This window comes from Streptomyces ferrugineus (genome assembly GCF_015160855.1).
Lineage (GTDB): Bacteria > Actinomycetota > Actinomycetes > Streptomycetales > Streptomycetaceae > Streptomyces > Streptomyces ferrugineus.
The window spans coordinates 6,213,740-6,269,831 of sequence record NZ_CP063373.1; the positions used below are offsets into that span (position 1 = coordinate 6,213,740).

A 56,092-nucleotide genomic window follows, 5' to 3' on the forward strand; every position below is an offset into this window, starting at 1 on the left:
GGAGTTGTCGCAGTTGGCCTGCGTGTAGGCGCCCGCCTTGAAGTAGTTGGTGTCGCCTTCGTGCGAGATCGTGGTCTCGCGCCGGCCGTTGTAGTAGACGTCGATCTCGCCGTCCTCGGCCACGAACTTGGCCTCGAACTCGGTGCCCAGCTCGTAGTCGTCGGTGACGAGGTGGTGGTGGCGGTCGTCGCCGTCGGTGACGTAGAGCTTGCTGCCCTCGAGGCGGAAGACGGTGACGTCGTCGTCCCCGCCGTGGACCTGGGCGCCGACCAGGTAGGGCCGCTCCTCGGGCAGCGTCATGAACGCCTCCCTGACCACGAGGGTGTGGGTGCCGTCCGTGGTGGACCATGCGGCCTCGTCCTCGCCGCCGTCGGTCATCTCCCGCAGCTCGGAGCGGGGGTAGCTGGAGCCGGACGTCGTCACGCCGTTGACGGCGGCCCGGAATCTGACCGCGTCACAGCCGGACTCGGCCCGGAACCAGGGCGCGGCGGAGAAGGTCGCCAGTTCGGGCTGGGTGATCTCGGTGGGGTCCTCGTCGTCGCCGGTGGGCAGGGTCAGCTTCCAGTCCGTCAGGTCGAGGACGTCGGCGGGGTCGGCGCACCGGGCGGCCGCCGCCCGCTCGTGCGGCGCCGGGGTGCCGGCGTGCGCGGACATGGCGAGCGTGGCGGTGGAGACGGCCGCGGTGATGCCGGCGAGCACGACGGTCCGGGTGCGGGGCATGGAGGGTCCTCCCGTTGGGGGTGTGCGGGACTTTCAGACGACTCCCTAGGGGTCGACGCGTACCGTAGGCGCCCTTCTCGGGACCCCTCCCGTGGTCTGCCGGTCCCGGCCGGTGGCTACGCATGCGTGCGACTGATGAAGGCTCTGGGTAGACACTGCGTGCGGCCCGGCATACGCAGTAGGTTCGACCCATACGCACGGCCATGGGCCGTGGCCGTGTGTGATTCCGGACTCGACCGAGGGGGAAGATTCCGTGCGTTCCGGGGAGGAGTTCGCCGACCGCTATGTCCTCAGAGAGGTCATCGGCGCGGGGCGGGGCGGTGACGTGTGGCTGGCGCACGACACGGTGGTGGGCCAGGACGTCGCACTCAAACCGGAGCGGGCGGACGGCGAGGGCGAGACCGCGCTGCGGCGGCTGCTGGGCGAACCGCGCGCCATGGCCAAGTTCCGCGACCACCCCCATGTCGTGACGCTGTACGACGTGGTGACCGAAGCGAAGGACGGGCCCGGTTCGCAGACGTACTGGTTCGTCATGGAGTACGTCCCGAGCGGCGGCCTGGACCGGCAGCCGACGGTCTCCCCCGAGCGGGCGGCCCGCATCGGCGCCGAGCTCGCCGACGCGCTGGCCGCCCTGCACGAGGCGGGCGTCGTGCACTGCGACGTCAAGCCCGCCAACATCGGCCTCACCCGGCACGGGGCCGCGAAGTTACTGGACTTCGGCGCCGCCTACCGGGTCGGCGGCAGCGAGACCATCACGGTCAACGGCCCGTACAGCTTCACCCCGGACTACGCCGCCCCCGAACTGGCCCGGGGCAACGTCCCCCGGCCGGCCTCGGACGTGTTCTGCCTCGCCACCACCCTGTACGCGCTGGTCACCGGAGCGCCGCCGCGCGGTGGCGCATCCGACGACGACGTCCCCGCGGGGACGGGGAAGGACGGTGAGGAGGCCGAGCGGCTGCGGCACTGGAAGGCCGAGCAGGGCGTCGTCGAGCTGGACGCCGCCGCGGTGGGGCCGCTCTACCCCGTGCTCACCTCCATGCTGCGCCGCGACCCCCGGCAACGCCCCGACGCCGCCGAGGTCGGACGGCTCCTGGCGGACATCGCCGGGTCCGAGCCGAAGCCGCCCAAGGACACGGCCACCACCAGCACCGCCCCCGCGCGCCGACGGTGGCGCCGGCCGGTGATCGCGGGTGCCCTGGGCATCAGTGCCCTGCTGGCCCTGGGGCTGGTCGTCTTCCCCGGCGACGGCAACGGCGCCGACGGCAAGGCCACGCCGGGACCCGGCCAGAGCCTCCGGGACGGGGACGCCTCGCACGCCCTCGTCGGCGATCCGCACACGGCCGACGTGTGCGACATGGCCGACCCCGCCGCGCTCGACCAGTTCGGCAAGGGGGAAGTGGACGTGGACTACGGGAACTTCGACCGCTGCGACATGCTCGTGAGCGTCGACGACAAGACCCGTATCGACGTCTCGCTCCGCCTGCGCAAGGGCTCGCCGCCGGAGGGTTCGCAGCCCTCCCGCACCGTCGGGCGGATCGGCATCCGGGAGGAGGAGTCGGAGAGCGACGAGTGCAATCTGCTGCTGACGTCCAACGGCGACGGCGAGGGCACGCTGGTCGGGGTCCGCGTCAACATGGGCAAGGGCTCCGTGACCGGCGGCACCGCGACCCTGTGCACGGTCGCCGACAAGGCCGCCGTCAGCGCGGCCGAGGTCCTCGACCGGGGTCCGCTGCCGCGCCGTTCGCCGGCCTACCCGCGCGCCTCGCTGGCCTGGGCGAACGCCTGCGAACTGCTCGACGCCAAGGCGCTGTCCGCGGTGCCCGGCCTCAAGGTGGACGTGCCGGACGAGGGCGTGGCGAACTGGAGCTGCGAGTGGTCCAGCGGCATCGACGAACTGGACGCCGAGGTGGCCTTCTTCCGCGACCAGCCCAAGTCCGCGGCGGACGGTACGGCCCACACGTTCAGCGGCTATCGCACCGTGGTCGAACCGGACGACGACGGCGACAGCTGCTCGGCCTTCGTCGAGTACCGCCGCTACAGCGGCCAGAACGCCGAGACCGCCGCGGAGATGGTGCGCCTGGATGTCGCCGGGCAGCGGCCCGCGGACGAGCTGTGCGGGATGGCGCAGAAGCTCGCGGCCTCGGCCGCCGCCGCACTCCGGGCGCGATGACCGGGGGCTGATCCAGGGGCCGCCGGCTACTCGGGCCAGGGCGCGTCGTCCTCCATCAGGTCCAGGTCCGGCGGCACGAGCGTCGTCGACTCGACGAGCCCCTTGATCAGGTTGTGCAGCAGGCTGTTGTCGCCGGGGCGGCCCTGTGACTTGTCGTGCAGCAGGGGGTACCGGAAGCCGGTGCGGTGCAGGCGGTGGCGTACGACCTCGATGCGGTGCTCGATCCTGCGCTCGGTCCAGTTGTCGTCCGGGCGCAGGTACTTGAGCTGCTTGGCGGCCACGGCGTAGGTCATGGGCCGCGGTTCCTCCTCGTACAGCAGATACCGCTGGCCGAGGATGACCAGGAGCAGCCGTTCGTCGTCGTCGAGCGCCCAGGTCTCCGGTCGGATGGTCTCGGCCTGCCGGCGCGACACCGGCCCCTGGTCGTCGTGGCCGGCCACATACAGCTCGACCAGGTGCTCGCGGTAGCCGGAGCCCTTCACGAACAGCGGGGTGTAGCCGGTGGCGAGCGGGATCGGCTCGGTGGCGAGGTGCATCATCTGGCCGCGTGGCAGCCGGACGAGCTGCTGCCCGGTGTTGCGCAGCCACCACATTCCCTGACGGTACGTCAACTCACCGTGGCGGCGGCTCACTCGCAGGTCGTCCACGCCGACGCCCAGGTCCACATCGGGCTTCTCACCGCGCCCGAAGCGGACCGTCAGCCCCGGGCGGGGCGGGGCGCTGAGTTCACCGGTGACCGTACGGGCGTGCAGGGTCCCGGGCGTGCCGGGCGCGACACCACGCGCGAGGCTGGCGGAGAGGGGCATCGCTGGTCTCCTCGGTTCATGGGCTTGTTCGGTTCGAAGTCGTTCGGCGGACGCACGGCGTCCTGACCAGTGTCCGCGCCTTGCACGGGACCCCTCCCCAAACCGGTCGGTCGCCCGGCCGAGGCGGCACCCGCACGGGAGTCAGTACGCCGATTTCAGCGCTCCCGCGGGAAGCTTCCCGCCGTCCTCCCGGCCCACGCTGCACAGCACCTCGCGGAATCCGGCGTCCCACTCCTCGTCCGAGGAATACCAGCCCCACATCTCGTGCCCCTTGCCGCGGGCCCAGTTGACCCCGTACTTCTCCTCACAGAGGGCGCCGGTGTCGACGCTGTCGGCCGAGCTGTCGCCGGAGGCCCGGGTCCAGCCGACGAGCTGCTCGTCATGCGGATCGTCGCAGCTCACCAGGGTCTTGGTGTAGGAGCCGTCGTCGTGCTCCTTGACGTCGATGCAGTCGCCCGGGCCGAGCTGGGTGATGTACACCTCGTCGCCGAACTTGCGGAAGTCGCCGATCGGGCCGCCGAGCGTGGCGTGCCTCAGGAACAGCACACAGGCCGCGGCGGGCGGCTCGCTCTGTCCCGGCTCGGGGGTGAGGACGTACAGCACCGGGTCGGCCATGGTCTTGCGCAGCTCCGCGGTGCGCCGGGCGCACTCGTCCCGTATCGCCTGTGCACCGGATCCCCCGGCGGCGTCACCGGCCCCGACGGTCGCGATGACCTGCCCCTCGGGATCGTCGTCGTAGCAGTCACGGCCCTTCAGCCCGGGCCGCCCCTCGAACTCCCCGCCCTTCCAGTCGGCGTCGACGCACTGCCCCGGCGTCAGCTCCTGGCGCAGGCCCGCCTGACGGCCGTACGGGTAGGTGCTGCGGGTCACCGTCGGGGAGGGGGTCGCGGCCACCTTCGCGGCGCCCTGCCGCTCCTCGGCCCCGTCCCGCTGGGTGACGGCGCCGAGCGCGAAGCCGCCGGCCCCGAACAGTACGGCGGCGAGGGCCAGCAGCACGGGGGTGCGCCGGCCCGGCATCCGGCGAGCGGAGCCCGTGGCGCGCCGGGCGCGGTCCCTCCAGGAGAGCGGGGAGGGGGTGGGCCGTGTCGTGGCGCCGCCGGGCTGCCGGGGCTCGGACAGACCCGGACCCGTGGGTGCACCGGCGTCCGCGGACTGCCCCGATCCGGTGAGCGGGGGCAGAGCCGCCGGGCCGGCGGCGCCACCGCAATCCGCGGCCTCAGCGAGCAGTTCGCGCGCCCGTTCCGCCTGCGTACGGTTCGCCGGGTCCTTGGCCAGCAGCCCCATGATCACGCGGTTCAGGGGCTCGCTCGCCCGCTGGGGCACGGCGGGTTCGGTGGTCAGCGCCGCCATCAGGGAGGCGTCCAGCGTGTCCCGCTCGAACGGGGAGACGCCCTCGACGGCGAAGTAGAGGGTCACGCCGAGCGAGAACAGGTCGGTCGCGGGCGTCGCCTCGCCGCCGGACAGCCGCTCCGGCGCCAGGAACCCCGGGGTGCCGACCACCATGCCGCTCTGGGTGACCCGGGTCTCGCGCGGCCACAGCGAGATGCCGTAGTCCGTGAGCAGGACCCGCCGGTCGGCGGCGCCCGAACGGTCCGGCGCCAGCAGGATGTTGGACGGCTTCACATCGCGGTGGATGATGCCGAGCCGGTGCCCGGCGCACAGGGCGTCCAGGGCGGCCGTCCCGATCCCGGCCACCTCCTCGCTCGGCAGCGCGCCGCGCTCCTCGACGGCGGCGCGCAGATCCCGTGTGCCCGGCAGGTACTCCATCACGATCCACGGACGGCCGTCGTCCTCCACCACGTCGTACACCGTGATCACATGCGGGTGCTCACGCAGCTGCGCCGCCTTCAGCGCCTCCTTGCGGCCCCGGGCGGCGGGGTCGTCGCCGCCGGGTCCGGTCCGCTCGTGCGGTACGTCGATCTCCTTGACGGCGACCCGGACCCGGAGTTCCTCGTCCTCGGCCAGCCACACGTCGCCTCCGCCCCCGGAGCCCAGCCGCTGCCGCAGCCGGTACCGCCCGGCGATGACCCGTTCGTTCCGTGCCACCAGCGCCCCTTTCTTCGGCCGCGCTTCCCGACCGACCGCCGAGGCTCCCGGACAGCCGTCGCCCGATGCTGACTTGACCCACTCGGGAGCCCTCCCGTGCCCATGGTCAGGTCGACGACCGGGGACCGGTCCCGGGCGGCCGACATCGCCGTGGACGACCGTCGGGCCGACCCGGTGTACGAGCCGGTGCATGAGGGCCGATCGGCCCTGTCGCGGGCGTGGTCCTCGTGGTGTGCTGGATGTGACGGGAAGGACCCGACAGGACGCGGGGCAGCGGCTCTGGGACGCTCACCGCGCAATCAGGATCCGCGAGAAGCGGGTGACGTCCTTCCCGTCCCCGCCCTTTCCATTCCCGCGCCCTCAAGCGCATCGCACCCCCTGTCGGCGTGGACACGCCATGGGCCGAAGGCCCCGGAACGCCTCCACGCGGTCTCCCCGGCACAGGGCGCGTGGCCTGTCCGGCAGGGCCCTGGAGGGGCTGCCGAGCGCGATGCGCGCAGGAGCGGGCCGGGGGTGCGAGGGGAGCTTCGGGGAGGGGAGAGGTCATGGCGTCCGCGACCGCCAAGGTCGGCCAGGACACCGTGACGATGGTCGTCCGTCTCCCTGGACGGCCCGTTCGCGGCAAGGGCGACCAGCTGCGCGTCACCGTCCTCCCGGAGGCTGCCACCGGCGACGGCTGAGGTACCGTGGCGCCCCCGGATCGGGGCGAGAGACCTCCGCCTCGCGGACCGTCCGGTCCCCGTCAGCCGAACATCCGCTTCCTCCACCGCGGGCCGACCCGCTCCCACTCCTCGGCCCACTCCGCCATACGCCTCCGGACCAACCGACCGCGCACGAGCCATGTGCACGTCAGCGCACCCGCTCCGGCGCCCGCCGTGGCCAGGACACCGGCCAGTGCCGCCTGGAGCCGTGCCTGTGTCGCCGAGGCCGGTTCGGCGACCAGCGCGCCCGTGCGGTCGGTCCACACGGGGACCGCGGAGCCCGCCGTCGTGCCGGGATCGGCCTTCGCCCGGCCCGTGTGCGCCGACCCGTCGGCGGCGGTCCAGCGCACCTTCACCCACACCCGGTCGTCACCGGTCTCGACCGCCGCCAGGGAGGAGTCCGCCGACGCGTCCTGGGTCAGTACGGCCGAGACGGGGTGCGCCTCCGCGCGCCGTGCCGCGAGGGTGTGGTCCACCGATGCCGCCACCGCCTGCCCCGCGAGCAGGCCGCCGATCAGGGCGACCGTCCAGCCGACGAGCACGATCCAGGCCTCGACCACGTCGCTGCGGCGCCGCAGGGGGTTGCGCCGCCACCGCCAGAGCCCCAACCTCGGCGGCCGTGTGCGAGGTGGCGTCCGACGCTCTTCCGCCATGGGTCGACACCCCCTTTCGGTGTCAGGAGGCCTTTCGGCCCCCGGCGGCCCGGGACGTCTCTTCGGCGTCCGAGAGGTTCGGGCGCAGGGACGGGCCCATGAGCGCGCAGGCCACGTCCACCACCCCCTCCACGGCTCGCGTCAGGCGCTTGGCGACCGGCACGAGCATGGTGTCCGGGATTCGGCCGGTGAGGGTGACGACACCGGCCCGCACCTCCACCCGGATCGGCCAGAGCGGCTCCGGGAACAGAGAGGAGACGACCTCCCGGCGTACCTCCTCGGCGATGTCCTCGTCGTCCCGCAGGAACACCTTGAGCAGATCCGGTTCATCGCAGCCTCCTTCGCCCCTTCCAGCCAACGCCCGCGCACCGGTGCTCCCCAAGTGCCGTATGGTCCCTGGCAGGTGGGCCATACGGCACCGCGCGTGCCGTGCCGGGTTCAGCCGACGAACTCCCCCACCGCTGCCTTCAGTTCACCGAGTCCCTTCTTCGCGTCGGAGAAGAACATCCCGGTCTTCGGGTTGGTGTAGAGCTCGTTGTCGATGCCCGCGTAGCCGTGGCCCATGGAGCGCTTGATGACGACGATGCTCCTGGCCTTGTCGACGTCCAGGATCGGCATGCCCGAGATGGCGTTGCCGGGCTTGCGGGCGACGGGGTTGGTCACGTCGTTCGCGCCGATCACCAACGCCACGTCCGCCTGCGCGAACTCGGGGTTGACGTCGTCCATCTCCTTGAGCTGCGGGTACGGCACGTTGGCCTCGGCCAGCAGCACGTTCATGTGCCCCGGCATGCGGCCCGCGACCGGGTGGACGGCGTAGCTGACGTCCACGCCGTGGTCGGTCAGCAGCTTGGCCAGGTCGCCGAGTTCGTGCTGGGCCTGTGCGGCGGCGAGGCCGTAGCCCGGGACGAAGATGACCTTGCGCGCGTACGCCAGCTGGATCGCCACGTCGTCCGCGGAGACCGACCGCACCTGGACGGGCGCCCCGGATCCGGCCGCCGCGGGTGCGCTGTCGCCGGTGCCGAAGCCGCCGATCACGATGTTGGCCACGGAGCGGTTCATGGCGTCGGCCATGAGCTTGGTGAGGATGCCGCCCGAGGCGCTGACCAGCATGCCCGCGATGATGAGCGCCGTCTCGTCGAGTACGAAGCCCGCCATCGCGACCGCCGACCCCGTGAAGGCGTTCAGCAGGGCGATGACCACCGGCATGTCGGCGCCGCCGATCGGCAGCACCATCGTCACGCCGAAGAGCAGCGCCACGGCCACCAGTCCGTACAGCGCCACACGGGAGTCGGGGGCCAGCACCAGCCACACCGTGCCGGCGACGAAGGACGCGGGCAGCAGGACGTTGAGCAGCCGCGCACCCGGGAAGACCACCGGCGCGCCGGACACGACTCCTTGCAGCTTGCCCGCCGCGATCAGCGAGCCGGAGAAGGTGACCGCGCCGATGACGATGTCCAGCCCGCCCGGCAGGGAGACCCGCGCGCCCAGCAGGGCGGCGTCGTCGGCCTGGAGCAGGTCGTTGACGGCGATGAGGGCCGCCGCGCCGCCGCCGACGGCGTTGAAGAGGCTGACCAGTTGGGGCATGGCGGTCATCCGCACCCCGCGCGCGGCCCACAGGCCGAGTGCCGCGCCGACCAGCCCGCCGGTGCCCAGCACGAGCCACCCGGTGCGGCTGATCGTGCCCTCGTCGGCCACCAGCCAGAAGGTGGCGGCGATCGCGACGGCCATCGCCCCGGCCGAGAGGGTGTTGCCGCGGCGGGCGGTGCGCGGATGGTTCATCAGGTGCAGGCCGATCACGAAGCAGGCGGCCGCGGCGAGAAAGATGTAGTGGACGGCGTTGGAGACGTTGTCCATGGCACTCACGCCTTCTTCTCTGTGATCGGCACTTCCTCGGTGATCGGCTTCTTCTCTGTCGCCGGCCTGGCCTTGAACATCTCCAGCATCCGGTCGGTGACGACATAGCCGCCGACGACGTTCATCGCTCCGAACGCCATCGCCACGAAGGCGAGGACGTGGCCGAGCCAGGTGTGGGACTCGGCGGCGATCAGCATGGCGCCGATGACGACGATGCCGTGCACCGAGTTGGAGCCGGACATCAGCGGGGTGTGCAGGGTGGCCGGGACCTTGCTGATGACCTCGACGCCGACGAGGACGCTCAGCACGAACACGGTGATGGCGGTGAGGAGATCGAGGTTGTTCACGACAGTTCTCCTCCCATGAGCGCGGCCGTGATCTCGTCGGCCGGATCGAGGACGATCTCGCCGTCGCGCACGAGGTGGCGCACGACGGCGACGAGGTTGCGGGCGTACGCCGTGGACGCGGCGGTCGCCATGGCGGACGGCAGGCGTCCGGCGCCGATGAGGGTGACTCCGTTGTCGAGGACGTCGGTCTTGTCGGGTTCGGTGCCCTCGACGTTGCCGCCGAGGTCGCTCGCGGCGACGTCGACGACGACCGAACCGGGCGCCATCCGCGCGAGCACGGCCGCCGTCACCAGCAACGGCGGTTTGCGGCCCGGCACTTGGGCCGTGGTGATGACGATGTCGCTGCGGGCGATGGTCGTGTCGAGAGCCTCGCGCTGGGCCCGCTGTTCCTCCTCGGTCAGCTCGCGTGCGTAGCCGCCCCGGCCGGCGCCCGATCCCGTGCCTGGCAGGCGCGCTGTGTCGAGGAATCGGGCGCCGAGAGACTCCACCTCCCCTCTCGACTCGGGGCGTACGTCGTACGCCGTGACGACGGCGCCGAGGCGGCGGGCGGTGGCGATCGCCTGGAGCCCGGCCACGCCGGCGCCGAGGACGAGGACCTGCGCCGGGCGCATGGTGCCCGCCGCGGTGGTCAGCATCGGGAAGAAGCGGTCGTAGGAGTCGGCCGCGAGCAGGGCCGCCTTGTAGCCGGCGACGTTGGCCTGGGAGGTCAGCGCGTCCATGGACTGGGCGCGGCTGAGGGTGCGGGGCAGCAGGTCCAGGCTCACCGTGCGGATGCCGCGCTCGGTCAGGTCCTGCACGAGGGCCGGGTGCCGCAGCGGTTCGAGCAGGCCGATCAGGGTCTGTCCGGAGCGCAGTGCGGTCGCGGTCTCCTCGTCCGGCGGGCCGACGCACAGGACGGCGTCCGCGCGGGCGTACAGCTCGTCGGGGGGCACGACACGTGCGCCCACGGCCGTGTAGTCGGCGTCGGTGAACCAGGCGCCGGCGCCCGCGCCGGTCTCGATCAGCACGTCGAGTCCGGCCCGGCGCAGGAGGGTGACGGCCTCGGGGACGAGGGCGACCCGGCGTTCGCCGGGTGCCCGCTCCCGTGCGGCGCCTACGGTGACGGTTGCCATGATCTGCTGCCTCTCCCTGTGTCCCGGTGGGTGCCGGGCCTCAGAACTCGAAGACGAGCCGGGCTTCGGCCCGTCCGCCGAGGACCTCGTCGAAGGAGTCGTTGACCTGTTCCAGGCGTCGCGGTTCGGCGATCACCTGGGTGCGTCCGGCGGCGTGCAGCGCGAACACCTCGGTCAGGTCCTGGCGGGTGCCGACGATGGAGCCGATCACGGAGATCCCGCCGAGCACGGTCTCGAAGATCGGCACGTTGATCGCCGCGTTGTCGGCGGGCAGCGCGACCATGACCAGGCGCCCGCCCCGGTTGAGGGACCGGTACGCCTGCTCGAACGCCTTGGGTGCGGCGGCGAGTACGACGGCCACGTCCGCGCCGCCGGCCTTCTTGATCTCCTCGACCGGGTCGTGGGTGCGGGCGTTGACGATCTCGTCGGCGCCGAGCCGGTGGGCCAGGCCGAGCTTGTCCGGTTCGAGGTCGACGGCGGTGACGAAGCCGCCGACCAGTCGCGCGTACTGCAGGGCCAGGTGGCCGAGGCCGCCGATGCCGAAGACGGCGACGCGTTCGGCCGGCTGCACGTGGGCGACCTTGATGGCCTTGTAGGTGGTGACGCCCGCGCAGGTCAGGGGCGCCGCGTCGAAGGAGGACACACCCTCGGGCACATGGACGACCGCGCCCGCGTTCGCGACGGCGTACTCGGCGTAGCACCCGTCCACGGAGTACCCGGAGTTGACCTGGCTCTCGCACAGGGTCTCCCAGCCGGAGACGCAGTAGCGGCAGGAGCCGCAGGAGGAGCCGAGCCACGGGACGGCGACCCGCTTGCCGATCAGGTCCTCGGAGACGCCGGCGCCGACGGCCCGGACGGGGCCGATGCCCTCGTGGCCGGGGACGAACGGCGGCCGCGGCTTGACCGGCCAGTCGCCGTGGGCGGCGTGGATGTCGGTGTGGCAGAGGCCGGATGCCTCCATGCGGACGAGTACCTGGCCGGGGCCGGGCTCGGGGACGGGCAGGTCCTGGATCTCCAGGGGCTTGCCGAAGTCGGTGACGACCGCTGCCTTCATGTTTCGCTCCTCAACTCGGTACGTTTCCGGGCGGGTTGACCCGGCTGACGAAGTGCAGCCCGTCCCCGGCTGCGAGGGAGAATCCGCCCGGCGTGCCGGGGGCGACGTCCAGGACGAGGCGCGGGCGGCCGAGCGCCTCGTACAGGTCCGCGTCGATGTGGAAGGTGCAGCCGTCCACGACGCCCAGCAGCAGGTCCCCCTCCCCCAGGGCGAGTTCGCCGGCCGGGAAGCACATCGGGTCGCTGCCGTCGCAGCATCCGCCGGACTGGACGAACATCACCGGTCCCCCGTGGGCGGCGCGCAGGGCCGCGATGGCCTCGCGCGCCGCCTCGGTGACGGTGACGCGCCCGGCGGTGTCGTCGTGGGCGTGTCCGGGCATGTCCGATACCCCCTAGAACAGCCCGAGCGGCTTGGTGCCGTAGCTGACCAGGAGGTTCTTGGTCTGGCTGTAGTGCTCGAGCATCATCTTGTGCGTCTCGCGGCCGATGCCGGAGACCTTGTAGCCACCGAACGCGGCGCCCGCCGGGTACTGGTGGTAGCAGTTGGTCCAGACGCGGCCGGCCTTGATGGCGCGGCCCATCCGGTAGGTGCGGCCGGTGTCGCGGCTCCACACGCCGGCGCCGAGGCCGTACAGCGTGTCGTTGGCGATCTCCAGGGCCTCCGCCTCGTCCTTGAAGGTGGTGACGGCGAGGACGGGTCCGAAGATCTCCTCCTGGAAGACCCGCATCCTGTTGTGGCCCTTGAGGACGGTCGGCTCGAAGAAGTAGCCGTCCTCGAACTCCGCGCCGACAGCCGGACGGTGACCGCCGACCAGCAGTTCGGCGCCCTCCTTCAGGCCGATCTCGACGTACGACGCGATCTTCTCGACCTGCTGCCTGGAGACCTGCGGGCCGATCATGGTGTCGGTGTCGAGCGGGTCGCCCTGCTTGATGGCGCGGATCCGCTCCAGGCAGCGGCCCATGAACTCCTCGTAGATGTCCTCCTGGATCAGCGCGCGGGAGGGGCAGGTGCAGACCTCGCCCTTGTTGAACGCGTAGAGCACGAGTCCTTCGACAGCCTTGTCGAGGAAGTCGTCGTCGGCCGCGGCCACGTCGTTGAAGAAGATGTTCGGCGACTTGCCGCCCAGCTCCAGCGTGACCGGGATGATGTTCTGGGACGCGTACTGCATGATCAGGCGGCCGGTGGTGGTCTCGCCGGTGAAGGCGACCTTGGCGATGCGCTTGTTGGTGGCCAGCGCCTTGCCGATCTCGGCGCCGGGGCCGTTGACGACGTTGAGGACGCCCGCGGGCACGTGGTCGCCGATGACCTCCATCAGCTTCAGGATCGACCACGGGGTCGGGGAGGCCGGCTTGATCACCGTGGCGTTTCCGGCGGCGAGGGCCGGGGCGAGCTTCCACGCGGCCATCAGCAGCGGGAAGTTGAAGGGGATGATCTGGCCGACCACGCCCAGCGGCTCGTGGAAGTGGTAGGCGATCGTCTCCTTGTCGATCTCGGTGATCTCGCTCTCCTGGGCGCGGATCGCGGCCGCGAAGTAGCGGAAGTGGTCGGCGGCGAGCGGGATGTCGGCGGCCAGGGTCTCGCGGACCGGCTTGCCGTTCTCCCAGCTCTCGGCGACGGCGAGTTCCTCGCGGTGGGCGTCGATGGCGTCGGCCACCTTGTTCAGCACCGCGGCGCGCTCGGTGGTGGACGCCTCGCCCCACTTGTCCTTGGCGGCGTGCGCGGCGTCCAGGGCGAGTTCGATGTCGGCGGCCCCGGACTTCGGGACCTCACAGATGGGCTTGGCGGTGGCGGGGCACAGGTTGGGCGTGTACTGGCCCGTGGTGGGTGCCTGCCACTTGCCGCCGATGAAGTTCTCGTACCGGGGCGCGACGTCGACCGGGCTGCCCGGCCTCCCCGGAGGCTCGTACTTCATGACCGTCCCCTTTCGGATCATTGCCGGTCTCGACGATCGGGTGATGCTGGGCACGTTAGGAGCCGGAACGCTGCAACAGCGCTGCATGCCGCCCCACCTGTGGCGGGACGGCCAGGCCGATGTCCAGTGCGTGCGCGCGGGCCGCGGCGGCGGCGCGCTGCGGTGAGCCGCCCGGCAGGGTCCTGGCAAGCGCCGCCCAGGCGGAGACGTCGTCGGCTCCCGCGTCCGTGCCCACCCAGCGGCGCAGCAGCCCCGGATCGCCGCTGCCCAGGACGGCGCCGCGCAACTGCTGCTCCAGGGAACGCCGTCGCTCCACCACGAGCGGCGCCTGAGAGCGCGGCAGCAGCGGACCGGCGTAGCGGGTGAGCGCCTCGGCCGCCCGTCCCTCGGCGAGCAGCGACTCGACGTCCCCGAAGTCGGTGCGCACCGGGCGGAGCAACGTGTACGGCCGCGACCCGAGCAGATCGGGTCCCAGCACGGCACGCAGCCGGGTCATCTCGGCGCGCAGGGTCGAGGGCGGTATCTCGCGCTCCGACAGGTCCACCGCGAGGCGGTCGCCGGTCACGCCCCGGCCGGCCAGGGTCAGCGTCAGCACGATCTCGCTGTGCCGCGGGCTGAGGTGCCGCACCCGGTCGGCGCACTCCAGCACGGCGCGGTCCCGGCCCAGCGCCCACAGCCGTGCGGCGGGCACCGGCGTCGCCCCGGCGTGCGGGACCCGCCCGTCGGGGACCAGGCGCGCGGCCGGCGTACGGGCGAGCTCGGCCTCGGCCGCCAGCGCCGCCGCGCGCACCGCGGCCAGGGCGGGAGGGGTGGCGATGGTGCTGCCGCCGGTGAGGTCGACCACGCCGAGGACACGTCCGGTGCGCGGATCGCGTACCGGGGCGGCGGCGCACGACCAGGCGTGCACGGCGGCGCTGTAGTGCTCGCCCGCCACGATCTGGACGGCGCGGCCCAACTCCAGTGCGGTACCGGGGGCGTTGGTCCCGGCCTGCTGCTCCGACCACACGGCGCCCTCGACGAAGCGCATCCGCTCGGCCCGGCCCACGGTCGCGGCGTCGCCCTCGACCCACAGCAGCGTCCCGTCGGCGTCGCCGACCGCGAACACATGCCCGTCGTCCGCCGCACCGGCGCCCAGCAGCTCCCGGAACAGGGGCAGTACGGCGACGAGCGGGTGGGTCAGCCGGTAGTCGTCCAGCTCGGCACGGGTGCCCCGCAGGGGCGGCAGTCCGCTGCCGTCGGGCCGTACGCCGCGGGCCGCGCAGCGCCGCCACGAGTCGGCCACCAGGGCCCGGCCCGCCGGCGGCGCTCCGGGCGAGGTCATGAACCGCTCGTGTGCGGTGCGCAGCGCGGACAGCGAGGCGACGGTGGAAGCCTCCATGGCACCTCCCCTGTACGAGCCTGCCGTGCGTCCGCACCAGCCTCACCCGCACGGGGCAGCGGGCCCAGGTGCCGAACGTCCCCTGCGGCGGGGCCTCTTGGGCTTCCGGCAGGGGCGGGGCACGGGCCGGACAGCCGTACGAGAAGCCCGCGAGACGGGGGTGCGTGCCGGGCCCGACGGGCCGAACGAACGGGAACGCCCGTATCCGGACCGAAACCGCCCGCCCCCCACGATCCGCGCAGGCCCGGCACGCAGGGCAGGGGAACGCGGCCCTGCCCTTTCCGGGAGGCCGTCCGAGGCGATCCCCCCATCAGCAGATCCGCCTCGCCGGACTCGGCACCACCCTCGCAGCGCACGGAACGGCACGACAGGGACCGAACGGCCCTACCGGGGTCCTGACCGGCCCATGCGGGCCCTACCGCTCCCCCACCGGCACCCGCCACACCAGCGTCGTGCCGCCACCGGCGGGGCAGTCCACCCGCAGCGCGCCACCCAACTGCGCGGCGCGTTCCGCCATGTTGCGCAGGCCACTGCGGCGGCCGTCGGCAGGGATGCCCACGCCGGTGTCGGAGACGGTCAGGCGCACCTCCCTGCCGTCGGTCTCGAGTACGACCTCGGCGCGGTCCGCGTGGGCGTGGCGGGCGACGTTGGTCAGGGCCTCGGAGAGGACGGCCACCACATGGTCGGCGACCTCCTTGGGCACGTGGGTGTCCAGCAGACCTTCCATCCGCACGCCGGGCGCGAAGCCCAGCACCGGTGCGGCCTCGCCGACCACGCGCACCGCACGGGCCCGCAGGCCGGGGCCGCCCGCGCCCTCGCGTTCCCGCAGCCCGAAGATGGTCGACCGGATGATCTTGATGGTCTCGTCCAGGTCCTCCACCGCCCGTGCGACGCGGTCCGAGGCCTGCTGGTGCTCGATGAACCGCCCGGCGCTCTGCAGCGTCATCCCCGTGGCGAACAGCCGCTGGATCGCCAGGTCGTGCAGGTCGCGGGCGATGCGGTCGCGGTCCTGGAGCACCGCGATCCGCTCCGCGTCCGCGCGGCGCTCGGCCAGTTCCATCGCGACCGCGGCCTGGGCGGCGAAACCCCGCAGCGGCTCGGTCTCCCGCTCGGCGAACACCGGCTGGTCCACCGCCCGCACGAGCAGCACGACACCCCTCAGTCCCTCGCCGGCGCCGATGGGCACCGCCACGGCCGGCCCCAGGCCGGTGAAGCGCCGCGAACCCGGGGCGGCCTTGCCCGGCCCTTCGGCCGGGCGGCTCCACGTCTCGCTCCGCTCGTCCTCGGAGATGTCCGGGCTGGAGACCAGCGTGGCGTCCGCGAAGGCCTTGCCGATCAGGCTGCCGTCCACGGGCAGGACCAGACCCCGGTGCGCCTCCGCCTCGCGCCCGATGGCCAGTTCCACGGTCAGCGAGTCGGTGCCCTCCATGGGCACCGCGACCACGGCGAGGGCCGCGCCGGTGATCTCCCGGGCCCGTTCGGCGATCAGCCCGAGGACCTCGCCGCGGTCGCTGCCGGACATCAGACTGTGCGTGATCTCGGCGCTCGCCCGCAGCCAGCGCTCGCGCAGCCGGGACTCCTCGTACAGACGGGCGTTGTCGATCGCCACACCGGCCGCCACGGCCAGGGTGGACAGCACCGACTCGTCCTCCTCGTCGAACTGCGCCCCGCCCCGCTTCTCGGTCAGGTAGAGGTTGCCGAAGACCTGGTCCCGGACCCGGATCGGAACGCCGAGGAAGGAGTTCATCGGGGGATGGTGCGCCGGGAAGCCGTACGAGGCCGGGTGCTCGGAGAGCCTGGTCAGCCGCAGCGGCTCGGGATGGCGGATCAGCTCGCCGAGGATGCCGTGCCCCTCCGGGTAGTGGCCGATCTTCGCGGCCTGTTCCTCGGTGACGCCGACCGTGAGGAAGTCCGCGATCCCCTTGCCGTCGGGGCCGATCACGCCGAGCGCGGCGTACTGCGCGTCGACCAGCGCCGCCGCGGCCTCGACGATGCTCTTCAGCGCCTGCTCCAGGTCCAGCTCCCGGCCGACCGAGAGCACCGCCTCCAGCAGGCTGTGCACCCGGTCGCGGGTGCCCCGGGCCGCGTCCAGCCGGGCCTGCAGCTCCTCCAGCAACTCGTCCAGCCTGAGCTGCGGCAGCCGTACGCGGGCCTCCCCGGACTCCTCGGAGCTTCCCACCGGCGGTCCTCCGATCCCCTCGACACACCCGCGGCCGAACCTGCCCGTCATGTGTCACGTAGTGGTGCTGCGCAGGGACGATACGGGATCAGGTCCGGCGGCCGGGAGCCGGGCATCGCGTCGGCAGGGCTCAGTGGCCGTCCTGCTTGAGCCTGTCGCGGGCCTGGGTGGCGATCACCGCGGCCTGGATGCGCCGCTCCACGCCGAGCTTGGCCAGCAGGCGGGAGATGTGGTTCTTGACCGTCTTCTCCGCCAAGAAGAGGCGCTGCCCGATCTGCCGGTTGGTCAGCCCTTCTCCGATCAGCTCCAGGATCTCCCGCTCCCGGTCGGTCAGTCCCGGCAGGGCGTCCGGCTCCTCCTCCTTCTGCTCCCCCTCGCGCAACCGGGCCATCAGCTTGGTGGTGGCGCTCGGGTCGAGCAGCGACTGGCCGCGGGCCACCGTGCGCACGGCCGCCACCAGGTCGGATCCCTGGATCTGCTTCAGCACGTATCCGGACGCCCCGGCCATGATCGAGTCCAGCAGGGCCTCCTCGTCGTCGAACGAGGTCAGCATCAGGCACGCCAGGTCGGGCAGTCGCGAGCGCAGCTCGCGGCACACGGTCACACCGTCGCCGTCCGGCAGTCGGACATCGAGCACCGCGACCTGCGGGCGCAGGGCGGGGACGCGGACGAGTGCCTGCTCGGCGGTGGCGGCCTCGCCGACCACGCTGATGTCCGGTTCGTCGTTCAGCAGGTCGTGCACCCCCCGCCGTACCACCTCGTGGTCGTCCAGCAGGAAGACCCGGATCGGGTTGCCGGGGTCGGCCTGCTCGCTGTCAGCCATCGGGATGCTCCTTGTGTCTGGTTCACGGTCCTGCGGTCTCACACCGATGCCCCGTCGTCGACGGTACCGGCTCCCTCACTGGATCCTTCTCGCCGACGGGCCGAAAGACCAGGGCCGGTCGGCCCCGAAGCGCCACGGATGCCGAAGGTCAGAGCAGCCACCGGTGACGGCTGACGAACGGCAGGCGTGCCCACGCCCTGCCGAGTCCCCAGACCGCTCCGGCTCCCACAGCCGCGAGGGCGATCAGGACGACGGCGTAGACGACGTGGTACTCGGCGAACGGGTTGGTCGACATGCTCGGCGAGCCGTCGGAGAGGTGCTTGGCCGGCGGCCACTCGGCGATCCACATCAGCGCCATCATCAACGTGCCCGCGACGGCGGCCAGCCGCAGCCCGATGCCCAGGACCAGCGCCAGGCCGATGCCGAGCAGGCCCAGCATGAACAGCCAGTCCGCCCAGCCGGCCCCGGCCCAGTCGTGGAACGTGGACTCCATCGGCCCGGCCGCGACACCGCTGAGGAAGCCCTTGGTGGGCGAGCCGCCGTCGATCCAGCCGTTGCCGGACCGGGTGGCGTAGCCGAGGCCGAAGGCCTTGTCCAGGAACGCCCACAGGAAGACGAACCCGGTCAGCAGGCGCAGGGACGCGAAGACGTACGCGCTCGTCGCGGTCGCCGTCGTCGTGGCGGCCGCCGCGGGTGCCGTGCCGGTCCCGCGCAGCGACGGGAAGCGGAACCCCGGGTGCCGGTGAGGGTGGTCGTGGACTGCCATGGTGCTCATCCCTTCCAGGCGTGCCGCTCGAGACGTCGACGACTCGCGTCGCGCCCTCAATGTCCCGCTTCGACGCCCGGGATCGGAGGGGCCGCGCGGCCCGCGGGAAGGGGCCGAACGTCCCTGTTCTCAGCCTCCGGTCAGCCGTCCCCCGTCCAGTGGGTGAGGCTCCGCCTCAGGAGGCGAGGTGCACGCCGTACATCGTGCGGCCGCCGACGAGTTCCCGTCCGGTGATCAGATCGGGTTCGACCCGCACGAACACCTCCTCGGGCGAGGGCACCCAGGAGCGGGGTCCCTCCCGGCACAGGCGCGCGTGCTCGGCCGGGTCCCGCACCACGCCGGCCCGGCCGGTGACGACCACGCTCCAGCCGGACCGCGCGGCGGCATCGAACGCGTCCGCCTCGAAGGCGACCACCGCGCCGTCGACGGCGCGGGCCAGCTCCGAGGCCGCCGACGTCCGCAGCAGGACCGCACCGCCGGGGTCCAGACAGAAGTTGACCGGCAGTACGGCGGGCAGGGCGAAGCGGGTGTAGACGATACGGCCGACAGGCGCCTTCGCCAGCATGCGCAGGCACTCCCGCCGATCGAGCTCACGGAAACCGTCGTTGGGGTACATGGCCAGTCCGTCTTTCGCCTGAAGCTGCCTTGTGGACTCCATCGTGTCGCCCGGCCGCGCCCGGCGGTGAGGGGCCGTGAGTCCCGGCCCTGACGGCGAGCGGCCCTGCGGCAGGGACGTCTGTCCCGCACCGGCACTCGGGCGGCGGCTACCGCCGACCGGCGTCCCCCTGGGCGGCGGGACGGGCCACCAGGACCAGCACGTCCTGGTGGAGTTCGTCGCGAGGGATGTCCAGGCCCGCCCACAGCGCGGCGGCGGCGAGCAGATTGAAGGGGCGGTGCGGGGCGCAGTTCACGTCGGACGCGAGGGCGGGCAGCCGCGGCAGGCGCTCGGCCAGGATCCGGGCCGCCGCCTCCGCGTCGGCCGCGTGCGGTCCGGCCTCCGTGGGCACGGGCTTTCCCGCGCCGGACACCAGGGCCTCGGTGAGGAGCAGCCGCGGGCCGTGCGCGGCCGTCCACCGGTCCGGCCGGGTGGTCGCCGCCACGCCGGGTACGGCGTCGACGACCCGGCCCAGCATCCAGGCGGCCTGTGCGACTCCGGTGGCCAGCACGCCGGCGCCGGCGCCCGCCGACCACGGGCGGTTCCCCTCGCCGGTGCGGGCCCGGCCGAGCGCCTGCCATCCGTCGGCCCGGTCGGTGACCGGAACCGGCACGGACATGGGTGCCTCCAGCACGAGTGCCGCCCGGCCGCCGGAGGTCAGGGCCGCGGCCAGCGCCCGGACCGCCGACTCGGGGTCGGTCCCCTGGCCGGTGAGCGACAGTGCCGGCGCGTCGAGTGCCGCCCAGGCGAACCGCCCGAGGGCAACCGAGCCGACGTCCACCCCGACCACCCGCGCTTCCATGGCGCCCAGTCCACCACAGCGCGGCCGGCCGGGGCACGGGATCTCACCTGTGCGCGGGCGAGCGCTCCCTGATCTCGCGGCCGGTGATCTCGACCGGGTCGACGCACACCCACATGTCGCGCCCGTCGCCCGCCCAGGGCTTGCTGTACGCCCGCTCCTCCAGCCGGCGCCTGGCTTCGGGATCCGTCACACCGCGGGCACGGCCGCGCACCAGCACGCTCCAGCCCCGGCTGAACGCCTCGTCGATGTGGTCGACTTCGAAGCCGACTCGGGTGCCGAGAACCTGTGAGGGAACGGAGCCGGGCGCGGTCCTGAAGACGATCGAGCCGTCCACGACGCTGTAGTTGACGGGGAGCACCACCGGCCCCTCGGCCCGGGTCACCGCCAGCCTGCCCACACCGTGGGTCGACAGCCGCCGCCAGCACTCCTCGACGCCGAGCTCCACGAACTCCGCGTTCCGGGCGGCCCTCCCCCGGCCGGGCGGCAGGTCGACGTCGCCGCCGGTGAGCACCGTCACGCTCGTCCGCAGGGCGCCCGCGAGTCGCACGAGGGCGCTGATGCTCGGTGCGGCGGCCGGGGACTCCTCCAGATAGCGGAGATAGCCGGGGGCCATGCCCGCCCGGACGGCCACGTCACGCCGCGTCAGGCCCAGTTCCGCCCGCCGGCGCATGAGACGGCGGCCGAGATCGGCCCGTGCGGTTTCGGGCGGCACCTTCGCGGCGCCTGCTGCCGCCTGTCCGAGCACGGTTCTCGCCTCCTCTGCATCGGGCCGCCGGAACGGCCGGGTTGCCTGCGGGATGCGATGCCAGAAAGGCCCCGCATGTCCAGTGTGTCCACTGTGATCGGTATCCGCTTGGGCCGACCGGCCCTGCTGTGCCGCGCGAGACGCCCGGCGGACCGCCTACCGGCCCGTGCCGAGCACGACTCGCTGGTCGCGGCGCGGGGTGGCGGGGCCCTCCGGGCCGTAGCCGAGGCGGATCAGCATCTGCGCGTGCCCGGTGTGGTCCGGTGCGGGGTTCAGGTCCCGGCGCAGGTCGGGCCACTCCATCGGCTGATGCAGCAGGGACGCGCGCAGGCCGTGGACCGTGGCCAGCAGCAGGACGTGCTCCAGGGCCTGGCCGGCGCGCAACCAGTCGGCGCGGCGGTCGTGTTCGGTCGTCAGCAGGGCGATGACCGGGGTGGTCTCGAAGTCCCGGGCGGGCAGCCGTTCGGAGTGCCGCTGCGCGGTGAAGTCGCGCAGCGGGATGCGTTCGCGCGCGTCCTGCGGGCCGAGCGCCGTCCGCGGGAGGCCGATGTCGGCGGGGTCGTCCGGGTCCGCGTGCACCCAGCGGCGACTCTCCGGCCCGCGGTCGGGGTCGGCCCGGTTGCGCTGCTCGGCCTCGGCGGCCACGCGGAGCAGCCGGGCCGTCTCGGCGGCCACCGGGAAGGTGAGCGAGGCGCCCTCGGTGTGGGCGGCTTCGGCGAGTTCGGCGCCCACGGGTGACGGGAGCGGACGGCCGGAGAAGGGGACGCGGCTGGTGCGCCGGCGCCGGATCACCGGGTAGAGGTCGGCGCGGTGGCCGACGGTGTGCCGGTTCAGCGGCGCCGTCGGCCGGACGGTGGCCAGCAGCCCGGGGTGGTCGGGGCTGGGCAGCAGCCGTACGACGGGTGACCGGCCGAAGTGGGCCACCGCGACCCGGAGGTTGAAGACCGAGGCACCCACTGACATGTGCAGGGCGCGGCCGACGGGATCCGCGTGGCGCAAGGTCCGCTCCGGGGCGGCGTGCACCTCGAGGGTGCCGGTGTCGGTGTCCAGCCGGTAGCGCCAGGGCTGGGTGTTGAAGATCGAGGGTGCGGCCACAGCGGCCGAGACACAGGCTTCGAGGGTCGCCGCGTCCAGGGGTGCGGTGTGCATGGAGCCCTCCTCCCGCACGGGCGTCGGACGGATTCCGGGTGCCTTCGAGAGTGGGAGGCCGTCGGTACGGGGGTCAGGGGCCGATGGTCCCTCGTCCGGGGCCGACCAGGGCACGGTGTACGACCGCTGCCGGGCCGTACGGGAGTGCGCCGGGCGGCGCGGCCCTCCGGCACGCCTCCGAATCAGGGGCGGAACGGCCCACGCGGTGCGGCGACTTGGCCCCGACCGGCCCCATTGACGCCCCCTGATCGGCCCATGCCGGGACGCGCTCGCGGCTGTCACGGTCCTGGCAGTGACAGCGACAGGGAGGTGCGGACCGATGCGTGGCGGCAGGCGTACGAAGAGGTGGCTGTGGCGGTGGCGGAGCAACCCGCTGCGGCGGCGCGACGACGTTCTCGAGGCATGGCTGGTGCTCGCCGTCTGGGCGCTCATCGCGGTGGGCGGCACGTTCGCCGGTGTCGTGACGGCCGGTGCCGCCGACGGCGTCTTCACCCAGCAGCGCGCCGAACGGACCTCCGTGCGTGCCGTGCTCCTCGCCGACACCCCGCAGGCCGCCGCCCGGGGTTACCGCGCCAAGGCGGAGGTCCGCTGGACGGCCCCCGACGGCTCGGTGCACACCGACGAGACGCTGGTGGCCTCCGGGCAGAAGGCCGGAGGGAAGATCGTGCTCTGGACGGACGAGCAGGGGGCCCTGACCCCCGCCCCACCGAGCCGGACGGAGGCGGCGGCCCAAGCGGGGCTGCTGGGCGCCGCGGCCGCCCTCGCCGCGGCCGGCGTGGCGTTCGGTGCCGGAGGCGCCGCGCGGTGGGTGCTCGATCGGCACCGTATCGGCCAGTGGGGCAGGGAGTGGGACCTGATCGGTCCCCGCTGGAGCCACAAGACGACCTGACGGCCCTAGGTCCACCGCGCGTCCCTCCCAGCCGCGCCCCGGGCCATCGGGCCTCCCGGTGGGACCCACTCGGCCCTCGCGGCTCGGCCCGGGCGGTGGACACGCTGGTCGTAGAACGGATTCAGCACGTCACTCCCTCGGGGTCAAGGAGCTGATCGCCATGACGACCCTGGCAGGATTCCCGGACCGCCCGGTCCGGGTGAACGCGGTGCTCGACGCGCCGCTGTCGCGATGGCTGTGGCTGGTGAAGTGGATCCTGGTCATCCCGCACTACGTGGTGCTGCTCTTCCTCTGGATCGGGTTCGTCGCGGTGAGCGTGGTGGCGTTCTTCGCCATCCTGTTCACCGAGCGCTACCCACGTGCCCTGTTCGACTTCAACCTGGGTGTGCTGCGCTGGAGCTGGCGGGTCGCGTACTACTCGTACGGCGCCCTGGGCACGGACCGCTACCCGCCGTTCAGCCTGCGCGAGGAACCCGACTACCCGGCACGGCTGGACATCGCCTACCCCGAGCACCTCTCCCGTGGGCTGGTGCTGGTCAAGTGGTGGCTGCTGGCGATCCCGCACTACATCGTGATCGGCTTCTTCCTCGGCGGCTACCACCTCGGCTGGTGGGACGGCGGGCTGGTCGCCGTGCTCGCGGTGATCGCCGCGGTGATCATGGCCTTCACCGAGAAGTACCCGACGAGCCTGTTCGACCTCATCCTGGGCCTGAACCGCTGGGTGCTGCGCGTCGCCGCCTACGCCGCGCTGATGACCGACAGCTACCCGCCGTTCCGGCTCGACATGGGCGGCACGGAGCCGGCCGCGCCTGCGGAGCCGCGGTGATCGCCGTCATGGTGGGACGTCCCCCTCCTCTATCATCATGAAGAGTTCTTCAATTCGATAGTTGCCGGGTCAGGCAGGTCATCGGGGAGGAGGTCCTTCGTGGGCGGGTTCGCCGAGGCCTTGAGGGAACGGGTGCGCGCGGCACGTGCCGCGCTCGCGGTCGCTGTGGAGGCCGAGGACGCCTACGAGGTGGCCGTGGCGCAGGACGAGCTGGACGACGCGGTGCGTGTGGCGTGGCGGCACGGCATCGATGTCGGCGCCGACGGAGCGGTGGCGGACGAGGGGTGATCGAGATGCCGGTTCCGCTGTACGAGGCGAAGGCGGAGTTCTTCCGCATGCTCGGGCATCCCGTGCGCATCCGGGTACTGGAGCTGCTGCAGGACGGCCCCAAGCCGGTCCGTGATCTGCTCGCGGCGATCGAGGTCGAGCCCTCCAATCTGTCGCAGCAGTTGGCGGTGCTGCGCCGCTCCGGGATCGTCACCGCCACCCGCACCGGCTCCACGGTGGTCTACGAGCTGGCGGGCGGCGATGTCGCGGAGCTGCTGGCCGCGGCCCGGCGGATCCTGTCCGTGCTGCTGGCCGGGCGCCAGGACCTGCTCGACGAGCTGCGCCGCACGCAGGCGGCGCGGTGACGGACGGCGCCCGCAGGTTCCGGATGCCGTGGCACCGCGGCCGGCCCACGGCCGGCGTCGAGCACGTCCGCCCGCATGTGCGCCGGCACATCGCCTCGGTGCGCGTGGGGCCCGACGCCGTACGCGAAGCCCGCGAGGCGGTGGCCGAGCACTTCGCCGAGGTCGGTGTCGCTCCCGGCTCCGCCTTCGCGGACGCGGTGCTGCTCGTGGTCAGCGAGCTGGTCACCAACGTGCTGCGGCACGCCGCGCACTCGCCGCTGATGGACGTGGGGCTCACGGTCTCGGCCGACCAGCTGGTCGTCAGCGTCGCGGACGCCGAGCCCCGGCTGCCCGATCTCACCCTCGAGGGCATGGGTACCGGGCTGCGGATGGTGGCCGAGCTGGCCGCCGACTACGACGGGGACGTCAGCGCCGAGCCGGCCGTCGATCACGACGGCAAGGTCGTTCTCGTCCGGTTCGAGGTCCCCGTGTGAGTGTGCGCGTCGGCGGCGCGCGGCGCGCGAACAGGCCGGATGCAGGGTCTGCAAGGGCCGACCGGCCCTATCTCCGACCCGGCAGACCCTCGCGGACCCGGACCCCGTCCGGAGACGATCAAGTGGACCCCTGGTCGTGCGTCTGCCAGTCGGTCGCCATAGCTGCTGTGAGGTGGGAAGAGAGGGAAACCAGGAGTGATCGCTGTTGTGGGGCACCCCGATCTCACCGCGCAGACGCTCGCGCTGCTGGAGGAGGAGCTGCGCTCGCGGCTGGCCGACTTCGCCCGGGCGGGCAGGGCCGGGGTGGTGCGGGCCGGGCGAGGACTTCCGGTCGCCTTCGCGCGGGCTGCCCGCAAGGCCGGGCTGGCCCTGGTCACGGTCCTGCCGTCCCACAACAGCGTGCCCGCGCAGCTCACCGAGCCCGATCGCAGGGCCGCCGGGGAGCTGTTGCTGCTGTCGGAGCAGGTGCGCCTGCTGGAGTTCGACCCGGCCGACCGCGGTGCCTGCGTGAGCGCGGACGAGGAACTGCTGCGCGCCTGCGCGCGCGTGCTGGCCGTCTGGGACGGCTCACCGTCGAACGGCCGGGACGCGACAGCCCACCTCGTGGCCTATGCCCGCAGTCACGGAGTCGCCGTCGAGGTGCTCTGGCCGCGCGGGGCCGAGCACCGGACCGCCCGCGGGGAGCCGTCATGACCGCCCGGCCCTCTCCCTCCGCCGCCGGCTCCCGCATGGTCGAACTGGACCGGGAGGAGTCGCTCGGGCTGCTGGCCGGCGTGTCCATGGGACGCGTGGGCTTCACCCATCAGGCACTGCCGGTGATCCGGCCGGTCAACCACCTCGTGAGCAACGGCGGCGACATCGTCATCCGCACCCACGCCGGAGCCGCGCTGCTGGCGTCGGCGTGGGCGTCGGAGGTGGTGGTGTACGAGGCCGACGAGATCGACGCGGCCACGCGGACCGGCTGGAGCGTGATGGTCACCGGCACCGCGAGCCGGGTGACGGAGCCCCAGGAGCTGTCCCGCTTCAACGCCGAGCTCTCGCCGTGGATCAACACGGAGATGGAGCATGTCGTACGCATCCGGGCCGAGCTGGTGACCGGCTACCGCCTGCTGCGCTGAGGCACCCGGTCGAAGGGCCGTGACCGGCGTGCGGACGCCGTCAGGCCTTCTTGACCACGCCGGACTTGAGCTGCATCGCGCCGAACCCGTCGACCTTGCAGTCGATGTCGTGCCCGTCCACGCCGTCGACGAGGCGGATGTTGCGGACCTTGGTGCCGGCCTTGATGCCGGTCGGACTGCCCTTGACCTTCAGGGTCTTGACGACCGTCACGGTGTCGCCGTCGGCGAGCACGTTGCCGACCGAGTCCCTGATCACCTTGTCCGCAGCACCGGCCGTGGATCCCTCGGACGGCGACCACTCGTGCCCGCATTCGGGGCAGACCAGCAGCGCGCCCATCTCGTAGGCGTAGGCACCGGAGCATTCGGGGCAGGGGGGAAGACTGTCGTTCATGGCACAAGTGTCTTTCAGTCGGTGAGCCGATGGGGACGTCAGGTGGGCCAGCCGTCGGTGCGCCACGCCTGCTGCCCTTCCTCGGGGTCCGAGGAGTGCCGGGCATGGGCGGAGAAGGCGGCCGTCAGGTCGCTGTGGACCGGGATCTCGGGGCAGTCGCCGTCGGGAACGAGGGAGCCGTCGGCGGGGATCGCGGCCAGCTCCAGACCGCGGCCGGCCGCGGCGAGGCGGCGGGCGGCCTCGGTGATGGCCAGCCGGCCCTCGGCCGACCAGCCGCGCAGCTCGGTCAGATCGACGATGACCGGTCCGGCGCCGCGGGCGACGACCCAGCCGATCGCTCCACTGAAGCGGCGGACCGCCTCCGGGCCGAGGTAGCCGGCGACGGAGAGGACGCCGAGATCCCGCTCGACGGTGTAGCGCCACTCGATGGTCATGATCGTGAACTTCCTTGCGTGTGCCGCTCTTCGGGTTCCGTCAGAGGGAGGGTGATCCAGATGCTCTTGCCCTTGCCGTCGGCGTCCGCACGGACGACCGCGGTGCCGCCGAGGCCGAGGACCAGCTCCATGACGGTGGCCAGGCCACCCGCCCCGACGCCGGTGACCGCGCCGTACAGCAGGGGCCGATGGGGATGGCGGTCGTGGACGGCGAGGGCCAGGCAGTCGGCACCGGCCGCGTAGATCACGGTGAGCTGAGGGGAGAGCGCGGCCGCGTGGCGGACGCTGTTGGTGACCAGCTCGCTCAGGATCAGCAGGGCGGGGCCGACGGTGGGGTGGCCCAGGCCGATCCCCCACTCCACCAGTGCCCGTTCGGCGGTCTCGCGGGCGAGGCGGACGGCGGACGGCTCGCTGGGGAGGGTGAGCACGTGCCGGTGGGGCAGGGCTTCGAGCCGCGTCGGCATCACACCTCCGCGCGGGCGAGGCGGAAGCCGGCGACCGACTTGGGCGCCAGGCGCAGCAGGGTGTCGTGCGGTCCGTGGCTCCAGCCGGTGAGGGTGCGCCGATAGTGGGCGGCCTCGTCGGGGTCGGTGATCACCTCGGCGGGGCCGGAGACGGTGAGCGTCCAGCCGGTGCCGGCGACGGCGCGGATCTCGTCCACGTGGTAGGTCGCCGTCGCGGGCACCGCCGCGGCCGGGGCCGGTGTGCGCACGACCAGACGGCCGTACTCCCACACATGACGGGCGGGCCGCACCGCGGTCAGGTCCCGCTGCACGTACACCAGTCGCCCCAGGCTGCTGCCCTCCAGCAGCCACAGGGCCTCCGCTCCGGAGACCTCGACCATGCGGGAAGTGGCGGGGGGATTGCTCATCGAAGGCCTTCCTCGCTGGACGTTCGGGGCTGCTGGGCGGGCACGGCGGTCAGGACGCCGGAGGTCTCCAAGTGGGCGCGGGCGGCCCGGATCGCCTCGGGTGTGGTGGCGTACTCCCCGCCCTCCCGGCCCAGCAGGTCCAGCGCGCCGACGGAGTCGAGGACCTGACGCTGGCCGGCGCGTATCCCGGACGCCAGGACGAGGATGCCGCGCCGCCGCAGCTTCTGGACGGCGTCCTTCAGGACCAGGGCGCCGGTGGCGTCCATCGTCGACACCCGCGACATGCGCAGGATGACGACCCGTACGTCGGCGACCTCGGTCAGCTCCAGCAGGAACCGGTGCGCGGCGGCGAAGAACAGCGGCCCGTCGATGCGGTACGCGACGATGTGCTCGGCGAGCAGCGTGTGCTCCTCGACGCTGTGGTCGCCCCGGTCGAGCGGCACCTGGTCGAAGCGGGCCTGCTTGGCCACGGCGCGCAGGGCGAGGGCGCCCGCGACGACCAGGCCGATGATCACCGCGTAGACCAGGTCCAGGGCGAGGGTGGCCACGGCGGTCAGCACGAGGATCAGCGCATCTGAACGGGTGGCCCTGGCCATCGCCCTGAGTGAGCCGACCTCGACCATGCGGACCGCGGTGGCCAGCAGCACGCCGGCGAGAGCGGCCAGCGGGATCCTGGAGACGAGCGGTGCCGCCGCGAAGACGATCACGGCGAGGATCGCGGCGTGGGTGAGGGCGGCGAGGCGGGAGTTCGCGCCGGTGCGGACGTTGACGGCGGTGCGCGCGATGGCGCCGGTCGCCGGCACTCCGCCGAACAGGGGCGCGGCGACGTTGGCCAGTCCCTGCCCGAACAGCTCCCGGTCCGGGTCGTGCTTCTGGCCGACCGTCATGCCGTCGGCGACGGACGCCGACAGCAGGGACTCCAGCGCGGCCAGGGCGGCGACCGCGACGGCGGGGGCGAGCAGGGTGCCCAGCGAGCCGAGGTCGAGGAAGGCGAGTGAGGGTGCGGGCAGACCGGCGGGGAGGTCACCGATCGGCGGCGCCGCGTCCAGCCCGGCCACCTGCGTGACGACGGTCGCCGCGATCACGGCGACGATGGAGAACGGGACGGTGGGGCGCCAGCGGGCACCGACCAGCATCACCACGGCCACCGCGACGGCGAGGCCGACGGCCGTCCAGTTCGGGGACTTCGCGAACTCCTCGATCGCCCGCCAGGTGACGACGAGCACCCGGTCGCCCTCCGGCTTGGGCACGCCGAGGGCGTTCGGGATCTGCTGGAGACCGATCACGCAGGCGATGCCGAGCGTGAAGCCCTCGACGACCGGGGCGGGCACGTACCGCATGTACTTCCCGGCCCGCAGCGCGGCGAGGACGACGAGCATCACGCCGGCCATCAGACCGACCGTGAGGACGCCGCCCGGCCCGTACTGTCCGACGATCGGGACGAGCACCACGGTCATCGCCCCGGTCGGCCCCGACACCTGCAGGTTCGAGCCGCCGAACACCGCCGCGAGCGCACCCGCGACGACGGCGGTCGCCAGGCCCGCCTCCGCCCCCAGCCCGGAGGACACGCCGAAGCCGAGGGCGAGCGGCAGGGCCACGATGGCCACGGTCAGTCCGGCCAGCAGATCCCGGCGCGGGCCGCGGCCCATCTCGGCCACGTCGGTACGGGAGGGGAGCAGCGAGGCGATGCGGGACCAGGCGCTTCGGAGGAGGGTGCTCATCGCGCGATGACCTCGGCATCCCGCAGTTCGGCCGGCGCGTAGACGACCGCCTGGCCCTCTCGTGCGGAGCGGACGAGGTCCCGTACCACGGCCTGGTACAGCGGAACGGACACGACGCCTCGGCTTCCTTCAACGCCCCGCGGGGGCACACGCAAGGCTGTGCCCGCGGCTACCTGCAGGCACAGCCATCACAGCATCTAACCAATTGCAAAATTTCGCAATTCCGATATTCGTTATGTGGCGATCTGCACATCGGTCGGTTCGAGCCCCCGGTCTGCCCGGGAGCGGCTCAGCGGCCAGCGTGGCTCCGCCCGCGCGCATGCGTTGCCGCCACAGCCAGGAACACTCCGACGACCGCGGCGGGAGCGGTGACGGCCAGCAGCCAGTCCCCGCCGTCCTCGGGCCCGGCGGCCAGCAGGACGGCCGCGACGACCAGGGCGGCGAGCAGCCCGGAGCCGACGAGGGCGACGAAGGTGTAGCGCGTGGGGCCGTCGCCGCGGTGGTCCGGGGGCGCGGTGTGGCGCAGGGCCGCCCAGTGGCGGGCGATCTCCCGGGCCTCGTAGCGGCGCCGGACGGCCGCGCGGATCCGCAGTCCGGCCGTGGCCGCGGCACCCACGGCGGCCGTGCCCACGGGCGCCCACCAGGCGTCGGCCACGAGGAGGAGAACGGCGACGGCCGCCGTCGTGGACCAGCCGGTCAGGCAGGCGGCCGCCGCGGTCCGGCGGAAGTCCGGGCGGTCGGCGCCGGCGCGCAGTTCGGCGAGGGCGGGGACGTACCAGACACAGCCGGAGGCGGTCACCAGTGCGGCGCCCAGCGCCAGGACGGCATGGGCCATGGCTCACCGCACCGCCTCTGCCTCGGCGATCTCGGGGTGGTGCAGGTCGAGCGCCGGGGATTCGGAGCGGATCCGGGGCAGCAGGACGAAGTTGTGCCGCGGGGGCGGGCAGGAGGTGGCCCACTCCAGCGAGCGGCCGTAGCCCCAGGGGTCGTCGACCTGGACCCGCTTGCCGTACTTGGCCGTCTTCCAGACGTTGTAGAAGAACGGCAGGAGCGACAGGCCCAGCACGAACGAGCCGATCGAGGACAGGGTGTTGAGGGCGGTGAAGCCGTCGGCGGCGAGGTAGTCGGCGTATCGGCGCGGCATGCCCTCGGCGCCCAGCCAGTGCTGGACCAGGAAGGTGAGGTGGAAGCCCGCCGTGAGCGTCCAGAAGGTGATCTTGCCGAGGCGCTCGTCGAGCAGCTTGCCGGTGAACTTCGGCCACCAGAAGTGGAATCCGGCGAACATCGCGTACACGACCGTGCCGAAGAGCGTGTAGTGGAAGTGCGCCACGACGAAATAGGTGTCGGACACGTGGAAGTCCATCGGCGGCGAGGCGAGGATCACGCCCGTCAGACCGCCGAAGGTGAAGGTGACCAGAAAGCCGGTGGCCCACAGCATCGGCGTCTCGAAGCTCAGCGAGCCCTTCCACATCGTGCCGATCCAGTTGAAGAACTTCACGCCGGTCGGCACCGCGATCAGGAAGGTCATGAAGGAGAAGAACGGCAGCAGCACACCACCGGTGACGTACATGTGGTGCGCCCACACCGTCACCGAGAGACCGGCGATCGCGATCGTCGCGCCTATCAGACCCATGTAGCCGAACATCGGCTTGCGGGAGAACACCGGGATCACCTCGGAGACGATCCCGAAGAACGGCAGTGCCAGGATGTACACCTCGGGATGGCCGAAGAACCAGAACAGGTGCTGCCACAGCAGCGCACCGCCGTTGGCCGCGTCGAAGACATGGCTGCCGAACTTGCGGTCGCACTCCAGCGCGAACAGCGCGGCGGCCAGCACCGGGAACACGATCAGGATCAGTACGCCGGTCAGCAGCACGTTCCAGGTGAAGATCGGCATGCGGAACATGGTCATGCCGGGCGCGCGCATGCAGATGATCGTGGTGATGAAGTTGACCGCGCCGGCGATCGAGCCGAACCCGGAGAGCGCCACGCCCATGATCCACAGGTCGGCGCCGAGGCCCGGCGAGTAGACGGAGTTGGACAGCGGGGCGTACAGGAACCAGCCGAAGTCGGCGGCTCCGCCCGGGGTGAGGAAGCCGGCGGCCGCGATCGTCGAGCCGAACAGGAACAGCCAGAAGGCGAGCATGTTCAGCCGGGGGAAGGCCACGTCCGGGGCGCCGATCTGCAGCGGCATGATCCAGTTGGCGAAGCCCGTGAACAGCGGCATCGCGAACAGCAGCAGCATGATCGAGCCGTGCATGGTGAACGCCTGGTTGAACTGCTCGTTCGACATGATCTGCATGCCGGGGCGGGCGAGTTCGGCGCGCATCATCAGCGCCATCGCGCCGCCGACGATGAAGAAGGCGAACGCGCTGACCAGGTACATCGTCCCGATCTTCTTGTGGTCGGTGGTGGTCAGCCACTCCACCCACGAAGGACGGCTCGCCGTCCGTACGGCCACCGGCCCGGCCTGCGCGCGGACCGCTGGGCGGGTCCGTGCCTCCTTCACGTGCCGTGCCTGCTCTGTCTGTGCCTCGTCCACCGGACGGTGTCCTCCCCATCGGTTCATGTCGCATGACGAACCGGGAAGTGCCGTACGTGCGGGGGTCGGTACGGCGCTTCCCGGCCGCCGCCACATGATCGCCACAGGGGTACGGGGGCCGGGTAGGGCCGAACAGCCCCCGCCCGGGATCACGGACAGGGACCAACGGCCCCTCCTGTCGTGGAGCGGCCCACTGGAGGCTTGGCCGAGTGAAGTCGGCGCGCCCGACGGGCAACAAGGGCCGAACGGCCCTGGCAAGGAGCCTTCGACGCGCTTTCCATGGAGGCCATCAGACCTGCCGGCAGCCCCCGTGCGGCGGGCAGGTACCGCGTGCGAGAAGGACACCATCGATGGCGCACCAGCCACGCCGCCCCACCGCGAGCCGGTCCGACAACCCATGGCCGGTCTCGACTGCGCCCGCGCCACGTCGCACCATCGAGCTGGCCCCGGACGAGGCGCTGCGGCTGCTCGGCAGCATCCCCATCGGGCGGATCATCTTCACCCGGCACGCGCTGCCCACCGCCCGCCCGGTCAACCACGTCCTCGACGCCGGGGACATCATCATCCGCACCCACGAGGGCGCCGCGCTGGTCTCGTCCGCCCAGCAGGGCGGTCCGCAGGGGATCGTCGTCGCCTACGAGGCCGACGACATCGACATCGAATCCCGCCTCGGCTGGAGCGTCGTCGCCACCGGCTACTGCCGGCTGGTCACCGACCCGGCACAGGTGGCCCGTTACCAGACGATGCTCCACACCTGGTCGGACCAGCACATGGACCAGGTCGTACGGATCCACCCCGATCTGGTCACCGGCATCAGACTCGTCGCGGCGGACGGCGCGACCTGAGGAACACGGCGAGGACGCGGCCCTCGTGGCGCGAGGCCCCCGATGGCCTGCATCAGGGGCCGGGTGTCCTTTTCGCACCGGCTACCGCCGAGTGGTCATTGAGTCAGGCGCGCCCGCCGGCCAGGACACGCCGACCGCGAACGCGGTGCCCCCGGTGCCGCAGGCCCGCCCTCCGCCCGGGACGCCAGGTCACGGCGAGGGCTGCGGCAGCCGGTTGCCGGCGCGGGCGCGGACCGCCTCGACGGCCTCCCACTGTTCGGGGTCCAGCAGGGCCAGTGCGGCGGGGAAGACGCCGTCCTGCTCCTTGAGGATGTGCTCGCGCAGCAGGCCGAGCGTCTCGATCAGCCGGCCGGGCCAGGTGGGATCGGCCAGGAACGGTCCGTCGGCCTCGGCCAGCACGGCCTCGATCCTGCGGTGCTCGGCCTCCAGTGCGGCGATCTTCTCGGGGAACTCGGCGGCCATCACCGGGAACAGGCCCTGCTCCTCGACCTGGGTGTGCGGGCCGAGGACGGCGGCGATCTCCCGGGCCAGCTGCGCCATGCGTGTGACCTCGCCGTCGCGGTGGGCGTCGCGGACGTGGCTGATGAGGTGGACGACCCTCTCGTGCTCCATGGTCAGCTCGTCGATCGTTTCCAGCGCCTGGCAGCCGCAGTACTCGCACATCGCGGGACTCTCCTTGCCTGGTCAGTGCGGTTGGGTGGCGAGGACGCGGCGGGTGCGGGTGACCGCGTGGCGTACGCCGGTGCCGGTGAAGGCCAGGGCCGCGGCCGCGACGACGGCCAGCAGGGCCAGGCCGATCGCGTAGCTGCCGTACGCGCCGTACAGCGAGCCCATCACCAGCGGCGGGACGAACCCGCCCAGTCCGCCGGCGGCGCCGACGACGCCGGTGACGGAGCCGACCTTGTCGGCCGGGGCCAGCAGGGCCACCAGGGCGAACACGGCTCCGCTGCCCGCGCCGAGCGCGCCGGCCATGGCGAGGCAGGCGATGGTGCCGACCGGTGCCAGGGACGGGGTGAAGGACTGCGCGAACGCCCCCGCGAGCACCACGCCCAGCGATCCGGTGAGCACCCGGACCGGCCCGATGCGGTCCGACAGCCAGCCGCCGACCGGCCGCATGGCCACCGCGAGCAGCACGAAGCCGGCCATGCGGTTGGCCGCGTCGGCCTGGGTGAGGCCGTAGCCGGTCTTGAGGTAGGTGGGCAGGTAGACCGAGAAGGCGACGTAGCCGCCGAAGGCCACCGCGTAGAGCGCGGACGCCTGCCAGGTGACGCCGAGGCGCAGGGTGGCGGTCAGCCGGTGGGCCAGCGGCTCGGTGGGCACCTGGCGGCCGGGCGCGTCACGCAGGACGAGCGCGGCCACGACCGCGTACGCGGCCAGGACGGCGGCGGTGATCAGGAACGGGTTGGCCATGCCATGGGCGTCGACCAGCTTGACCGTGGTCAGGGCGCTGATCGCAGTGCCGCCCATGCCGGCGCCGAAGATCCCGATCGCCAGACCTCGCCGCTCGGGCGGGAACCAGGCGCTGACGAAGGGCACGCCGACCGCGAACGCGGTGCCCCCGATGCCGAGGAAGAAGCCGCCGGCCAGCAGCGCCGCCAGCGAGGAGTGACCGGCCAGGCCGAGGTAGAGGACGGGCACGATGGTGGCGGCCGAGACGAGCGGGAACATCACCCGGCCGCCGAACCGGTCGGTCAGCGCCCCGACCGGGATCCGGCCCAGCGAGCCGACGACCACCGGCACCGCCACCAGCAGGGACTGCTGGAACGAGCTCAGGTCCAGGCTGTCCTTGAACCTGGGGCCGAGGGGGCTGAGCAGCGCCCAGGCCCAGAAGTTGAGGGCGAAGCCGACCGTGGCCAGCGTCAACATCAGCCAGGCCCGCCCGGACACGGACGCCACCGGTGCGCCGCTGTGGTTTCTCGACGGCTGAAGCATGCCGCCCGTCCCTTCCATGCTGGGAGTAGGTGCGGCCCTGGAGGTGGGCCCAGGGCCGCGGGTCCTCTGGTCGCCCATGGCGTGCCAGTGACCTGCTGCCACTATCCGCACCTCGGCGGCCGCGCGGCGTGGGCCGACAGTCCTGATCACCCGGCCCAGCAGGCCCCCGCCTTCCCCCGGCGGGTCCCCGTATGAGGGCCGTCCGGCCCTAACCCGGCCCCGGCCGTCCAGGGGAACATGGACTGATGTTCCACAACGACGGCTTTCGCGCACTTGACCGGCAGGAGTGTCTGCGCCTGCTGGCCAAGGTGCCGGTCGGCCGCATCGTGTACACCCGGCAGGCACTGCCCGCGGTCCTGCCCGTCAACTTCTCGCTGGACACGGACTCCGCCGTGCTGCTGCGCAGCACGGCGTCCTCGGACCTCGTCCGTGCGACCGACGGGTCCGTGGTCGCCTTCGAGGCGGACGACTTCGATGCCGTCCGGTGCTCGGGGTGGAGCGTGGTCGTCACCGGCCGGGCCACGGTGGTGACGGACCCCGCCGAACACGAACGGCTGTCCCGGCACGGCCCGAGCTCCTGGGTGGTCGCCGAGGACGGCGTCTTCGTCCGCATCGAGCCCGAGCTGGTCACCGGCCGGGAGATCATCGGCACGCGGAACTGAAACGGCGCACGGACCCGGCGGACTCAGGTCGTGGCCGCCTCTCCGGAGGCGCGCGGAGTGCGGCCGCCGTCGGGACCGTAGCCGAATCGGATCAGCAGCTGGGGGCGGCACCGACGCCTCGGTCCGCTCATCGCCGCCCGCAGGTCCGGCCACTCCATGGCCTGGTGCAGCATCGAGGTGCGCACCCCGTGCGCGGTCGCGGTCAGCAGCACGCGTTGCAGGGCCTGGCCCGCGCGCAGCCAGTCCTCCGGCCGGTCGTGCGCGGTCCACAGCAGGCCCACCTGGGCGTGACGCTCGAAGCGGAGGGCCGGCAGCCGCGGCGCCGGCAGCGGGCCGGTGAAGTCGCGCACCGGCATCCGGCCGGCCGCGTCCGGCGGGCCGAGGGCGGCGAGCGGGATGCCGTACGGACTGTGCGCCGCCGGGGCGTTGATCCAGGTGCGGGTTTCCGCGGTGCGCGCCGGGTGGGCGTGGTTGCGCGTCTCGGCCACGGCGGTCAGACGCAGCAGTCGCCGGGTTTCGATGATGTCGGGCACCTGCATCCGCGCGCCCTCGGTGTGCGCGGCCCCGGTCATCGCGGCCACGACCGGCTCGGGCACCGGGCGGCCGGTGAACGGCAGCCTGCTGGTGTGCCGTCGCGCGATCGCACCGTAGAGGTCCGGCTCCCGCGCGTGGTCGGTGTCCGGCACGGCCGGACCGGTCAGGTGAAGGGTGGCGAGCAGTTCGGGCCTGCCCGGGTCGGGCAGCAGCCGTACCTGCGGGCGTCGGCCCAGACGGGCCGCGGCGAGGCGCAGGTTGAACACCGCGGCACCCACCGAGACATGCTGGGCGCGTCCCTCGGGGTCGGTCAGCGGCAATGACCGCTCCGGCGCCGTACGGATCTCCAGCGTCCAGGTGTCGGGGTCCATACGGAAACGCCAGGGCTGGGTGTTGTGGATCGACGGGGCGGCTACGGCCGCTGCCAGCAGTGTCTCCACAGCGGCCGCGTCCAGGACCGGGGTGCGCACGATGTCTCCTGTTTCGTCCGGGTGTTCGCGGGTCATGTCGCGGGCAGGGCGGTGGCGAGCAGGACGACGCCCAGCGAGCCGACCAGGGACACGACCGCCAGGGTGCGAGCCATTTCGGTGCGGCCCTTGGAGTGGGCGATGCCGTGTCCCGCCGCGGCGAGCATCACGAGCACGAACAGGGCGAGTTTGGTCGCCAGGGTGCGGCCGTAGCCGGGTTCGGCCAGCGAGGCCCAGGTGACGCCCTTGTGCCAGGCCATGGCCCAGCCGGTGGCGAGCTGCACCGGCAGGAACACCGCGCCGGTCAGGATCCCGAAGCGGCGGCCGGCCCGGGCGGTGAAGCGGTCTCTGGCCTCCGGCTCGAGCATGCGGCGGGCCAGCGGCAGGATCACCAGGGACAGGGCCAGTTGCCCGCCCACCCACAGGGCGGCGCCGGCCACATGGGCGAACCGCACGAGGGACCACAGGCCCACGGTGTCCACTACTCGCTCACCTCCACGGTGCCGTGCGCGCCGGACTCGGCGTGGCGCATGTCGTGGTCGACGAAGGAGTAGTGGCCGGGCTCCGGGAACGTCGTCTCGACGAAGCCGCCCTGCGCGGGTGCCAGGTCGAGGACCTGCGCGCCGCCCGGCTGATCCGGTTTCAGCAGGTGGGCGCCCTCCTTGTACACGGTGTCGAAGACGGTGCCGACGACGTGGAAGGCGATGCCGTCGCCCGGGCCGGCGGCGACCACCCAGAAGCGGGCCCGCTCGCCCGCCTTCGCGGTCAGTGGCCGCTTGGCGTACTGGGCGGCGACGCCGTTGAAGGCCCAGGCGTCGGGGGTGCCCTCGCGCATCTTGGTCACCTGGGCGGTGCTGCCCGGGGTGCCCAGATAGAGCTCGGAGGAGACCAGGACGTACTCGCGGTCCACCTGCTTCAGGCCGGGCGGGTCGATGACGACGGCTCCGTACATGCCGTTGCCGATGTGCTGGAGCATGGGTGCGGTGCTGCAGTGGTACAGCCACGCCCCGGCCCGCTCCGCGCGGAACCGGTAGACGAGGCGTTCGCCGGGCTGGATGGTGCGCATCGGCCGGTCGGGGGCGAGGGAGCCGGCGTGGAAGTCGATGCCGTGGCCCATGCCCTGGTCGTCGTTGACCAACGTGATCTCGAAGACGTCGCCGACCTTGCCGCGCAGGGTGGGGCCGGGAGCGGTGCCGCCGAAGGTCCACATCTGCTGCCTGACGCCGGGGGCGACCTCGACGGTGGTGTGGGCGGCGCGCAGTTCGGCCTTGTGGACGGTGCCGCCGGGGGCGGGGGCCAGGTCGGCGTCGCGGGGCCGCCATCCACCGGAGAACTCGCCGGAGAGGTCGAGGCCGGCGCTGTCGGCGAGGGACGCGTGTCCGTCGTGGGCATCGGCGTCCTCGCCGGTGCTGCCCTTGACGACGATGTCCAGGGTCATCCCGGCGGCGCGGTGCCCGGGGAGGGTGCACCATGCCTCGCGGTCCTCGGTGACCGGGCCGAGGTCGAGGGTGTGGTCGTCGCCCCGGGCCAGCAGCGGGGTGGCCGGACCGTCCTCGACCTTGAGGTCGTGGCGTTGCGCGTCCTTGTTGGTGACCTCGAGCCGCAGGGTCGTGCCGCGGGTCACCTCGATCCGGCTCGGCCGGACGCGCATGCCGGACAGGGTGACGTCGACGGTGCGCGCGGCGCTGGAGCCACCGCTGCCCGCGTCGGCGGCGACGGCCGGGCCGCTCGTGTCCCCGCCGCTGTTCGCGACGAGTACGGCCAGCACGGTCAGCACGGCTCCGGCCGCGGTACCCAGCAGGACCGGCCGCCGGGAGGAGCCGCCCTCGCCCGCGCGGTGGGCGCCGCGTACGAGCACGGACGCGGTCAGCACGAGGAACGCCGCTCCGGCGGCTGCGGCCGACACCATGCCCGCCGCGCCGGCGGGGTCGGGGAGCGGCAGCGCCAGCAGTGCGACACCGGCGTTGAGGGTGACCACCCGGACCGCCCAGCCCCGCTCCAGCACCGCCCGCAGCGCGGCCCGTTCCTTCGGGCCACTGGCGAGCACGACCGGCAGCAGATAGGTCAGGGCCCCGATGAGGACCTGCGCGACGAACCCGACCAGCAGCACCGGAACCAGGGACCCGACCCCCTCCTGGGCCTCGGCGGGCTGACGGGCCGCCAGGATCGCCCCGTCCGCCACCGTCCCGGCCAGGAGCCAGCCGGCGGCCGCGCCCAGCATCCAGGCGGCCGCCGCCGAGACCGGGCTGCGCCGGCGCACCGTCCGGGCGAACAGTTCCACCGCGACGCCCACCCCGGCGACGTACAGCCCGACTCCGGCCACGGCGGCCCAGCGCCACCCGGCGGCCAGGGCGACGACCGTCGTCAGCAGGCCGCCCCCGGTCAGGGCGAGCGCCCAGGGCGCCACCTTCGTGGTGCGCTCGGCCATGCGTACGCCCAGCACGGTGGGCCACAGCATGAACAGGGTGCCCAGCACCGGCAGGCCGATCCAGCCGAGCAGGGTCACGTGGACGTGCGCCAGCCGCAGTCCGGTGTAATTCCGCGCACCGGCATGGCCGGTGGCCAGCAGCCCGCCCAGTGCCGCGCCGACGATCAGCGCCACCGCGGCGGCCCGGTAGAAGCCGACGACCGGGGCGAGTCTCCCGCCGAGGGCGCCCCGGCCCATCCGCACCAGCACCACCAGGTGGGCGGCGACCGCCGTGACCAGCAGTGCGCACGCGGCGCCGGTCAGCACCGGCCGGTCCGCCCACACCCCGATCAGCACCCCCGCCACCGCGAGGTTGACCCCGGCCAGCCGGGCGTCGCTCCACCGCTCGTCGGGGAGCCTGGCGTGCAGCAGGGCGACGGCGAAGTGCTCGCTCCAGACCACGATGGCGGTGGTGGCGGCGCCGAGCAGGAACAGGTGGATCGCCAGCCAGCGGGCCACCGGAAGCGTCTGCTGGGCGGTGGCCGCCGCCAGCGCCAGAGCCAGCCATGCCACCACCACGATGTGGGCGTGCAGATGGCGGGCCTTCAGTCCGGACCGCCGGAACCTGCTGGGGTACCGGCCGCCGGTGGGCTCGCGGCCGTCCTGCTCGATGTTCACTGTGCTCCTCGCGGGTGCGCCGGAACGCCGCTGCCCAGCAGCGCCTCCAGTTCACCGGGATAGGGGAAGGAACCGGGCCGGTAGCCGCACCACGGCTCCTCGGCGTACGGGTCGCCGGTGACGCCGTAGGCGCGGGACCGGGAGCCGCCACAGACGCGGCGGAACTCGCACCGCCCGCACCGGCCGCCGAGGCGGTCGGCGTCCCGCAGGCCGGTGAACAGGCCGGCGTCGCGGTAGATGTCGGTGAGCGGCGTCTCGCGGACGTTGCCCGCGCCGAGCGGCAGGAAGCCGCTGGGGTGCACGGTGCCGGTGTGGGAGACGAAGACGAAGCCCCGTCCCGCGTTGACGTCCAGCGGTGGCCGTCGGGCGCGCCGGCCGCCGGAGTCGAGGCCCAAATCGGCGGCGCGCTCGCGCAACTCCCGGTAGAGCGGCCCGAGACGCAGGACCGTCACGGGGTCGTCGCCGGTGTCGGAGAGGATCCGGCGCTGCAGCGCGACGCGGCGGAAGTGGTGGGCCTCGGTGGTCTTGGCGGGCACGGTCAGACCCACGTCGTAGACGAAGTTCAGGACGTCCTCCGTCTCGGCGGGCGTGAGGACGCCGAGCCCGCGGCCCCGTCCGGTGGGCACCAGGAAGAACGCGCTCCACAGCATCGCCCCGTGGTCGCGGACGAGACGGACGACGTCCGGCAGGTCGTGCAGGTTGTGGCGGGCGACCGTGGTGTTGATCTGCACCTTCATGCCCAGGGCACGGGCGGCGTCCCAGGCGTCCAGGGTCCAGCGGTAGACGCCTGGCACACCGCGGAACCCGTCGTGCAGTTCGGCGGTGGAGCCGTCCAGGCTGAGCGAGAGCCCGACCGCGCCCGCCGCGTGGATCTCCCGCAGCCGGAGCGGAGTGAGGGTGGGGGTGCCGGAGGGGGAGACGGCGACGCGGACGCCCGCCTCCGCCCCGTGGGCGATGAGTTCCGTCAGGTCGGGGCGCTGGAACGGATCGCCGCCGGTGATCACGAACAGCGGGGCGGGCTGCCCGAACGCGGCGACCTGACGCATCAGGTCCTTGGCCGCGGCGGTGTCCAGCTCCCTCGGGTCGCGGTCCGGCACGGCCTCGGCGCGGCAGTGCAGACAGGCCAGCGGACAGGCCCGGGTGGACTCCCAGATGACGATGAACGGCCGCTCGGCCACGTCCTGACGCTGTCGGCGGATGGCTCGGGTGCCGCTCACCGGCCCGCCCTCCGCCCCACCTGGGTGCGCGGCGTGCGTCCGGCCGCCCGGGAGACAGGGCAGATGCGACGGGCGGCCGGACGGTGACGGAACCGGCCCGTGCACGGCACCCGCGACGGGGGACGGGGATGGAGACAGCCGCGCGGGTGCTCGGTGCGGTCGTACACGGGTTACCTCCGGATCGGTCACTGGTCAGCCTGGGGCAAGGGGCGGGGGCGGCGCGGCGGCCGGTGGGCCCTTGTGCGGGGGCCAGAAGTCCCTCGTCGCGGCAGGCGTGGCCCGGCAACAGCCGTCCGACGGCCGCCACCGGGCCCTGGGTCCCGGCGACGCGGACGAGGACAGGCCGGAAGGACGCACCGGCAGGGCCGTTCGGCCCAAGGCCCCACCGGCGGCCGAAACCTAGCGTTCTCAACCATGGAGAACGACGACAACGCACGACAGGGACTGTCGGGCGCCGCGCACGCCTGGCCGCTGGCCGCCCGGCGCCTGCTCACCCGCCGTGAGATCTCGGCCGACGGGCGCGCGGTGTTCGGCGCGAACGACGGCAAGTGGGAGGGCTTCTACCGGGACCGGTGGGCGCACGACAAGGTGGTGCGCTCCACGCACGGTGTGAACTGCACCGGTTCCTGCTCGTGGATGGTGTACGTCAAGGACGGCATCATCACGTGGGAGCACCAGGCCACCGACTACCCGTCGATCGGCGCGGACTGCCCGGAGTACGAACCGCGGGGCTGCCCGCGCGGGGCGTCCTTCTCCTGGTACACCTACTCCCCCAGCCGGGTCCGCTACCCCTATGTGCGGGGCGCGCTGCTGAAGCTGTGGCGCGAGGCCCGCAGGCGGCTGGGCGACCCGGTGGCCGCCTGGGCCGAGATCACGTCCGATCCGGCCAAGGCGCGGGCCTACAAGCGGGCCCGCGGCAAGGGCGGTCTGGTGCGCGCCGACTGGGACGAGGTCAGCGAGCTGATCGCCGCCGCCCAGGTGCACACCGTCAAGGCGTACGGCCCCGACCGCGTCGCGGGCTTCTCGCCGATCCCGGCGATGTCGATGGCGTCGTTCGCGGCCGGGGCGCGCTTTCACTCGCTGATCGGCGGCACCCTGCTGTCGTTCTACGACTGGTATGCCGATCTGCCGATCGCCTCACCGCAGGTGTTCGGCGACCAGACGGACGTCCCCGAGGCCGCGGACTGGTGGAACGCGGGCTATCTGATCATGTGGGGCTCCAACATCCCCGTTACCCGCACGCCCGACGCCCACTTCCTCACCGAGACCCGCTACAACGGCACCAAGGTCGTCGCGGTCAGCCCCGACTACGCCGACAACGTCAAGCACGCCGACGAGTGGCTCGCCCCGCACCCCGGCACCGACGGGGCGCTGGCGATGGCGATGGGGCATGTGATCCTGCGCGAGTTCCTCGTCGAGCGCGAAGTGCCGTACTTCCAGGACTACCTGCGCAGGTTCACCGACGCCCCGTTCCTGGTGAGCCTGCGCGAGCGCGCCGGGAGCGGCCTCGTCCCGGACGGGTTCCTGACCGCCGCCGACCTCGGACGCGACACGGAGCACGCCGAGTCCAAGACGGTGCTTCTCGACTCGGCCACCGGCGAACCGGTGGTGCCGAACGGCTCGCTCGGCTTCCGCTGGGGGGAGGCCGAGCCCGGCCGCTGGAACCTCGACCTGGGCGGCGTCGTGCCCGAGTTGAGCCTGTTCGACCGTGCGGAGGAGACCGTGGCCGTGGCGCTGCCCCGCTTCGACGAGGGCGGCACGGAGGGCGGCTCGGTCATGGTGCGCGGGGTCCCGGTGCGCAGGATCGGCGGGCGGCTCGTCACCACGGTGTTCGATCTGATGCTGGCGCAGTACGGAGTGCGGCGGCCGGGTCTGCCGGGCAGTTGGCCGTCGTCGTACGAGGACGCGTCGGAGCCCTGCACCCCCGCCTGGCAGGAGACGATCACCTCGGTGCCGGCCGCGCAGGCGGCCCGCATCGCCCGGGAGTTCGCCCGCAACGCCGAGCAGACCCGGGGCCGTTCGATGATCGCGCTGGGCGCCGGCACCAACCACTGGTTCCACTCGGACACCATCTACCGTGCCTTCCTCGCCCTGGTGACGATGACCGGCTGCCAGGGTGTCAACGGCGGCGGTTGGGCGCACTACGTCGGCCAGGAGAAGGTCCGCCCGGTCACCGGTCAGCAGCACCTGTCGTTCGCGTTCGACTGGCAGCGGCCCACCCGGCACATGGCGGGCACCTCTTACTGGTACCTGAACTCGGACCAGTGGCGCTACGAGGCGTTCGGGCCCGACGAGCTGGCGTCCCCGCTCGGGGAGGGGCGGTTCGCGGGCAAGGGGTTCGCCGACTGCCTCGCCCAGGCCGTGCGGCTGGGCTGGACGCCCGGCCACCCCGGCTTCAACCGCAACCCGCTGGATCTGACGGACGAGGCGCGGGCCCAGGGCAAGCAGGTCGCCGAGCACGTCGTCGACGAGCTGAAGTCGGGGCGGCTGCGGTTCGCCGTCGAGGACCCGGACGACCCGGCCAACTTCCCGCGCGTGCTGACCGTGTGGCGGGCGAACCTGCTGGGCTCGTCCGGCAAGGGCAACGAGTACTTCCTGCGCCATCTGCTGGGCACGGACGCGGCGGTCCGCTCGGAGGAGACACCGCCGCAGGGGCGCCCCAAGGACGTGGTGTGGCGGGAGGAGGCGCCCGAGGGCAAGCTCGACCTGCTGGTCTGCATGGACTTCCGGATGACCTCGACCGGTCTGATGGCTGACGTGGTCCTGCCGGCGGCGACCTGGTACGAGAAGGACGACCTGTCCAGCACGGACATGCACCCCTTCGTGCACGCCTTCACCCCGGCCATCGCCCCGCCCTGGCAGGCGCGCACCGACTACGACACCTTCCTGACCATCGCCGACCGGTTCAGCGAACTGGCCGCCGAGCACCTGGGCACCCGCACCGACGTCCTGGCCGTGCCGCTGCTGCACGACACCCCCGACGAACTCGCCCAGCCCGGCGGGGTCGTACGGGACTGGAAGGACGGCGCGTGCGAACCGGTTCCGGGCCGGACCATGCCGAAGCTGGCCGTCATCGAGCGGGACTACGCCGCGATCGCGCAGAAGATGCGCGCCGTCGGCCCTCTGCTGGACACCCTGGGCACCACCACCAAGGGTGTCTCGGTCCAGGTGGGCCCGGAGATCGATGACCTCCGGCGCCGCAACGGCACCGTCAGGGACGGAGTCGCCGCCGGGCGCCCCTCCCTGGCCACCGCCTCCGACATGTGCGAGGCGATCCTCGCCCTGTCCGGCACCACCAACGGCCGTCTGGCCACCGAGGGCTTCCGCGAGATGGAGCGCAGGACCGGCAGCGAGGGGCTGGTGGACCTGGCCGCCGAGCGGGAGGCCGAGCGGATCACCTTCGCCGACACCCGCACCCAGCCGCGCTCGGTGATGACCTCCTACGAGTGGTCGGGCTCGGAGACGGGCGGGCGCCGCTACTCGCCGTTCGTCATCAACACCGAGCACCTCAAGCCCTGGCACACCCTCACCGGCCGGCAGCACTTCTTCGTCCAGCACGACTGGATCGCCGAACTCGGTGAGCAACTGCCGGTCTACCGGCCGCCGTTGAACACACCCCGGCACTACGGCAACGAAGAACTCGGCGGCGAGCGCGCCGAAGTCACGGTCAGGTATCTGACCCCGCACTCGAAGTGGTCCATCCACTCGAACTACCAGGACAACAAGTACATGCTCGACCTGTCCCGCGGCGGTCCCACGATCTGGATGTCCCTGGAGGACGCCGAGAAGATCGGCGTCAAGGACAACGAGTGGATCGAGGCCTACAACCGCAACGGCGTCGTCGCCGCCCGCGCCGTGGTCACCCACCGCATGCCCGAGGGCACCGTGTACATGTACCACGCCCAGGACCGCAACGTGAACGTCCCGAAGACCGAGGTCAGCGGCAAGCGGGGAGGAATCCACAACTCGCTCACCCGGCTGCTGCTCAAGCCCACCCATCTCGCGGGCGGCTACGCCCAGTTCACCTACGCCTTCAACTACTACGGCCCGACCGGCAACCAGCGCGACGAGGTCACCGTCATCCGCCGCCGCAGCCAGCAAGTGGAGTACTGACATGCGCGTCATGGCACAGATCGCGATGGTGATGAACCTCGACAAGTGCATCGGCTGCCACACCTGCTCCGTCACCTGCAAGCAGACGTGGACCAACCGCACCGGCGTCGAGTACGCCTGGTTCAACAACGTGGAGACCAAGCCCGGCGTCGGCTACCCCCGCCGCTACGAGGACCAGCAGCAGTGGAAGGGCGGCTGGATGCTCGACAAGCGCGGACGCCTCGTCCTGCGTTCCGGGGGCCGCATCAAGCGCCTGCTGTCGCTGTTCTCCAACCCCGACCTGCCCGGCATCGAGGACTACTACGAGCCGGTCACCTACGACTACGACAACCTCGTCAGCGCCCCCGCCCAGAAGGACATCCCGGTCGCCCGCCCGCGCTCGGTCCTCACCGGCCGGCCCACCGCCATCACCTGGGGCGCCAACTGGGAGGACGGCCTGGGCGGCGCGCCCGAGAACGCCGGCGGCGACCCCAATCTCAGCGGCGAGTGGGCACAGAAGGTCAAGTTCGAGTTCGAGCAGACCTTCCTCTTCCACCTGCCCCGTCTGTGCGAGCACTGCCTCAACCCGGCCTGCGTCTCCGCCTGTCCGTCCGGCGCGATGTACAAGCGGGTCGAGGACGGCATCGTCCTCGTCGACCAGGACCGCTGCCGGGGCTGGCGGATGTGCGTGACGGCGTGTCCGTACAAGAAGGTGTACGTCAACCACGCCACCGGCAAGGCCGAGAAGTGCACCTTCTGCTTCCCGCGCATCGAGGCCGGGCAGCCGACGGTCTGCTCGGAGACCTGTGTGGGTCGGCTGCGCTACCTGGGGTTGATGCTGTACGACGCCGACCGCGTCGGCGAGGCGGCCGCCACCCCGGACGAAGCGGACCTCCTCGACGCCCAGCGCGGTGTCTTCCTCGACCCGCACGACCCCGACGTCATCGCCGCGGCAAGGGAGTCCGGGATCCCGGAGGACTGGCTGGACGCCGCCCGCCGCTCCCCGGTGTACGACCTGGTCATGCGCTACAAGGTGGCGCTGCCGCTGCACCCGGAGTACCGGACGATGCCGATGGTCTGGTACGTCCCGCCGCTCTCCCCCGTTCTCGACGCCGTCGACGCGGCCGGCGGCAACCAGGACGACCCCGACCACGTCTTCGCCGCCGTCACCCGGCTGCGCATCCCGCTGGAGTACCTGGCCGAGCTGTTCACCGCCGGGGACACCGACGTCGTCGCCGGTGTGCTGATGAAGCTCACCGCGCTCCGCTCGTACATGCGCGAACGCACCCTCGGACACGAGGGCGACGACTCCGCGCTCGAGGCGGTCGGCCTCACCGGGCGTGAGGCCGAGGACCTGCACCGGCTCCTCGCCGTCGCCAAGTACGCCGACCGGTACGTCGTCCCCGCCGCCCACAAGGAGGACGCCGCCGCGCTCACCGCGATGGAGAACCGCTGCCCGGTCGAATCCTCCGTCCCCGACGAGCCCCGCAAGGTCATGCTCGGCATCCCCACCCTGCGCCGCCGTACGTCCGACACCCCTGCCGGAGGCCCCCTGTGAGCCCGCTGCCAGCGACGATCCCCGCCCTCGTCCGCACCCGCGTCCGCGCGGCCGTACGCCGCCCGGCCCGCCTCACGCCCGAGGAGGCCGAGGCGCGCACCCTGCTGCTGCGGCTGTGCTCGCTGCTGCTGCAGTACCCGGACGCCGACCTCGCCGCCGCCCGGCCGGTGCTCACCAGCAGCGTCGCCGCGCTGCCGCCCTCCCCCGCCGCCAGGCAACTCGCCGCCTTCACCGACTGGTTCACCCGGCAGGAGACGGACGCGCTGGAGCGGCACTACGTCGAGATGTTCGACCTGCGCCGCAAGAGCAGCCTGTACCTGACCTACTACCTGCACGGCGACACCCGCCGCCGCGGCATGGCCCTGCTCACCCTGGCCCAGCGCTACCGCGCCGCCGGCTGGGACACCGACGGCGGCGAACTGCCCGACCACCTCCCGGTCGTCCTCGAGTTCGCCGCCCTCACCGGACCGGGGCGCGGCGAGGCGCCGCTGCGCCAGCACCGGCGCGGGCTCGAACTCATCCACCGCGCCCTCACCGACGCCGACTCCCCCTACCGGCATGTCCTCGCCGCGCTGATCACCCTGCTGCCGCCGCCGACCGAGGCGGATCTGCTCGCCGTGGCCGAACTGGCCGCCCAGGGCCCGCCGAACGAGGAAGTCGGCCTCGACCCGTACGGGGCGGGCGAGTTCGCGCCGCCGGGGGCCTTCGTCCCGCCCGAGCAGGCCCCGCCCACCCTCGCCCGACCGGCCGAGACGCACCGTCAGGAAGACCGCTGATGAACACCTCCGCAGCCGACCTCCTCCTCTGGGTCGCCGTCCCCTACATCTGCCTGGCCGTGTTCGCCGTCGGGCACGTCTGGCGCTATCGCCAGGACCAGTTCGGCTGGACCTCCCGCACCAGCCAGCTCCTGGAGCACCGCTGGCTGCGCTTCGGCAGCCCGCTGTTCCACCTCGGCGCCTTCATGGTGATCGCCGGGCACGTCGTGGGGCTCGCCGTCCCCGACTCGTGGACCGAGGCCGTCGGCATCAGCGAGCACGCCTACCACACCACCGCCGTGTGGGCGGGTTCGGTGGCGGGCGTCGCCATGGTCGCGGGGCTGGGCATGCTGTGCGCGCGCCGTCTGCTGACCCGGCGGATCCGGCTCGGCACCGACCGCAGCGACAAGCTCCTCTTCCCGCTGCTGTCCGCCACCGTGCTGCTCGGCATCACCGCCACCTTCGCCCACAACGTCTTCGGCGACGGCTACGACTACCGCTCCACCGTCTCGGTCTGGTTCCGCGGCCTGTTCACCCTCCAGCCGCAGCCGGAGGCGATCAGCGGCGCACCCCTGCTGTTCCAACTGCACGCCCTGACCGCGTTCCTCCTGTTCGCGGCCTGGCCGTTCACCCGTCTCGTCCACGTGTGGAGCGCCCCCGTCGGCTACCTCGCCCGCCCTTACCTCGTCTACCGGCGCCGGGCGACCACGCCGGCCCCGGCGCGGCGCGACAGGGTGCGGGCCGAAGGCTGAGAAAAACACCCCGGCCCCCGCGATCGCGGGGGCCGGGGTGTGCGGGCCGGGACTCGGGCTCAGTCCTCCGCGTGGGCCAGCCACAGGTCGGGGCCGAAGACCTCGTAGCGGATGTGGCGGGCGGGGATGCCGGCCCGCAGCAGTTGGGTGCGCACCGCGCGCATGAAGGGCAGCGAGCCGCACAGGTAGACGTCGGAGTCGGCGGGCAGGTCGACGTCGTCGAGGTCCATCAGGCCGGCCCGGGCGCCCGGTTCGTCGGCCGCGTTCTGCTCATACCAGAACTGGGCGCGGGCGCCCGGCAGTTCCTCCAGGGCGCGGTCCGTGTCGGCGCGCAGCGCGTGGTCGGCCGGGGAGCGGTCGGCGTGCAGGACCCACACCGTGCGGGTGGCGCCGGTGGCCGCGAGGTGTTCGAGCATGCCGACCATCGGGGTGCAGCCGATGCCCGCCGACACCAGCAGCAGCGGGGTGTCGGCGTCGTCGAGCACCACGTCGCCGAAGGGTGCCGACAGGGTGAGTTCGTCGCCGGCCCGGACGGTGCGGTGGAGCTGGTTGGACACCTCGCCCTCGGGGGCGTCGGCGACGCTCGCGACCCGCTTGACGGTGATGCGCCGCAGCCCGTCGCCGGGCGCGTTGGACAGGCTGTACTGGCGGGTCTGGTGGATGCCGTCCGGCATGGGCACCCGGACGCTGACGTACTGGCCTGCGCGGGCCGCGGGCAGGGGGGTGCCGTCGGCCGGGCGCAGCAGGAAGGAGGCCACGTCCGGGGTTTCCTCCCGCCGCTCGACCACGGTCCACCGCCGCCACGGTTTGCGGGGATCGACCTGCGCCTCCTGGTAGAGGCGGGCCTCGCGGGCGATGAGGGCACCGGCCATCAGCCAGTACACCTCGTCCCAGGCTGCGGCCACCTCGGGGGTGACCGCCTCGCCCAGTACGTCGCCGATGGCGCGGAAAAGGTACTTGTGGACGATCGTGTACTGGTCCTCGGTGACGCCGAGCGCGGCGTGCTTGTGGGCGATCCTCGCCAGCAGCGCGTCCGGGCGGGCGTCGGGGTCGGCCAGCAGCGCCTGTGCGAAGCCCGCTATGGATCCGGCCAGGGCCCGGCGCTGCTCGCCGCTGGCCTGGTTGCCGCGGTTGAACAGCCCGTCCAGCAGCTCGGGCTGCTCGGCGAACATGACGCCGTAGAAGCGTGCCGTGATCTCGTCGAGGGCGCCGCCGACGGCGGGCAGGGTGGCGCGCACGACGGCGGCCGACTCGGGCGAAAGCATGAATCTCCCTTTGCAGGTGCGGGTGTGCCGGGGTGTGCACAGCCGGGCGCCGTCCGGCGGGTCCGGTCGGCCCACCGATCGTCGCGGTGACGCCGCCGGCTCCCATAGGGCCGAACAGCCCGAAGGAAGGGCCCATCGGTCCGATCACGCCGCTGGGCCCGGGCACGCCCTTCCCGGGCGCCGGGGAGAGCCGGTCAGTCCAGGTCGAGGACGTCCCGGACCGGGCGGCGTGGCGTGGCCGGGCCCTGTGGGCCGTAGCCGAGGCGCAGCACCATCTGCACATGGCCCCGGCCCGCCATCGGGTCACGGGCGAGCCTGCGCAGGTCGTCGCTCTCCAGGGGGTGGGAGGTCAGGGAGGTGGCCAGGCCGGCCAGGGTCGCCTCGAGCAGGATCCGCTCGAGCGCCTGCCCGGCGTGCAGCCAGTCGGCGGGGCGGTCGCCGGGCGTGCTGAGCAGGGCCAGGTGGGGGCGTCGCTCGAAGGCGGTGGAGCCGCGGTCGGCCACGGGCCGGCGGCCGGCGAAGTCCCGCCAGGGCGCCTTGCCGTCCCGTCGGCGGGGTCCGAAGGCGTACTCGGGGACGCCGTCGACGGCGGTGTCCGCGTCCGTGCCGAGCCGGGTCCAGCGGACCAGGTCCACTCTGCCCTCGGGCTCGGTGGCGTCGCGGCTCTCGGCGTCGTGGACCAGGTCCAGCAGGGTCTCGGCATGCCAGGCGCCGGGAAACAGCAGGACGGCCTCCTCGGCCGCCGCGACCTCCACCAGCGTGGTCCGCACGTCGTCCGGGATGTCCTTCTCGTCGAACGGGTGGCGGCTGGTGTGCCGCTGCCGGATCGCGGGATACAGCCGCGCCAGGGCGTCGTCGACGCGCGCCGTCTCCTCGGGGCGGGCCAGCCGGACCGCGGCGAGCTGCGCCGGGTCACCGGGCTCGGGAAGCTGCCGGACGTCCGTGGTCAGGCCCGCGTGGGCAGCGGCGACGCGCAGGTTCAGCAGGGCCGCGCCGCAGCCGATGGACAGCGCCCGGTTGCCGGGGTCGGATCGTGGCATGGCCCGTTCGAGGTCGGCGCGCAGCAGGAGCAGTCGCTCCGCGGCGACGTAGCGGAAGTGCCACGGCTGGGCGTTGTGCATGGACGGGGCGGTCGTGGCGTCGGCGACCAGTGCGGTCACCGTCTTCGCGTCGAGCTGCTGCGTGACCATCACGCCCTCCTCGCCGATCGCGCGGCCCCCGGTCACCCGGGCGAGTACCCCGACGACCCCGGCTCCAGTATCGGTTGTTTCATGCCGTTGATGCGCGAACGAGGGTGTTGTCGCCGACGCGGCCCGCGAAGTGGTCCGCGACGTTCGCCACCGTGGTCTCGGCGATCTGGCCCACCGCGTCCCGGGTGAAGTACGCCTGGTGCGAGGTGACCAGGACGTTGTTGAAGGTCATCAGCCTCGCCAGCCGCTCGTCGGTCATCACCTCCAGCGACTTGTCCAGGAAGAACACCCCGGCCTCCTCCTCGTACACGTCCAGGCCCACCCCGGCCAGCCGCCCGCCGCGCAGCGTCTCCAGCAGGGCGTCGGTGTCGATCAGGCCGCCGCGGCTGGAGTTGACCAGGATCGCGTCGTCCTTCATCAGGCCCAGGGCCCCGGCATCGACGAGGTGGTGGGTGTCGGGAAGCAGCGGCACATGCAGGCTGACCAGGTCGGCCTCGGCGAACAGCCGCTCCCGCTCGACGTACTCCATGCCGAGCGCCAGGCAGTCGGGGTTCTCGGAGATGTCCCAGCCCAGCAGCCGCATCCCGAAGCCGTGCGCGATCCGGGCGAACGCCGCCCCGATCTTGCCGGTGCCCACCACCCCGGCGGTCCGGCCGTGCAGGTCGCGGCCCATCAGCCCGTCGAGCCGGAAGTCGAACTCCCGCGTGCGATGGGCCGCCCGCACGATACGGCGGTCGACGGCCAGGGCCAGGGCCCAGGCGAACTCGGCGACCGAGTACGGCGAGTAGGACGACACCCGGGCCACGGTCAGTCCGAGCTTCTCGGCGGCGGCGAGGTCGATGTTGTTGTAGCCGGTGGCGCGCTGGGCGATCATCCTCGTGCCGCCCTCGGAGAGCCGCCGCAGCACCTCGGCGTCCAGGGAGTCGTTGACGCCGCTGAGCACGACCTCGCGGCCGACGGCGGTGGGCGCGGTGTCCCGGTCCAGGAACAGACTCAGACAGCGCAGCTCGTGCCGGCCGCCGAAGGCGCGCTCGAACGCGTCGCGCAGCAGCGGCTCCTCGTCGGCGAGGACACCGTAGGCGACGATCTCCATGTGCGGTCCTCCCTCAGGCGGCGATCACCTCTCCACCGTAGGCGGCGAAGGCGGCGCAGGAGAGGGCCGATGGGCCCGGGTGCGGAGCCCTTGCGCCTTCCCACGAAGGTCGGACGGCCCTGTGACCGGGGCGGGTGCGCGCAGCACGCTGGAACCCTGGAACGATCACAGGGAGTGAAGCACATGACGGTCACCGAAACCGGCACACACGGGGCCCCCGCCGTCCAGGTACGGGCGGCGGGAGACGTGGACCGGGAAGCTCGCGCGTACGTCCGGGCCAAGGTCGACGCGGCCCTGGGCCGACCGGGGCTCCCGCCCGTCGACGGCGAGGTGCGGATCGCCAGGGCGGCGGCACACCACGCCGAACTGCCGTGGACGGCCGAGGCCGAGATCCGCCTGGGCAACACCCTCGTGGTCGTGCATGCGCGGGAGGCCAGTGCGCGGGAGCTCGCGGACCGGCTGCACGACCGGCTGCGCGGCCAGGTGCGGCGCGTCCTGCACAGGAACACCCACAGGTCGGCCCCGCCCCCGTGGCGCGGCGGAGCGGTCAAGGACCGGTAAGGGAGGCAGTGGCCGTGAAGACCCGCATTGTCGGCGAGGTGATGACCAGCGAGGTGATCCAGGCCCGCCGGGAGATGTCGTACAAGGAGGTGGCACGGCTGCTGCACGGACACCGGATCAGCGGAGTGCCCGTCGTCGACCACGACGACAAGGTCCTGGGAGTCATCTCGGAGACCGACCTCATCCGCCGGCAGGCCGCTCAGGCCGGCCGAGGCACCGCGCGGCGCCGATTCCGGATCCCGGCGCTGCGCCGCTCCGCCCGTGCCGCGGCCGCCAAGGCGCGCGCCACGACCGCGGAGGAGCTGATGTCCACCCCGGCGATCACCGTGCATCCCGAGCAGCGGGTCGCGGACGCGGCCCGGGTGATGGAACGGCACCGCGTCGAGCGGCTCCCGGTGGTGGACGAGGAGGACCGGCTGATCGGCATCGCCACCCGGCGTGACCTGCTGCGGGTCTTCCTGCGGACGGACGACGAGATCCGTCGGGAGGTGATCGACGAGGTCCTCACCCGCGCCATGAGCCTGCCGCCCCACACCGTGTTCGTCTCGGTCGACGACGGCATGGTCAAGCTGGAGGGACGGCTGGAACACCGCGGCGACATCCCCCTGGTCCTCCAACGGACCTGGCGGATCGACGGAGTCGTCGGCGTGGTGAACAGCCTGACCTTCCGCGTCGACGACAGTTCTTCAAGCCTGCGGCGGCACCAACCCCTGCCGCACCGCGAACAGCGCGGCCTGGGTGCGTGAGGTGAGGCGGAGCTTGCGCAGCACGTTGCTCACGTGGGTGCGGGCGGTCCGCTCGCTGATCACCAGCTCGTCGGCGATCTGCTGGTTCGCCCGCCCCTCGGCGACGAGGACCAGGACGTCGCGTTCCCGGCCGGTGAGCGCGGCGAGCCCGGTCGGCGGCGAGACGATCTCCTGGGTGAGCCCCCTGGCCACGGCGGGGTCGAGGAAGACCTCGCCGCGGGCGGCAGCGCGGATCGCGGCGACCACCTCACCGGCCTCGGCGTCCTTGAGGAGATAGCCGGCCGCCCCCTGCTCGAGCGCGGTGTGGACGCGTTCCATCTCGCCGAAGCTGGTGAGCACCACGACCCGTACGCCGGGGTGGCGCTGGCTGATCGTTCCGATCGCCGTCGCCCCGTCCATCTTCGGCATGATCAGGTCGATCAGCACCACGTCCGGCAGCTCCCGGTGTGCCGCCATCGCGTCCAGCCTGGTGAGCGCCTCCTGCCCGTCGGCGGCCTCCGCGGCCACCTCCATGTCGTCCAGGACCTCGAGATAGGCGCGGATCCCCCGGCGTACGACGGCGTGGTCGTCGACGATCAGGACCCGGATGGAGCTGCTTCCGGCGTCCCCCGCAGCGGCACCGCCCGCGAGTTCCCCCGGTGGCCGTCCGCGACCTCCGGGACTCGTACCGGAAGGGGTATGACGATGCGCACGGTCGTGCCGCTCCTCGCGCCGGACCTGATCCTCATGGTGCCGCCCCATCGCTCCGCCCTCTCCCGCATCGTCGTCAGTCCGTAGCCGTGCTCCCAGGCCTGCCCGCCGGCCGTACGGTCGCTCTCGCCCTGCGGCGCGGTGCCGCGACCGCCCGAGGCCGCGAGCCCACGGCCGTCGTCGCGGACGCTCGCGGTCAGGGTGTGGTCGTGTACGCCGAGGCGGATGGTGACGGCGGTGGCCTCCGCGTGCTTGACCACGTTGTGGATGGCCTCCGCGACGATCCGGTACATGTCCTCGGCGAGTTCCGCTTCGACCGCGTCCAGTTCCCGGCCGCACAGCAACCGGATGCTGAGGCCGGTCCGGTTCTCGGTGCTGGTGACCAGCGCGCTCACCGCGTCCTCCAGACCGAGCCGGGTGGAGGAGGACGGACGCAGTTCGTGGACCATCGCCCGCAGGTCGGCCAGGACGGTCCGCGCGAGTGCCCCGACCTCGCCCGCGAAGGCCCGCACGGAGTCCGCGGGGACCGCTTCGCCGCGCGCGCCCAGCACCCCCACGGCGTTGGCCTGCATCCCGATGGAGAACACCTGCTGGACGATCGAGTCGTGCAGGTCGCGGGCGAGGCGCTGGCGCTCGTTGCGGCGCGCTCCCTCACGCTCGCGCTGGAGCAGTGTGGCGTAGTCGACGGCGAGGGCGGCCTGTTCCGCCATGCCGGCGAGGAACTCCAGCGTCCGGCCGCCGATCTCCTGCCCCGGCGCGAAGTAGGCGTTGAGCACGCCCTCGGCGCGGCCTCGTGCCGTCAGCGGAACGCTGACGAAGGAGTCCCAGTTCAACTCCCCGAGGTAGGCGTGGAGCGGCTCCCATGCCGGGTCCTGGCGGATCTGCGCCCACCGGTGGGGGACGACGATCGGTCGGCGCTCGCGCAGCGCGTCCAGCATGCACAGCCGGGCGCCCCGGTCGCGGCACTCCAGCAGCCGGTCGAGGAACACTTCCCAGGGCCGCAGCCCCGCGGAGCCCATCAGCCGCAGTTCCCGGCCGGTGCTGTCCAGGATGAGGATCTGGGCGCCGGCCAGCCCGTCGGCCTGGACGATCTGACGCGCCACGGCCTCCAGCGTGGAGCCGAGCGAACCCTCGGAGGCCAGCGCGATCGACGTCTGGGCCAGGGCCGCGATCCTGCGCTGCCGGTGCCGTTCGTCGGTCACGTCGCGGAACGACACGACCGTGAGCGTGGGGTCGGCGCCCGATGCACGGGCCCGGTAGGCGAACTCGCGCCGCGGTCCGTGGGCAGGCGCCCAGAGGGCGACCCGCTCCTCCGAGTGCACGCAGTGGACCGAGCGGTCCTGCGCCGGCCCCGCGGCGGCAGTCCCCGCGAGCGCGAACGGGGCGGGCCCACCGAGCAGTTCGGCCTCCTCCACCACCCCGAACAGCGCGAGAGCCGCCGGGTTCAGCCGGACGAACCGGCCCGCGCGGTCCAGTACGGCCAGGCCGTCCGGCGCCATGGCGGCGACCTCGTCCCACCCGATGAACGGCGTACCGGACATGACCGATCTCCTCGTCATCGTCGTCGTCGACGAGCGCTGTGCATCGTACGCCGACGCATTCGGGGTAGGCCTACGTCATTCGACCTGTTCCTCGGCAGGTCGAAGCGCCGGACCGGCTCGGTCATTGCTCTCGTTCCCACGGGGACGTCCGCTGGCTACGTTGAGGGGGCCCCTGCGGGTCACTGAGCCGACGAGAGATCCGCAGGGCCGCACGGTCAGGACGAGGAGGTCCGAGGCATGGACGTGTCGATCGGCACGATCTGGGAGGCGGTCTGCCGCGCGCTGCCCGATGCCGTCGCCATCGCGGAACCCGGCCGGGAGACCACGTACCGGGAGTTCGACGAGCGCGCCGCACGGCTGGCCGGAGCGCTGGAGGAGGCCGGGGTGGGCGAGGGCGACACCGTGGCCTGCTACCTGTTCAACGGGGCCACCTACCTGGAGACGGTCTACGCCGCGTTCAAACTCGGCGCCGTGCCCGTGAACGCCAACTACCGCTACACCGACGAGGAACTCTCCGGACTCCTCACCGACGCCGACGCGGCCGCCGTCGTGTTCAGCGGCGCCCTGGCCGACCGGGTCACGCACGCGGCCGGGCACGTACGCACCCTGAAGCTGCTCGTCAGAGCGGGCGCACCGCCTGCCGAACGCCCGGCCGGACCCGACGTGCCCGAACTCGAGGAATTGCTGGCCGCGCACGCACCACGCGCACCGCGGCCGCGTCCCGGATCGGACCGGCTCTTCATGTACACCGGCGGGACCACGGGCAGGCCGAAGGGCGTCATGTGGCGCCAGAGCGACCTGCTCCACTCCCTCGTGGTCCCGATCTTCCACCCGCTCGGTGTCACCGAACTCCCGGCGACCCTCGACGAGTCCGTGGCCGCCGCGGCCAAGGCCCACCACGAGCACCGTGCCCCGACCACCATGCCCGTCGTGCCGCTCATGCACGCCACCGGGCTGTTCAACACCATGGGCGCCCTGATGGTGGGCGGCCGAGCCGTCACGGCCCGGCAGGGCGGCCTGGACCCGGAGCACGTCTGGCACACCATCGCCGAGCAGCGCGTCGACACGGCCATCGTCGCGGGCAACGCGGTGTGCCGGCCGCTCGTCGACGAGCTCCTGCGTGCCGAACAGGCCGGGCGGCCGCACGACTTGGGCTCGCTGCGCAGGATCATCAGCTCCGGCACCGCACTCAGCGACGTGCTCAAGAAGGAGTTGCACGAGCGTGCCGAGGTCACGGTCATCGACGCCATCGCGTCGAGCGAGGGAGGCCCGTTCGCCTTCGCGATCACCTCGTCGGTACGGGACCTGCCCGCCCGTTTCTTCCCCGTGCCCGCGACA

Annotated in this window: 54 protein-coding genes and 1 pseudogene (2 of these 55 cut by a window edge); 18 read left to right on the plus strand and 37 right to left on the minus strand. The window is 72.8% G+C overall.

Translation table 11 applies throughout. The features are described 5' to 3' along the window. Positions 1-720: the 5' portion of a polysaccharide lyase family 7 protein gene (locus IM697_RS28050; RefSeq protein ID WP_194038886.1), read on the minus strand. It extends 66 nt beyond the left edge of the window; only the first 720 of its 786 coding nucleotides appear in the window; the start codon lies at positions 718-720; its stop codon lies beyond the left edge, outside the window. Between the two features lie 253 nt (positions 721-973). Between IM697_RS28050 and IM697_RS28055 the strand changes: the two genes are divergently transcribed. Beyond that, the gene (locus tag IM697_RS28055; RefSeq protein ID WP_194038887.1) at positions 974-2,890 is read left to right on the plus strand and encodes a serine/threonine-protein kinase; all 1,917 of its coding nucleotides are present in this window, start codon (positions 974-976) and stop codon (positions 2,888-2,890) included. A gap of 26 nt (positions 2,891-2,916) precedes the next feature. Here the strand turns inward: IM697_RS28055 and IM697_RS28060 are convergent, their stop codons facing one another. Both IM697_RS28060 and IM697_RS28065 read right to left on the minus strand, forming a co-directional pair. Further along, a complete protein-coding gene (locus tag IM697_RS28060; protein WP_194038888.1) occupies positions 2,917-3,696 on the minus strand; it encodes an FHA domain-containing protein in 780 nt (259 codons plus the stop codon). A gap of 141 nt (positions 3,697-3,837) precedes the next feature. Beyond that, positions 3,838-5,742: a serine/threonine-protein kinase gene (locus IM697_RS28065; protein ID WP_194038889.1), complete on the minus strand. Its 1,905-nt coding sequence runs from the start codon at positions 5,740-5,742 to the stop codon at positions 3,838-3,840. A 545-nt stretch (positions 5,743-6,287) separates the two neighbouring features. Between IM697_RS28065 and IM697_RS45565 the strand changes: the two genes are divergently transcribed. Then, positions 6,288-6,422 carry a hypothetical protein gene (locus IM697_RS45565; protein ID WP_265582673.1) on the plus strand — a complete coding sequence of 45 codons (135 nt, stop codon included), beginning with the start codon at positions 6,288-6,290 and terminating at the stop codon, positions 6,420-6,422. A 62-nt stretch (positions 6,423-6,484) separates the two neighbouring features. Here the strand turns inward: IM697_RS45565 and IM697_RS28070 are convergent, their stop codons facing one another. The 16 genes and pseudogenes from IM697_RS28070 to IM697_RS28145 form a co-directional block, all read right to left on the minus strand. Further along, positions 6,485-7,096: an Rv1733c family protein gene (locus tag IM697_RS28070; protein ID WP_194038890.1), complete on the minus strand. Its 612-nt coding sequence runs from the start codon at positions 7,094-7,096 to the stop codon at positions 6,485-6,487. A 22-nt stretch (positions 7,097-7,118) separates the two neighbouring features. Next, positions 7,119-7,421, minus strand: a pseudogene (locus tag IM697_RS28075) (BON domain-containing protein); the annotation flags it as partial. Positions 7,422-7,534: 113 nt separating this feature from the next. Continuing rightward, entirely contained in the window at positions 7,535-8,950 is a 1,416-nt protein-coding gene (locus IM697_RS28080) for an NAD(P)(+) transhydrogenase (Re/Si-specific) subunit beta (RefSeq protein ID WP_194049901.1), read from the minus strand. Between the two features lie 5 nt (positions 8,951-8,955). Then, positions 8,956-9,297, minus strand: a complete 342-nt coding sequence (locus IM697_RS28085; protein ID WP_194038891.1) for an NAD(P) transhydrogenase subunit alpha part 2 — start codon at positions 9,295-9,297, stop codon at positions 8,956-8,958. Further along, positions 9,294-10,409, minus strand: a complete 1,116-nt coding sequence (locus IM697_RS28090) for an NAD(P) transhydrogenase subunit alpha (RefSeq protein WP_194038892.1) — start codon at positions 10,407-10,409, stop codon at positions 9,294-9,296. Before IM697_RS28090 ends, IM697_RS28085 begins: the two co-directional genes overlap by 4 nt. A gap of 40 nt (positions 10,410-10,449) precedes the next feature. Continuing rightward, positions 10,450-11,463, minus strand: a complete 1,014-nt coding sequence (locus tag IM697_RS28095; RefSeq protein ID WP_194038893.1) for a zinc-dependent alcohol dehydrogenase — start codon at positions 11,461-11,463, stop codon at positions 10,450-10,452. Between the two features lie 10 nt (positions 11,464-11,473). Beyond that, positions 11,474-11,842 (minus strand): DUF779 domain-containing protein, encoded by a 369-nt coding sequence (locus IM697_RS28100; protein ID WP_194038894.1) that lies wholly within the window; start codon positions 11,840-11,842, stop codon positions 11,474-11,476. Between the two features lie 12 nt (positions 11,843-11,854). After that, positions 11,855-13,375: an aldehyde dehydrogenase family protein gene (locus IM697_RS28105; RefSeq protein WP_194038895.1), complete on the minus strand. Its 1,521-nt coding sequence runs from the start codon at positions 13,373-13,375 to the stop codon at positions 11,855-11,857. Positions 13,376-13,430: 55 nt separating this feature from the next. Beyond that, complete coding sequence (locus tag IM697_RS28110) at positions 13,431-14,753, minus strand: GAF domain-containing protein (RefSeq protein ID WP_228044199.1); 1,323 nt, start codon at positions 14,751-14,753, stop codon at positions 13,431-13,433. 415 nt (positions 14,754-15,168) lie between these two features. Beyond that, positions 15,169-16,932, minus strand: a complete 1,764-nt coding sequence (locus tag IM697_RS28115; protein ID WP_194038896.1) for a GAF domain-containing sensor histidine kinase — start codon at positions 16,930-16,932, stop codon at positions 15,169-15,171. Between the two features lie 130 nt (positions 16,933-17,062). Continuing rightward, positions 17,063-17,755, minus strand: a complete 693-nt coding sequence (locus tag IM697_RS28120) for a response regulator (protein ID WP_194038897.1) — start codon at positions 17,753-17,755, stop codon at positions 17,063-17,065. A 148-nt stretch (positions 17,756-17,903) separates the two neighbouring features. After that, on the minus strand, positions 17,904-18,521 hold the full coding sequence (locus IM697_RS28125) for a DoxX family membrane protein (protein WP_194038898.1): 618 nt from the start codon (positions 18,519-18,521) through the stop codon (positions 17,904-17,906). 175 nt (positions 18,522-18,696) lie between these two features. Continuing rightward, complete coding sequence (locus IM697_RS28130) at positions 18,697-19,137, minus strand: pyridoxamine 5'-phosphate oxidase family protein (protein WP_194038899.1); 441 nt, start codon at positions 19,135-19,137, stop codon at positions 18,697-18,699. A 148-nt stretch (positions 19,138-19,285) separates the two neighbouring features. After that, complete coding sequence (locus tag IM697_RS28135) at positions 19,286-19,978, minus strand: hypothetical protein (protein WP_194038900.1); 693 nt, start codon at positions 19,976-19,978, stop codon at positions 19,286-19,288. Positions 19,979-20,021: 43 nt separating this feature from the next. Beyond that, a complete protein-coding gene (locus tag IM697_RS28140; protein ID WP_265582750.1) occupies positions 20,022-20,648 on the minus strand; it encodes a helix-turn-helix domain-containing protein in 627 nt (208 codons plus the stop codon). A gap of 231 nt (positions 20,649-20,879) precedes the next feature. Next, the gene (locus IM697_RS28145; protein ID WP_194038902.1) at positions 20,880-21,872 is read right to left on the minus strand and encodes an Acg family FMN-binding oxidoreductase; all 993 of its coding nucleotides are present in this window, start codon (positions 21,870-21,872) and stop codon (positions 20,880-20,882) included. A 319-nt stretch (positions 21,873-22,191) separates the two neighbouring features. On the opposite strand from IM697_RS28145, the gene IM697_RS28150 reads away from it, so the two are divergent. The 7 genes from IM697_RS28150 to IM697_RS28180 all read left to right on the plus strand — a co-directional run bounded on the left by IM697_RS28150 (position 22,192) and on the right by IM697_RS28180 (position 25,810). After that, positions 22,192-22,761, plus strand: a complete 570-nt coding sequence (locus IM697_RS28150; RefSeq protein ID WP_194038903.1) for an Rv1733c family protein — start codon at positions 22,192-22,194, stop codon at positions 22,759-22,761. A gap of 160 nt (positions 22,762-22,921) precedes the next feature. Then, positions 22,922-23,587 carry a DUF4389 domain-containing protein gene (locus IM697_RS28155; RefSeq protein ID WP_194038904.1) on the plus strand — a complete coding sequence of 222 codons (666 nt, stop codon included), beginning with the start codon at positions 22,922-22,924 and terminating at the stop codon, positions 23,585-23,587. Positions 23,588-23,686: 99 nt separating this feature from the next. Continuing rightward, on the plus strand, positions 23,687-23,875 hold the full coding sequence (locus tag IM697_RS28160) for a hypothetical protein (RefSeq protein ID WP_194038905.1): 189 nt from the start codon (positions 23,687-23,689) through the stop codon (positions 23,873-23,875). 5 nt (positions 23,876-23,880) lie between these two features. After that, positions 23,881-24,219, plus strand: a complete 339-nt coding sequence (locus tag IM697_RS28165; protein ID WP_194038906.1) for an ArsR/SmtB family transcription factor — start codon at positions 23,881-23,883, stop codon at positions 24,217-24,219. Then, on the plus strand, positions 24,216-24,692 hold the full coding sequence (locus IM697_RS28170) for an ATP-binding protein (protein ID WP_228044200.1): 477 nt from the start codon (positions 24,216-24,218) through the stop codon (positions 24,690-24,692). Before IM697_RS28165 ends, IM697_RS28170 begins: the two co-directional genes overlap by 4 nt. 195 nt (positions 24,693-24,887) lie before the next feature. Next, positions 24,888-25,385, plus strand: a complete 498-nt coding sequence (locus IM697_RS28175) for a hypothetical protein (protein WP_194038907.1) — start codon at positions 24,888-24,890, stop codon at positions 25,383-25,385. Continuing rightward, positions 25,382-25,810: a pyridoxamine 5'-phosphate oxidase family protein gene (locus IM697_RS28180; protein WP_194038908.1), complete on the plus strand. Its 429-nt coding sequence runs from the start codon at positions 25,382-25,384 to the stop codon at positions 25,808-25,810. The genes IM697_RS28175 and IM697_RS28180 overlap by 4 nt, the downstream gene beginning before the upstream one ends. A gap of 40 nt (positions 25,811-25,850) precedes the next feature. On the opposite strand, the gene IM697_RS28185 is transcribed toward IM697_RS28180, so the two are convergent. The 7 genes from IM697_RS28185 to ctaD form a co-directional block, all read right to left on the minus strand. Then, positions 25,851-26,201, minus strand: a complete 351-nt coding sequence (locus tag IM697_RS28185) for a zinc ribbon domain-containing protein YjdM (RefSeq protein WP_194038909.1) — start codon at positions 26,199-26,201, stop codon at positions 25,851-25,853. A gap of 38 nt (positions 26,202-26,239) precedes the next feature. Beyond that, positions 26,240-26,635, minus strand: a complete 396-nt coding sequence (locus IM697_RS28190; RefSeq protein ID WP_194038910.1) for an anti-sigma factor antagonist — start codon at positions 26,633-26,635, stop codon at positions 26,240-26,242. Next, on the minus strand, positions 26,632-27,099 hold the full coding sequence (locus tag IM697_RS28195) for an ATP-binding protein (protein WP_194038911.1): 468 nt from the start codon (positions 27,097-27,099) through the stop codon (positions 26,632-26,634). Before IM697_RS28195 ends, IM697_RS28190 begins: the two co-directional genes overlap by 4 nt. Next, complete coding sequence (locus tag IM697_RS28200; RefSeq protein WP_194038912.1) at positions 27,099-27,506, minus strand: pyridoxamine 5'-phosphate oxidase family protein; 408 nt, start codon at positions 27,504-27,506, stop codon at positions 27,099-27,101. Before IM697_RS28200 ends, IM697_RS28195 begins: the two co-directional genes overlap by 1 nt. Continuing rightward, positions 27,503-29,227, minus strand: a complete 1,725-nt coding sequence (locus tag IM697_RS28205) for a SulP family inorganic anion transporter (protein WP_194038913.1) — start codon at positions 29,225-29,227, stop codon at positions 27,503-27,505. Before IM697_RS28205 ends, IM697_RS28200 begins: the two co-directional genes overlap by 4 nt. A 289-nt stretch (positions 29,228-29,516) precedes the next feature. After that, positions 29,517-30,062, minus strand: a complete 546-nt coding sequence (locus IM697_RS28210) for a hypothetical protein (protein ID WP_194038914.1) — start codon at positions 30,060-30,062, stop codon at positions 29,517-29,519. Positions 30,063-30,065: 3 nt separating this feature from the next. Next, positions 30,066-31,769 carry an aa3-type cytochrome oxidase subunit I gene (gene ctaD / locus IM697_RS28215; RefSeq protein ID WP_194038915.1) on the minus strand — a complete coding sequence of 568 codons (1,704 nt, stop codon included), beginning with the start codon at positions 31,767-31,769 and terminating at the stop codon, positions 30,066-30,068. A 350-nt stretch (positions 31,770-32,119) separates the two neighbouring features. Here ctaD and IM697_RS28220 point away from each other — a divergent pair, with 350 nt between their 5' ends. Further along, on the plus strand, positions 32,120-32,614 hold the full coding sequence (locus tag IM697_RS28220; RefSeq protein WP_194038916.1) for a pyridoxamine 5'-phosphate oxidase family protein: 495 nt from the start codon (positions 32,120-32,122) through the stop codon (positions 32,612-32,614). Positions 32,615-32,803: 189 nt separating this feature from the next. Here the strand turns inward: IM697_RS28220 and IM697_RS28225 are convergent, their stop codons facing one another. Both IM697_RS28225 and IM697_RS28230 read right to left on the minus strand, forming a co-directional pair. Then, positions 32,804-33,277, minus strand: coding sequence for a hemerythrin domain-containing protein (locus IM697_RS28225; protein WP_194038917.1), 474 nt, complete (start codon positions 33,275-33,277; stop codon positions 32,804-32,806). A 21-nt stretch (positions 33,278-33,298) separates the two neighbouring features. Further along, the gene (locus tag IM697_RS28230) at positions 33,299-34,546 is read right to left on the minus strand and encodes a nitrate/nitrite transporter (RefSeq protein ID WP_194038918.1); all 1,248 of its coding nucleotides are present in this window, start codon (positions 34,544-34,546) and stop codon (positions 33,299-33,301) included. A gap of 245 nt (positions 34,547-34,791) precedes the next feature. Between IM697_RS28230 and IM697_RS28235 the strand changes: the two genes are divergently transcribed. Next, positions 34,792-35,208 carry a pyridoxamine 5'-phosphate oxidase family protein gene (locus IM697_RS28235; RefSeq protein ID WP_194038919.1) on the plus strand — a complete coding sequence of 139 codons (417 nt, stop codon included), beginning with the start codon at positions 34,792-34,794 and terminating at the stop codon, positions 35,206-35,208. A gap of 23 nt (positions 35,209-35,231) precedes the next feature. On the opposite strand, the gene IM697_RS28240 is transcribed toward IM697_RS28235, so the two are convergent. The 4 genes from IM697_RS28240 to IM697_RS28255 are packed head-to-tail and all read right to left on the minus strand — an operon-like array spanning position 35,232 to position 40,511. Next, on the minus strand, positions 35,232-36,212 hold the full coding sequence (locus tag IM697_RS28240; protein ID WP_228044201.1) for an Acg family FMN-binding oxidoreductase: 981 nt from the start codon (positions 36,210-36,212) through the stop codon (positions 35,232-35,234). 32 nt (positions 36,213-36,244) lie between these two features. Beyond that, positions 36,245-36,691: a hypothetical protein gene (locus IM697_RS28245; RefSeq protein ID WP_228044202.1), complete on the minus strand. Its 447-nt coding sequence runs from the start codon at positions 36,689-36,691 to the stop codon at positions 36,245-36,247. After that, positions 36,691-39,294 carry a multicopper oxidase domain-containing protein gene (locus IM697_RS28250; protein ID WP_228044203.1) on the minus strand — a complete coding sequence of 868 codons (2,604 nt, stop codon included), beginning with the start codon at positions 39,292-39,294 and terminating at the stop codon, positions 36,691-36,693. Before IM697_RS28250 ends, IM697_RS28245 begins: the two co-directional genes overlap by 1 nt. Further along, entirely contained in the window at positions 39,291-40,511 is a 1,221-nt protein-coding gene (locus tag IM697_RS28255; protein ID WP_228044204.1) for a TIGR04053 family radical SAM/SPASM domain-containing protein, read from the minus strand. Before IM697_RS28255 ends, IM697_RS28250 begins: the two co-directional genes overlap by 4 nt. A 414-nt stretch (positions 40,512-40,925) precedes the next feature. Here IM697_RS28255 and IM697_RS28260 point away from each other — a divergent pair, with 414 nt between their 5' ends. Genes IM697_RS28260 through narI form a run of 4 tightly spaced genes read left to right on the plus strand, consistent with a single transcriptional unit; the run spans position 40,926 to position 47,668 of the window. Continuing rightward, a complete protein-coding gene (locus IM697_RS28260) occupies positions 40,926-44,624 on the plus strand; it encodes a nitrate reductase subunit alpha (protein WP_194038921.1) in 3,699 nt (1,232 codons plus the stop codon). Position 44,625: 1 nt separating this feature from the next. Further along, complete coding sequence (gene narH / locus IM697_RS28265) at positions 44,626-46,161, plus strand: nitrate reductase subunit beta (protein WP_194038922.1); 1,536 nt, start codon at positions 44,626-44,628, stop codon at positions 46,159-46,161. Further along, the gene (gene narJ, locus IM697_RS28270) at positions 46,158-46,937 is read left to right on the plus strand and encodes a nitrate reductase molybdenum cofactor assembly chaperone (protein WP_194038923.1); all 780 of its coding nucleotides are present in this window, start codon (positions 46,158-46,160) and stop codon (positions 46,935-46,937) included. Before narH ends, narJ begins: the two co-directional genes overlap by 4 nt. Beyond that, positions 46,937-47,668 (plus strand): respiratory nitrate reductase subunit gamma, encoded by a 732-nt coding sequence (narI, locus tag IM697_RS28275; protein WP_194038924.1) that lies wholly within the window; start codon positions 46,937-46,939, stop codon positions 47,666-47,668. The genes narJ and narI overlap by 1 nt, the downstream gene beginning before the upstream one ends. Before the next feature lie 59 nt (positions 47,669-47,727). Here the strand turns inward: narI and IM697_RS28280 are convergent, their stop codons facing one another. From IM697_RS28280 to IM697_RS28290, 3 genes are all read right to left on the minus strand, one after another. Next, positions 47,728-48,933, minus strand: coding sequence for a globin domain-containing protein (locus IM697_RS28280; protein ID WP_194038925.1), 1,206 nt, complete (start codon positions 48,931-48,933; stop codon positions 47,728-47,730). Positions 48,934-49,127: 194 nt separating this feature from the next. After that, the gene (locus IM697_RS28285) at positions 49,128-50,123 is read right to left on the minus strand and encodes an Acg family FMN-binding oxidoreductase (protein ID WP_194038926.1); all 996 of its coding nucleotides are present in this window, start codon (positions 50,121-50,123) and stop codon (positions 49,128-49,130) included. 79 nt (positions 50,124-50,202) lie between these two features. Continuing rightward, positions 50,203-51,216: a 2-hydroxyacid dehydrogenase gene (locus IM697_RS28290; protein ID WP_194038927.1), complete on the minus strand. Its 1,014-nt coding sequence runs from the start codon at positions 51,214-51,216 to the stop codon at positions 50,203-50,205. Between the two features lie 183 nt (positions 51,217-51,399). Here IM697_RS28290 and IM697_RS28295 point away from each other — a divergent pair, with 183 nt between their 5' ends. Together IM697_RS28295 and IM697_RS28300 are read left to right on the plus strand one after the other, a co-directional pair. After that, positions 51,400-51,777, plus strand: coding sequence for a hypothetical protein (locus IM697_RS28295; protein WP_194038928.1), 378 nt, complete (start codon positions 51,400-51,402; stop codon positions 51,775-51,777). A gap of 14 nt (positions 51,778-51,791) precedes the next feature. Next, complete coding sequence (locus tag IM697_RS28300; RefSeq protein WP_194038929.1) at positions 51,792-52,523, plus strand: CBS domain-containing protein; 732 nt, start codon at positions 51,792-51,794, stop codon at positions 52,521-52,523. Here IM697_RS28300 and IM697_RS28305 read toward each other — a convergent pair. Both IM697_RS28305 and IM697_RS28310 read right to left on the minus strand, forming a co-directional pair. Beyond that, the gene (locus tag IM697_RS28305; protein ID WP_194049907.1) at positions 52,464-53,111 is read right to left on the minus strand and encodes a response regulator; all 648 of its coding nucleotides are present in this window, start codon (positions 53,109-53,111) and stop codon (positions 52,464-52,466) included. The genes IM697_RS28300 and IM697_RS28305 overlap by 60 nt on opposite strands. After that, complete coding sequence (locus IM697_RS28310) at positions 53,099-54,754, minus strand: PAS domain-containing sensor histidine kinase (protein ID WP_194038930.1); 1,656 nt, start codon at positions 54,752-54,754, stop codon at positions 53,099-53,101. Before IM697_RS28310 ends, IM697_RS28305 begins: the two co-directional genes overlap by 13 nt. Positions 54,755-54,991: 237 nt before the next feature. Between IM697_RS28310 and IM697_RS28315 the strand changes: the two genes are divergently transcribed. Next, on the plus strand, positions 54,992-56,092 hold the 5' portion of the coding sequence (locus tag IM697_RS28315; protein WP_194038931.1) for an AMP-binding protein. 543 nt of this gene lie beyond the right edge of the window; 1,101 of the gene's 1,644 nt are visible here — the first part of the coding sequence; it begins with the start codon at positions 54,992-54,994; its stop codon lies off the right edge, out of view.

Excerpts from the sequence above, each read along its gene's own strand:
- IM697_RS28060 (WP_194038888.1), bottom strand. The coding sequence starts at position 3,696 with ATGCCCCTCTCCGCCAGCCTCGCGCGTGGTGTCGCGCCCGGCACGCCC.
- IM697_RS28310 (WP_194038930.1), bottom strand. The coding sequence starts at position 54,754 with ATGTCCGGTACGCCGTTCATCGGGTGGGACGAGGTCGCCGCCATGGCG.
- IM697_RS28155 (WP_194038904.1), top strand. The coding sequence starts at position 22,922 with ATGACGACCCTGGCAGGATTCCCGGACCGCCCGGTCCGGGTGAACGCG.
- IM697_RS28230 (WP_194038918.1), bottom strand. The coding sequence starts at position 34,546 with ATGCTTCAGCCGTCGAGAAACCACAGCGGCGCACCGGTGGCGTCCGTG.
- IM697_RS28210 (WP_194038914.1), bottom strand. The coding sequence starts at position 30,062 with ATGGCCCATGCCGTCCTGGCGCTGGGCGCCGCACTGGTGACCGCCTCC.
- IM697_RS28130 (WP_194038899.1), bottom strand. The coding sequence starts at position 19,137 with ATGTACCCCAACGACGGTTTCCGTGAGCTCGATCGGCGGGAGTGCCTG.
- narH (WP_194038922.1), top strand. The coding sequence starts at position 44,626 with ATGCGCGTCATGGCACAGATCGCGATGGTGATGAACCTCGACAAGTGC.
- IM697_RS28135 (WP_194038900.1), bottom strand. The coding sequence starts at position 19,978 with ATGGAAGCGCGGGTGGTCGGGGTGGACGTCGGCTCGGTTGCCCTCGGG.
- IM697_RS28120 (WP_194038897.1), bottom strand. The coding sequence starts at position 17,755 with ATGGCTGACAGCGAGCAGGCCGACCCCGGCAACCCGATCCGGGTCTTC.
- narI (WP_194038924.1), top strand. The coding sequence starts at position 46,937 with ATGAACACCTCCGCAGCCGACCTCCTCCTCTGGGTCGCCGTCCCCTAC.
- IM697_RS28185 (WP_194038909.1), bottom strand. The coding sequence starts at position 26,201 with ATGAACGACAGTCTTCCCCCCTGCCCCGAATGCTCCGGTGCCTACGCC.
- IM697_RS28235 (WP_194038919.1), top strand. The coding sequence starts at position 34,792 with ATGTTCCACAACGACGGCTTTCGCGCACTTGACCGGCAGGAGTGTCTG.
- IM697_RS28145 (WP_194038902.1), bottom strand. The coding sequence starts at position 21,872 with ATGCACACCGCACCCCTGGACGCGGCGACCCTCGAAGCCTGTGTCTCG.
- IM697_RS28095 (WP_194038893.1), bottom strand. The coding sequence starts at position 11,463 with ATGAAGGCAGCGGTCGTCACCGACTTCGGCAAGCCCCTGGAGATCCAG.
- IM697_RS28280 (WP_194038925.1), bottom strand. The coding sequence starts at position 48,933 with ATGCTTTCGCCCGAGTCGGCCGCCGTCGTGCGCGCCACCCTGCCCGCC.
- IM697_RS28225 (WP_194038917.1), bottom strand. The coding sequence starts at position 33,277 with ATGTGCGAGTACTGCGGCTGCCAGGCGCTGGAAACGATCGACGAGCTG.
- IM697_RS28165 (WP_194038906.1), top strand. The coding sequence starts at position 23,881 with ATGCCGGTTCCGCTGTACGAGGCGAAGGCGGAGTTCTTCCGCATGCTC.
- IM697_RS28105 (WP_194038895.1), bottom strand. The coding sequence starts at position 13,375 with ATGAAGTACGAGCCTCCGGGGAGGCCGGGCAGCCCGGTCGACGTCGCG.
- IM697_RS28140 (WP_265582750.1), bottom strand. The coding sequence starts at position 20,648 with ATGCGCCGGCGGGCGGAACTGGGCCTGACGCGGCGTGACGTGGCCGTC.
- IM697_RS28295 (WP_194038928.1), top strand. The coding sequence starts at position 51,400 with ATGACGGTCACCGAAACCGGCACACACGGGGCCCCCGCCGTCCAGGTA.
- IM697_RS28100 (WP_194038894.1), bottom strand. The coding sequence starts at position 11,842 with ATGCCCGGACACGCCCACGACGACACCGCCGGGCGCGTCACCGTCACC.
- IM697_RS28110 (WP_228044199.1), bottom strand. The coding sequence starts at position 14,753 with ATGGAGGCTTCCACCGTCGCCTCGCTGTCCGCGCTGCGCACCGCACAC.
- IM697_RS28195 (WP_194038911.1), bottom strand. The coding sequence starts at position 27,099 with ATGCCGACGCGGCTCGAAGCCCTGCCCCACCGGCACGTGCTCACCCTC.
- IM697_RS28190 (WP_194038910.1), bottom strand. The coding sequence starts at position 26,635 with ATGACCATCGAGTGGCGCTACACCGTCGAGCGGGATCTCGGCGTCCTC.
- IM697_RS28070 (WP_194038890.1), bottom strand. The coding sequence starts at position 7,096 with ATGGCGGAAGAGCGTCGGACGCCACCTCGCACACGGCCGCCGAGGTTG.
- IM697_RS28285 (WP_194038926.1), bottom strand. The coding sequence starts at position 50,123 with ATGGTCACGCAGCAGCTCGACGCGAAGACGGTGACCGCACTGGTCGCC.
- IM697_RS28080 (WP_194049901.1), bottom strand. The coding sequence starts at position 8,950 with ATGGACAACGTCTCCAACGCCGTCCACTACATCTTTCTCGCCGCGGCC.
- IM697_RS28180 (WP_194038908.1), top strand. The coding sequence starts at position 25,382 with ATGACCGCCCGGCCCTCTCCCTCCGCCGCCGGCTCCCGCATGGTCGAA.
- IM697_RS45565 (WP_265582673.1), top strand. The coding sequence starts at position 6,288 with ATGGCGTCCGCGACCGCCAAGGTCGGCCAGGACACCGTGACGATGGTC.
- IM697_RS28220 (WP_194038916.1), top strand. The coding sequence starts at position 32,120 with ATGGCGCACCAGCCACGCCGCCCCACCGCGAGCCGGTCCGACAACCCA.
- IM697_RS28090 (WP_194038892.1), bottom strand. The coding sequence starts at position 10,409 with ATGGCAACCGTCACCGTAGGCGCCGCACGGGAGCGGGCACCCGGCGAA.
- IM697_RS28290 (WP_194038927.1), bottom strand. The coding sequence starts at position 51,216 with ATGGAGATCGTCGCCTACGGTGTCCTCGCCGACGAGGAGCCGCTGCTG.
- IM697_RS28125 (WP_194038898.1), bottom strand. The coding sequence starts at position 18,521 with ATGGCAGTCCACGACCACCCTCACCGGCACCCGGGGTTCCGCTTCCCG.
- IM697_RS28260 (WP_194038921.1), top strand. The coding sequence starts at position 40,926 with ATGGAGAACGACGACAACGCACGACAGGGACTGTCGGGCGCCGCGCAC.
- IM697_RS28200 (WP_194038912.1), bottom strand. The coding sequence starts at position 27,506 with ATGAGCAATCCCCCCGCCACTTCCCGCATGGTCGAGGTCTCCGGAGCG.
- IM697_RS28205 (WP_194038913.1), bottom strand. The coding sequence starts at position 29,227 with ATGAGCACCCTCCTCCGAAGCGCCTGGTCCCGCATCGCCTCGCTGCTC.
- IM697_RS28150 (WP_194038903.1), top strand. The coding sequence starts at position 22,192 with ATGCGTGGCGGCAGGCGTACGAAGAGGTGGCTGTGGCGGTGGCGGAGC.